At 65.4% G+C, this 56,381-nt stretch carries 55 protein-coding genes (2 of these 55 running past the window's edge); 26 read left to right on the plus strand and 29 right to left on the minus strand.

Annotation, left to right across the window (positions count from 1 at the left end; translation table 11 throughout):
• Window positions 1-43, plus strand: partial view of a MocR-like pyridoxine biosynthesis transcription factor PdxR gene (gene pdxR / locus BI327_RS12670; protein WP_076860540.1) — the end only. It extends 1,412 nt beyond the left edge of the window; 43 of the gene's 1,455 nt are visible here — the last part of the coding sequence; its start codon lies beyond the left edge, outside the window; its stop codon occupies window positions 41-43.
• Here pdxR and BI327_RS12675 read toward each other — a convergent pair.
• Both BI327_RS12675 and BI327_RS42690 read right to left on the minus strand, forming a co-directional pair.
• Window positions 21-848 (minus strand): SDR family NAD(P)-dependent oxidoreductase, encoded by an 828-nt coding sequence (locus BI327_RS12675; RefSeq protein ID WP_076860784.1) that lies wholly within the window; start codon window positions 846-848, stop codon window positions 21-23. The genes pdxR and BI327_RS12675 overlap by 23 nt on opposite strands.
• An 86-nt stretch (window positions 849-934) precedes the next feature.
• Window positions 935-1,123, minus strand: a complete 189-nt coding sequence (locus tag BI327_RS42690; protein WP_167386866.1) for a hypothetical protein — start codon at window positions 1,121-1,123, stop codon at window positions 935-937.
• A 46-nt stretch (window positions 1,124-1,169) separates the two neighbouring features.
• Between BI327_RS42690 and BI327_RS12685 the strand changes: the two genes are divergently transcribed.
• Together BI327_RS12685 and BI327_RS12690 are read left to right on the plus strand one after the other, a co-directional pair.
• Window positions 1,170-1,463, plus strand: a complete 294-nt coding sequence (locus BI327_RS12685) for a hypothetical protein (protein ID WP_076860542.1) — start codon at window positions 1,170-1,172, stop codon at window positions 1,461-1,463.
• Between the two features lie 176 nt (window positions 1,464-1,639).
• Window positions 1,640-2,260 (plus strand): TerC family protein, encoded by a 621-nt coding sequence (locus BI327_RS12690; protein WP_076860543.1) that lies wholly within the window; start codon window positions 1,640-1,642, stop codon window positions 2,258-2,260.
• A 61-nt stretch (window positions 2,261-2,321) separates the two neighbouring features.
• On the opposite strand, the gene BI327_RS12695 is transcribed toward BI327_RS12690, so the two are convergent.
• The 4 genes from BI327_RS12695 to BI327_RS12710 form a co-directional block, all read right to left on the minus strand.
• Window positions 2,322-3,041 (minus strand): RraA family protein, encoded by a 720-nt coding sequence (locus BI327_RS12695; RefSeq protein ID WP_076860544.1) that lies wholly within the window; start codon window positions 3,039-3,041, stop codon window positions 2,322-2,324.
• A 275-nt stretch (window positions 3,042-3,316) separates the two neighbouring features.
• A complete protein-coding gene (gene pssA, locus BI327_RS12700; protein ID WP_076860545.1) occupies window positions 3,317-4,195 on the minus strand; it encodes a CDP-diacylglycerol--serine O-phosphatidyltransferase in 879 nt (292 codons plus the stop codon).
• Between the two features lie 77 nt (window positions 4,196-4,272).
• A complete protein-coding gene (locus BI327_RS12705) occupies window positions 4,273-4,971 on the minus strand; it encodes a phosphatidylserine decarboxylase (protein ID WP_021081990.1) in 699 nt (232 codons plus the stop codon).
• A 51-nt stretch (window positions 4,972-5,022) separates the two neighbouring features.
• Complete coding sequence (locus BI327_RS12710) at window positions 5,023-7,011, minus strand: ABCB family ABC transporter ATP-binding protein/permease (protein WP_076860546.1); 1,989 nt, start codon at window positions 7,009-7,011, stop codon at window positions 5,023-5,025.
• A 213-nt stretch (window positions 7,012-7,224) separates the two neighbouring features.
• Between BI327_RS12710 and BI327_RS12715 the strand changes: the two genes are divergently transcribed.
• Window positions 7,225-7,830 (plus strand): LOG family protein, encoded by a 606-nt coding sequence (locus BI327_RS12715; RefSeq protein WP_076860547.1) that lies wholly within the window; start codon window positions 7,225-7,227, stop codon window positions 7,828-7,830.
• Between the two features lie 150 nt (window positions 7,831-7,980).
• On the opposite strand, the gene BI327_RS12720 is transcribed toward BI327_RS12715, so the two are convergent.
• From BI327_RS12720 to cysS, 4 genes are all read right to left on the minus strand, one after another.
• The gene (locus BI327_RS12720; RefSeq protein ID WP_076860548.1) at window positions 7,981-8,358 is read right to left on the minus strand and encodes a VOC family protein; all 378 of its coding nucleotides are present in this window, start codon (window positions 8,356-8,358) and stop codon (window positions 7,981-7,983) included.
• A 135-nt stretch (window positions 8,359-8,493) separates the two neighbouring features.
• Window positions 8,494-10,092: a citramalate synthase gene (gene cimA, locus BI327_RS12725; RefSeq protein ID WP_076860549.1), complete on the minus strand. Its 1,599-nt coding sequence runs from the start codon at window positions 10,090-10,092 to the stop codon at window positions 8,494-8,496.
• Window positions 10,089-10,595: a GNAT family N-acetyltransferase gene (locus BI327_RS12730; protein ID WP_076860550.1), complete on the minus strand. Its 507-nt coding sequence runs from the start codon at window positions 10,593-10,595 to the stop codon at window positions 10,089-10,091. The genes cimA and BI327_RS12730 overlap by 4 nt, the downstream gene beginning before the upstream one ends.
• Window positions 10,592-12,040, minus strand: a complete 1,449-nt coding sequence (cysS, locus tag BI327_RS12735) for a cysteine--tRNA ligase (RefSeq protein WP_076860551.1) — start codon at window positions 12,038-12,040, stop codon at window positions 10,592-10,594. Before cysS ends, BI327_RS12730 begins: the two co-directional genes overlap by 4 nt.
• Before the next feature lie 295 nt (window positions 12,041-12,335).
• On the opposite strand from cysS, the gene BI327_RS12740 reads away from it, so the two are divergent.
• Window positions 12,336-12,659: a hypothetical protein gene (locus BI327_RS12740; RefSeq protein WP_076860552.1), complete on the plus strand. Its 324-nt coding sequence runs from the start codon at window positions 12,336-12,338 to the stop codon at window positions 12,657-12,659.
• Between the two features lie 144 nt (window positions 12,660-12,803).
• Window positions 12,804-13,979, plus strand: a complete 1,176-nt coding sequence (locus tag BI327_RS12745) for a DUF2865 domain-containing protein (protein ID WP_076860553.1) — start codon at window positions 12,804-12,806, stop codon at window positions 13,977-13,979.
• A 37-nt stretch (window positions 13,980-14,016) separates the two neighbouring features.
• On the opposite strand, the gene BI327_RS12750 is transcribed toward BI327_RS12745, so the two are convergent.
• From BI327_RS12750 to BI327_RS12765, 4 genes are all read right to left on the minus strand, one after another.
• The gene (locus BI327_RS12750; protein WP_076860554.1) at window positions 14,017-15,768 is read right to left on the minus strand and encodes an NAD+ synthase; all 1,752 of its coding nucleotides are present in this window, start codon (window positions 15,766-15,768) and stop codon (window positions 14,017-14,019) included.
• Window positions 15,769-15,858: 90 nt separating this feature from the next.
• Window positions 15,859-17,004, minus strand: coding sequence for an NAD(P)/FAD-dependent oxidoreductase (locus tag BI327_RS12755; protein WP_210191188.1), 1,146 nt, complete (start codon window positions 17,002-17,004; stop codon window positions 15,859-15,861).
• A gap of 13 nt (window positions 17,005-17,017) precedes the next feature.
• Complete coding sequence (locus tag BI327_RS12760; protein WP_076860555.1) at window positions 17,018-17,371, minus strand: diacylglycerol kinase; 354 nt, start codon at window positions 17,369-17,371, stop codon at window positions 17,018-17,020.
• A 57-nt stretch (window positions 17,372-17,428) separates the two neighbouring features.
• Window positions 17,429-18,817, minus strand: a complete 1,389-nt coding sequence (locus tag BI327_RS12765; protein WP_076860556.1) for a class II 3-deoxy-7-phosphoheptulonate synthase — start codon at window positions 18,815-18,817, stop codon at window positions 17,429-17,431.
• 146 nt (window positions 18,818-18,963) lie between these two features.
• On the opposite strand from BI327_RS12765, the gene BI327_RS12770 reads away from it, so the two are divergent.
• A complete protein-coding gene (locus BI327_RS12770; protein WP_076860557.1) occupies window positions 18,964-19,890 on the plus strand; it encodes an alpha/beta hydrolase family protein in 927 nt (308 codons plus the stop codon).
• 329 nt (window positions 19,891-20,219) lie between these two features.
• Here the strand turns inward: BI327_RS12770 and BI327_RS12775 are convergent, their stop codons facing one another.
• The 6 genes from BI327_RS12775 to BI327_RS12800 form a co-directional block, all read right to left on the minus strand.
• Complete coding sequence (locus BI327_RS12775; RefSeq protein ID WP_076860558.1) at window positions 20,220-20,573, minus strand: cupin domain-containing protein; 354 nt, start codon at window positions 20,571-20,573, stop codon at window positions 20,220-20,222.
• Window positions 20,574-20,630: 57 nt separating this feature from the next.
• On the minus strand, window positions 20,631-20,840 hold the full coding sequence (locus BI327_RS12780) for a DUF2934 domain-containing protein (RefSeq protein ID WP_076860559.1): 210 nt from the start codon (window positions 20,838-20,840) through the stop codon (window positions 20,631-20,633).
• 686 nt (window positions 20,841-21,526) lie between these two features.
• Window positions 21,527-22,912 carry a glutathione-disulfide reductase gene (gene gor / locus BI327_RS12785; RefSeq protein WP_076860560.1) on the minus strand — a complete coding sequence of 462 codons (1,386 nt, stop codon included), beginning with the start codon at window positions 22,910-22,912 and terminating at the stop codon, window positions 21,527-21,529.
• Window positions 22,913-22,977: 65 nt separating this feature from the next.
• Window positions 22,978-23,514: a DUF2059 domain-containing protein gene (locus tag BI327_RS12790; protein WP_076860561.1), complete on the minus strand. Its 537-nt coding sequence runs from the start codon at window positions 23,512-23,514 to the stop codon at window positions 22,978-22,980.
• Window positions 23,515-23,537: 23 nt separating this feature from the next.
• The gene (gene rpiA / locus BI327_RS12795; protein WP_089025449.1) at window positions 23,538-24,236 is read right to left on the minus strand and encodes a ribose-5-phosphate isomerase RpiA; all 699 of its coding nucleotides are present in this window, start codon (window positions 24,234-24,236) and stop codon (window positions 23,538-23,540) included.
• Between the two features lie 104 nt (window positions 24,237-24,340).
• Window positions 24,341-25,174 (minus strand): SDR family NAD(P)-dependent oxidoreductase, encoded by an 834-nt coding sequence (locus BI327_RS12800; RefSeq protein ID WP_076860563.1) that lies wholly within the window; start codon window positions 25,172-25,174, stop codon window positions 24,341-24,343.
• Window positions 25,175-25,251: 77 nt separating this feature from the next.
• Here BI327_RS12800 and BI327_RS12805 point away from each other — a divergent pair, with 77 nt between their 5' ends.
• The 6 genes from BI327_RS12805 to BI327_RS12830 all read left to right on the plus strand — a co-directional run bounded on the left by BI327_RS12805 (window position 25,252) and on the right by BI327_RS12830 (window position 31,760).
• Complete coding sequence (locus BI327_RS12805) at window positions 25,252-25,932, plus strand: HAD hydrolase-like protein (protein WP_076860564.1); 681 nt, start codon at window positions 25,252-25,254, stop codon at window positions 25,930-25,932.
• Window positions 25,933-26,092: 160 nt separating this feature from the next.
• On the plus strand, window positions 26,093-26,566 hold the full coding sequence (locus tag BI327_RS12810; RefSeq protein WP_076860565.1) for a hypothetical protein: 474 nt from the start codon (window positions 26,093-26,095) through the stop codon (window positions 26,564-26,566).
• 269 nt (window positions 26,567-26,835) lie between these two features.
• The gene (gene moaA, locus BI327_RS12815; protein WP_076860566.1) at window positions 26,836-27,870 is read left to right on the plus strand and encodes a GTP 3',8-cyclase MoaA; all 1,035 of its coding nucleotides are present in this window, start codon (window positions 26,836-26,838) and stop codon (window positions 27,868-27,870) included.
• Between the two features lie 340 nt (window positions 27,871-28,210).
• Window positions 28,211-28,750 (plus strand): TRAP transporter small permease subunit, encoded by a 540-nt coding sequence (locus BI327_RS12820; RefSeq protein ID WP_076860786.1) that lies wholly within the window; start codon window positions 28,211-28,213, stop codon window positions 28,748-28,750.
• The gene (locus tag BI327_RS12825) at window positions 28,747-30,348 is read left to right on the plus strand and encodes a TRAP transporter large permease (RefSeq protein ID WP_076860567.1); all 1,602 of its coding nucleotides are present in this window, start codon (window positions 28,747-28,749) and stop codon (window positions 30,346-30,348) included. Before BI327_RS12820 ends, BI327_RS12825 begins: the two co-directional genes overlap by 4 nt.
• A gap of 122 nt (window positions 30,349-30,470) precedes the next feature.
• On the plus strand, window positions 30,471-31,760 hold the full coding sequence (locus BI327_RS12830; RefSeq protein ID WP_076860568.1) for a M20/M25/M40 family metallo-hydrolase: 1,290 nt from the start codon (window positions 30,471-30,473) through the stop codon (window positions 31,758-31,760).
• 10 nt (window positions 31,761-31,770) lie between these two features.
• On the opposite strand, the gene BI327_RS12835 is transcribed toward BI327_RS12830, so the two are convergent.
• Window positions 31,771-33,102: a sensor histidine kinase gene (locus BI327_RS12835; RefSeq protein WP_076860569.1), complete on the minus strand. Its 1,332-nt coding sequence runs from the start codon at window positions 33,100-33,102 to the stop codon at window positions 31,771-31,773.
• Window positions 33,103-33,104: 2 nt separating this feature from the next.
• Window positions 33,105-33,779 carry a response regulator gene (locus tag BI327_RS12840; protein WP_076860570.1) on the minus strand — a complete coding sequence of 225 codons (675 nt, stop codon included), beginning with the start codon at window positions 33,777-33,779 and terminating at the stop codon, window positions 33,105-33,107.
• Window positions 33,780-34,183: 404 nt separating this feature from the next.
• Between BI327_RS12840 and BI327_RS12845 the strand changes: the two genes are divergently transcribed.
• The 3 genes from BI327_RS12845 to BI327_RS12855 are packed head-to-tail and all read left to right on the plus strand — an operon-like array spanning window position 34,184 to window position 40,229.
• A complete protein-coding gene (locus BI327_RS12845; RefSeq protein WP_245334801.1) occupies window positions 34,184-35,371 on the plus strand; it encodes an efflux RND transporter periplasmic adaptor subunit in 1,188 nt (395 codons plus the stop codon).
• A gap of 45 nt (window positions 35,372-35,416) precedes the next feature.
• Window positions 35,417-38,662 carry an efflux RND transporter permease subunit gene (locus BI327_RS12850; RefSeq protein WP_076860571.1) on the plus strand — a complete coding sequence of 1,082 codons (3,246 nt, stop codon included), beginning with the start codon at window positions 35,417-35,419 and terminating at the stop codon, window positions 38,660-38,662.
• Window positions 38,663-38,675: 13 nt separating this feature from the next.
• A complete protein-coding gene (locus BI327_RS12855; RefSeq protein ID WP_076860572.1) occupies window positions 38,676-40,229 on the plus strand; it encodes an efflux transporter outer membrane subunit in 1,554 nt (517 codons plus the stop codon).
• A 66-nt stretch (window positions 40,230-40,295) separates the two neighbouring features.
• Here the strand turns inward: BI327_RS12855 and BI327_RS12860 are convergent, their stop codons facing one another.
• The 5 genes from BI327_RS12860 to BI327_RS12880 all read right to left on the minus strand — a co-directional run bounded on the left by BI327_RS12860 (window position 40,296) and on the right by BI327_RS12880 (window position 45,150).
• On the minus strand, window positions 40,296-41,384 hold the full coding sequence (locus tag BI327_RS12860; RefSeq protein ID WP_076860573.1) for a TRAP transporter substrate-binding protein: 1,089 nt from the start codon (window positions 41,382-41,384) through the stop codon (window positions 40,296-40,298).
• A 246-nt stretch (window positions 41,385-41,630) separates the two neighbouring features.
• A complete protein-coding gene (locus tag BI327_RS12865; RefSeq protein ID WP_076860574.1) occupies window positions 41,631-42,719 on the minus strand; it encodes a TRAP transporter substrate-binding protein in 1,089 nt (362 codons plus the stop codon).
• A 309-nt stretch (window positions 42,720-43,028) separates the two neighbouring features.
• Window positions 43,029-43,262: a hypothetical protein gene (locus tag BI327_RS12870; protein ID WP_076860575.1), complete on the minus strand. Its 234-nt coding sequence runs from the start codon at window positions 43,260-43,262 to the stop codon at window positions 43,029-43,031.
• A 207-nt stretch (window positions 43,263-43,469) separates the two neighbouring features.
• A complete protein-coding gene (locus tag BI327_RS12875; protein ID WP_076860576.1) occupies window positions 43,470-44,603 on the minus strand; it encodes an Mrp/NBP35 family ATP-binding protein in 1,134 nt (377 codons plus the stop codon).
• A 109-nt stretch (window positions 44,604-44,712) separates the two neighbouring features.
• Complete coding sequence (locus BI327_RS12880) at window positions 44,713-45,150, minus strand: VOC family protein (RefSeq protein WP_076860577.1); 438 nt, start codon at window positions 45,148-45,150, stop codon at window positions 44,713-44,715.
• Window positions 45,151-45,285: 135 nt separating this feature from the next.
• Between BI327_RS12880 and BI327_RS12885 the strand changes: the two genes are divergently transcribed.
• The 5 genes from BI327_RS12885 to BI327_RS12905 all read left to right on the plus strand — a co-directional run bounded on the left by BI327_RS12885 (window position 45,286) and on the right by BI327_RS12905 (window position 50,579).
• Window positions 45,286-46,236 carry an NAD(P)-dependent oxidoreductase gene (locus tag BI327_RS12885; RefSeq protein ID WP_283807786.1) on the plus strand — a complete coding sequence of 317 codons (951 nt, stop codon included), beginning with the start codon at window positions 45,286-45,288 and terminating at the stop codon, window positions 46,234-46,236.
• Between the two features lie 159 nt (window positions 46,237-46,395).
• Window positions 46,396-47,841 carry an L-lactate permease gene (locus tag BI327_RS12890; protein WP_076860578.1) on the plus strand — a complete coding sequence of 482 codons (1,446 nt, stop codon included), beginning with the start codon at window positions 46,396-46,398 and terminating at the stop codon, window positions 47,839-47,841.
• A gap of 156 nt (window positions 47,842-47,997) precedes the next feature.
• Window positions 47,998-49,605 carry a sensor histidine kinase gene (locus BI327_RS12895; protein ID WP_076860579.1) on the plus strand — a complete coding sequence of 536 codons (1,608 nt, stop codon included), beginning with the start codon at window positions 47,998-48,000 and terminating at the stop codon, window positions 49,603-49,605.
• Window positions 49,606-49,759: 154 nt separating this feature from the next.
• Entirely contained in the window at window positions 49,760-49,963 is a 204-nt protein-coding gene (locus BI327_RS12900) for a DUF1289 domain-containing protein (protein ID WP_026192618.1), read from the plus strand.
• Between the two features lie 25 nt (window positions 49,964-49,988).
• Window positions 49,989-50,579, plus strand: a complete 591-nt coding sequence (locus tag BI327_RS12905) for a TIGR02281 family clan AA aspartic protease (RefSeq protein ID WP_076860580.1) — start codon at window positions 49,989-49,991, stop codon at window positions 50,577-50,579.
• 2 nt (window positions 50,580-50,581) lie between these two features.
• Here BI327_RS12905 and catC read toward each other — a convergent pair whose 3' ends face one another.
• A complete protein-coding gene (gene catC / locus BI327_RS12910; RefSeq protein WP_076860581.1) occupies window positions 50,582-50,872 on the minus strand; it encodes a muconolactone Delta-isomerase in 291 nt (96 codons plus the stop codon).
• Between the two features lie 110 nt (window positions 50,873-50,982).
• Entirely contained in the window at window positions 50,983-52,560 is a 1,578-nt protein-coding gene (locus BI327_RS12915) for a 4-hydroxyphenylacetate 3-hydroxylase N-terminal domain-containing protein (RefSeq protein ID WP_076860582.1), read from the minus strand.
• A gap of 257 nt (window positions 52,561-52,817) precedes the next feature.
• On the opposite strand from BI327_RS12915, the gene BI327_RS12920 reads away from it, so the two are divergent.
• The 5 genes from BI327_RS12920 to BI327_RS12940 form a co-directional block, all read left to right on the plus strand.
• Entirely contained in the window at window positions 52,818-53,459 is a 642-nt protein-coding gene (locus tag BI327_RS12920; RefSeq protein WP_245334781.1) for an FAD synthetase, read from the plus strand.
• Window positions 53,456-53,980, plus strand: coding sequence for a flavin reductase family protein (locus BI327_RS12925; protein ID WP_076860583.1), 525 nt, complete (start codon window positions 53,456-53,458; stop codon window positions 53,978-53,980). Before BI327_RS12920 ends, BI327_RS12925 begins: the two co-directional genes overlap by 4 nt.
• A 72-nt stretch (window positions 53,981-54,052) precedes the next feature.
• The gene (locus tag BI327_RS12930) at window positions 54,053-54,922 is read left to right on the plus strand and encodes an intradiol ring-cleavage dioxygenase (RefSeq protein WP_076860789.1); all 870 of its coding nucleotides are present in this window, start codon (window positions 54,053-54,055) and stop codon (window positions 54,920-54,922) included.
• Between the two features lie 66 nt (window positions 54,923-54,988).
• Complete coding sequence (locus BI327_RS12935; RefSeq protein WP_076860584.1) at window positions 54,989-56,167, plus strand: muconate/chloromuconate family cycloisomerase; 1,179 nt, start codon at window positions 54,989-54,991, stop codon at window positions 56,165-56,167.
• A 186-nt stretch (window positions 56,168-56,353) separates the two neighbouring features.
• Window positions 56,354-56,381: the 5' end (the start) of a LysR family transcriptional regulator gene (locus BI327_RS12940; protein WP_076860790.1), read on the plus strand. The gene runs 869 nt beyond the window's last position; only the first 28 of its 897 coding nucleotides appear in the window; it begins with the start codon at window positions 56,354-56,356; its stop codon lies beyond the right edge, outside the window.

The raw sequence follows: 56,381 nt of genomic DNA on the forward strand, positions 1-56,381 counted from the left end.
CGCGGCAACCTCGCGGCGCGTCAGGAAGCCCGCAAGCCCGTAAGCGCAAGACTCAACGCCCGCAGCCGCTTGCGCGCCTCGGCGTCATAGGCCTGCGCATGGGCGCGGGCCTCGCGCTTGCCGTCGAAGAACAGCCCGCTCCGGCCGGCGACGTCATCGTCCTGGACCAGACGCAGGATGGCCTCGCCGCCCTGCTCGACCGTCGAGATCGGCGTGGCGCCGCTGGCGCGCACCATCGTGGTGTTCATATAGGTCGCCGGGTGCAGCGAATTGACGGTGACGCCGGTGCCTTCGAGCTCCGCGGCAAGATCGATGGTGAACATGATCTGCGACAGCTTGCTCTGCGAATAGGCACGGGCGCCGCTGTAGTTCTTCGTGATCATCACGTCGCCGAAATCGATCGGGTGCTGGCCGAGCGAGGCGACGTTGACGATGCGCGCCGGCGTGCTCGCCTTCAGCCGCGGCAGCAGAAGGTGCGCGAGCAGGAAGCCAGCGAGATAATTGACGGCAAAGCGCAGCTCGTGGCCGTCCTTGCTGGTCTGCCGCGCCGGGCCCTCGTTCTGCGAACCGATGCCGGCGTTGCTGACGAACACGTCGAGGCGCTCCTGGTCGTCGAGTACCAGCTGGGCGAATTCGCGGACCTCGGCGAGCGAGGACAGGTCGGCCTGGTAGAACATCGGCTCGCGGCCACTGACCCGCTTGATCTCGTCGGCCAGGGTCTGCGCCCGCTTGGTGTCGCGGCCGTGGATCAGGACCCGGGCGCCGGCCGACGCCAGCTTCATCGCGACGTAGCGGCCGACGCCATCGGTGGAACCGGTGATCAGCACCGTCTTGCCTGCCATATTCATCGAAATCGCCTTTCGATCGTTCGCCCAACGCTGCCAGCAAAGATAAAGGTGCGGCGTGGAGTTTGCCATGGCATCCCACGGCGCCATCAGGCCCCCAAATCGCGCCGAAATGGCCCGTCCTCCGCCATGACCACGAGGCGTACAGTCTGTCGCGCGGCGAGCGGTCGCGCGGCGCCGCGCCGCGCGTCAAGGCAAACGCTTTCTGATAACGTCGGGATGAACGACACCGCCAGGATCGGCAGGATTTGGCAAGGATTTGGAATGTCCTCGACCATTCCAGACAGGTTCTCCCGGAAGGCTCCCGCGTTGGAGCCATTTGGCATGCTCCTGTTGTTCGCAGTGCTGACAGCGCTGCCGATTGTCCTGACGCTTCGCCTGGTTGAGCCCGCACTCGTGCTGCCCGCGCTCAGCCTGTTGTTGTTCGCCGAGGCAGCCATTGCCGCGGTTGCCGCGCGCGTGATCCACGTGCGCACGAGCGTGGCGAACCTCACGCTGTGGGATTTTGCCGGCGCATTCACCTTCATGGGGTGTGCTGCGGCGATCCTCGGCGAGCCGGATCAGGCGGCGCTGTTCTTCGAAGAGGAAGCGGCGCTTCGTCCGGTATCACGACCGTAATCCCAGGCCGGGCCCCTCTGGCAGCCACAAGCTGCGATGTCGGACTGGAACTCAGTTGGAGTGGCCCTGCTTCGACCCGCGACGTGACGACGTCGTGGCGGATTCGCCGTCGGCATGACGGCAAATCCACTTTCGTCGAAACGGTCCGCTCCCCGACCTCAAGGGGAACATGATCCATGTCCGAACTGCTCTCACTCGACGCGCTCAGCGCCTTGCTGCAAGTCGTCGTCATCGACCTCGTGCTGGCCGGCGACAACGCCGTCGTGATCGGCCTTGCCGCGGCGGGCCTGCCGGCGAAACAGCGCGGCAAGGCGATCCTGATCGGCATCGGCGCCGCGACGCTGCTGCGCATCCTGTTCGCGCTGGTCACCACGCAACTGATGCAGATCGTCGGCCTGCTGCTGGCCGGCGGCATCCTGCTGCTGTGGGTGTGCTGGAAGATGTGGCGCGAGCTGCGCGCCACCACGCACGAGACCGCCGACGTGGACGGCACCTACGGCGCGGACGGTCAGCGCAAGACGCTGTGGCAGGCCACCACCCAGATCATCGTCGCCGACGTCTCGATGTCGCTCGACAATGTGCTGGCGGTCGCGGGCGCGGCGCGCGAGCAGCCGATCGTGCTGGTGTTCGGGCTGGCGCTCTCGATCGCGATGATGGGCGCGGCCGCCACCTTCATCGCGCGGCTGCTGCAGAACCACCGCTGGATCGCCTATGTCGGCCTCGCGGTGATCCTCTATGTCGCCGTCGATATGACCATTCGCGGCGCGAACGAGATCGCCAAGGTCGCGCCGGTCTGACGAAAGCAAAACGGCGGGCCCTTTCGGCCCGCCGCTTCGCACATCGATAACACGCGGTGCGTCAGTGGATTTCCGACGAGCGCTTCAGCGCGTCCTTCAGCTTCTCGAGCGTGAAATCCTTGCTGCGCGCGATGTCGAGGATCGGGGTCTCGCGGCGGCCGCAGAGTTCGGCGGCCTCCGGCAGCTTGGCCGCGATCTCATAGGGGATCACGATCGCGCCGTGGCTGTCGGCGTGGATCAGATCGTCGGAGCGCACCGTCATGCCGGCGACGCGGACCTCGCCGCCGAAGCTCTCGGCATGCACCCAGGCATGCGACGGGCCGATCGAGCCGGCCAGCGCCTGGAAGCCCGGCGCCCATTGCGGGATGTCGCGGATCGAGCCATCGGTGATGACACCGAGGCAGCCGAGCGCCTTGTGCACGGCGCTCTGCACCTCGCCCCAGAACGCGCCGTAGCCGACGTCGGGACCGTCGATGTCCTGGATGACCGAGATGCGCGGACCGAAACCGGTGCCGACATATTCGTAATAGTCGATGCGGCGCTTCGACTGCTCCTCGGCCGAGAGGCCGGATTTCAGCACCGAGCGGATCGCGACCGTGCGCGCATAACCGACGATCGGCGGCAAGGTCGGAAACGGGCAGACCAGCGGCTTCACGGTGTAGCCGATCAGACGGCGCTCAGGTGCCACGATCTCCATCGCGTTGCAGATCGTCGGCGTGTCATAGCGCGCCAACGCCTCGAGGACGGAAGCAGGCAGCGGGGCGGAAGCGGATGTCGTCACGGCGTTTCTCTCCTGATTTTTGGCGTTCGCGGGCCGTTCCAGCCTATAGCCGAGATCAGGGGCGAACCCAACCGAGGCCCGCTCATGGCTGATATTTGGGAGAGTAGACTCACGCAGCTCTATCACCGTCACCCTGAGGAGCGCGGAACGCGCGTCTCGAAGGGTCGACGGCCACAGGCCGGACCGTGCATCCTTCGAGGCTCGCAAGGGCTCGCACCTCCAGCGACAAAGGCGAAGCCTTTGCGCGGGGATGACGGGTCAGGAAGTTGGCGCGCTCAATGAAGATGCGTCGGACGGTCGTCGTGGTCCGTATCCGCAACCGGCGCCGTGTAGGGAGCAGCCGCGGCCGGCGCCGGTGCACTCGCCGCTTGTGTCTGCGCCGCAAGCTGGCGTTCCTGGTCGCGATAGGACTTCCAGCCCCAGGGCAGGCTGATCAGGTACAGCACCGAGCCCGCCGACAGGATGTGCCAGGGATAGCCGATCAGGAGCGCGACGAAGAACACCACCGAGACGAACACCGGCAGCACCATCTCCGGCGGCACGCGCATTTTCACGGTCTTGCCGGAGAACACCGGCAGGCGCGACACCATCAGGAAGGCGATCAACAGCGTGTAGAACGCAGTCAGCGTCGCCGGCGGCATCGGCACGCCGAGGAAGGCGAGATAGATCGGCAGCAGCACCGTGATCGCGCCGGCCGGTGCCGGCACGCCTGTAAAGTAATTCGCGGCGAAGGCGGGCTTGTTCGGATCGTCGATCGAGGCGTTGAAGCGCGCCAGGCGCAGGCCGCCGGAGATCGCGAACACCATTGCGGCGATCCAGCCGCCATTGTTCAGCTCATGCAGCTGCCAGAAATACAGGATCAGGCCCGGCGCGACGCCGAAATTGACGAAGTCGGCGAGGCTGTCGAGCTCGGCGCCGAATTTCGACTGGCCCTTGATCATGCGGGCGACGCGGCCGTCGATGCCGTCGAGGATCGCGGCGAACACGATGGCGGCGACTGCGAGCTCCATCCGCCCTTCCGTCGAGAGCCGGATCGCGGTGAGGCCGGCGCAGATCGCCAGCAGCGTGATCATGTTCGGCACCAGCATCCGCACCGGGATCGGGCGGAACCGGCGGCGGCGCAGCTCGCTGGAATTGTTATCGAATGGGGTCATGGTCCGCGAAATATAGCAAGCATGGCCCCGCTCCGCCATTGGCGCGGAAACCGGCTTATTGACCTGAAGAAACAGAGTTAATCGGCGCGGTAGGTGCGGCCCGGATCGGCGCCACGGAAATCCGCCAGGATGGTCTCACCGGCGACCGCGGTCTGCCCCTCGGAAACCAGCGCCTTGGTGCCCTCGGGCAGATAGACGTCGAGCCGCGAGCCGAAGCGGATCAGGCCGAAACGCTCGCCGGCGCCGATCGACTGGCCTTCCTTGACGAAGCAGACGATGCGGCGCGCCACCAGGCCCGCAATCTGCACCACGCCGATGCGGCCGTTCGAGCTCGAGATGACCAGCGAATTGCGCTCATTGTCCTCGCTCGCCTTGTCGAGCTCGGCATTGATGAAAGCGCCGGGCCGGTAGGCGATGCGGTCGATGCGGCCGGCCACCGGGCTGCGGTTCACGTGGCAGTTGAACACGCTCATGAACACCGAGACCCGCGGCAGCGGCTTGTCGCCGAGGCCGAGCTCGGCAGGCGGCAGCGCCTGCACCACCATGGAGACGCGGCCATCGGCCGGCGACACCACGATGCCGTCGCGCAGCGGCGTCACCCGCACCGGGTCGCGGAAGAACAGCGCGCACCAGACCGTGAGCAGCGTCCCGATCCACCCGAGCGGGGTCCAGATCCAGAACAGGATCAGGCTCGCCAGAGCGAAGCCACCGATGAAGGGATAGCCCTCGGGGTGGATCGGCGGGATCTGCGCGCGGATGGAATTGGCGATCGACATCAGAACTCGCTGTGGTACCCCGCCCCTGCGGCGGGAGACGCCCTAAATCGACTATTCCGCGGCGGTCGGCAAGGGTTTCTCACCCGCAACGGGGGTGGAATCCTCCGAGGATTCGGCCACTGTTGGCGGCAGGCGATTCGGGGCCGTGCCGTCATCGTCGACCTGGGCGAGCCGTTCGCGGGCCTCCTCGGCCTCGCGCTGCCGGTTCCACATGCTGGCGTAGAGACCGTCGGCGGCCAAAAGCCGCGCGTGGGTGCCGCGCTCGGCGATCCGGCCCTGGTCCAGCACGATGATCTCGTCCGCGCCGACGATGGTCGAGAGCCGGTGCGCGATCACCAGCGAAGTACGGTTGCGCGAGACCCGCTCCAGCGCGCCCTGGATCTCGTGCTCGGTGTGGCTGTCCAGCGCAGAGGTCGCCTCGTCCAGCACCAGGATCGGCGGCGCCTTCAGCACCGTGCGCGCGATCGCGACCCGCTGCTTCTCGCCGCCGGAGAGTTTCAGGCCGCGCTCGCCGACCTGGGTCTCGTAGCCCTGCGGCGACATCCGGATGAAGCCGTCGATCTGCGCCAGCCGCGCCGCCTCCTCCACCTCGTCGTCGCCGGCATCCCAGCGGCCGTAGCGGATGTTGTAGCGGATGGTGTCGTTGAACAGCACCGTGTCCTGCGGCACCATGCCGATCGCCGAGCGCAGCGAGGCCTGCGTCACGGTCTTGATGTCCTGGCCGTCGATCAGGATGCGGCCAGATGAGACGTCGTAGAGCCGGAACAACAGCCGCGAGATCGTCGACTTGCCGGCGCCGGAGGGACCGACGATCGCGACCGTCTTGCCGGCCGGCACCTCGAAGCTCAGGCCCTTCAGGATCGGCCGGTCGGACTCGTAGGCGAAACGGACGTCCTCGAAGCGCACGCTGCCTGTGGACACCGCGAGCGGCTTCGCGCCCGGAATGTCCTTGACCTCGGGATCGCGCGCCAGCACGTCGAACATCTTCTCGATATCGATAATCGCCTGCTTGATCTCGCGATAGACCATGCCCATGAAATTCAGCGGCTGATAGAGCTGGATCATCATCGAGTTGATCAGCACGAAATCGCCGACGGTGTGGGTGCCGTTGCGGATCCCGAACGCGCACATCAGCATGGTCGCGGTCAGCCCCGCCGTGAAGATGATCGCCTGCCCGGTGTTGAGCACGGCCAGCGAGGTATAGGTCTTCACGCTGGCCTGCTCGTAGCGTTCCATCGAGCGGTCATAGCGCCGCGCCTCACGCTCCTCGGCGCCGAAATATTTCACCGTCTCGTAGTTGAGCAGCGAGTCGATCGCCTTGGTGTTCGCCTCGGTGTCGGAATCGTTCATCTTGCGGCGGATCTCGATCCGCCACTCGGTCGCGATGTAGGTGTAGTACATGAACACGACGACCGTGAGCAGCACCGCGAGCACGTAGCGCCAGTCGAACTGCCAGAGCAGCACCGCTGCCAGCAGCGTGACCTCGACGATGGTCGGGATCAGCTGCAGGATCACCATCCGCACGATGGTCTCGATCCCGGAGCGGCCGCGCTCCAGCACACGGGTCAGACCGCCGGTCTTGCGCTCGAGATGGAAGCGCAGCGACAGCTCGTGCATGTGAACGAAGGTGATGTAGGCGAGCCGCCGCACCGCATGCATCGCGACGCGGGCGAAGATGCCGTCGCGCCACTGCGTCAGCACCGCCATGATGATGCGCACCGCGCCGTAGCTGATCGTCATCAGCACCGGCGAGGCGATCAGCCACAGCACCCAGTTCGACGGCTCGACCGGCGCCGAGCCCGCGCCGTTCAGCGCGTCGATCGCCCATTTGAAGGTGAACGGCACCGACAGCGTCGCGAGCTTGGCGAACAGCAGCAGCACCACCGACCAGATCACGCGCATCTTCAGATCGGCGCGATCGCCGGGCCAGATATACGGCCAGAGATGAACCAGCGTGCCGACCAGCGTGCCCTTCTCGCCCGGCGTCGTCGTGGCCGTGGGCTGTGCGGCACCGGTCACGGTTTGTTGCGGCGGCACCATCAGGAGCCGGCCTGCGCGGTCACGGCGCGGCGGTCCGCTGCCACATCTTTTCCACGATTTCCCATTGTGCCCGTCATATAGATCGTTTGAACGCGGCGTACAGGCTTATGACGAAAATTGTTCGCGATTCGCGGGAATTTACGGGTTTTTTTGGCTCTCAATCCCCATATGGGAGTCTTGACCCTGTTTACGCTGCAGTGCCACAAGGATCGTATGAACCAAATCAAGACTGTCTGTGTTTATTGCGGCTCCGGCCCCGGTAACAATCCCCGCTTCGTTGAAGCTGCCGTCGCACTCGGCAAGACCTTTGCCGAAAACAACGTGCGCCTGGTCTATGGCGGCGGCTCGATCGGCCTGATGGGCGCGGTTGCCAAATCCACGCTCGATCATGGCGGCTCCGTTACCGGCATCATTCCGGAATTCCTGCGCGCGCGCGAGAACGCGCTGACCTCGGTCCAGGAGATGATCGTCACGCCCGACATGCACGAGCGCAAGCGGCTGATGTTCGAACGCTCGGATGCGTTCGTCGCGCTGCCCGGCGGCATCGGCACGCTGGAGGAGCTGGTCGAGCAATTGACCTGGCAGCAGCTCGGCCGTCACCACAAGCCGATCCTGCTCGCCAACATCGACAATTTCTGGGAGCCGCTGCTCTCGCTGCTGAACCATATGCGGACCACCGAGTTCATCCGCCCGACGCTGCCGATCAGCGTCCTGATGGCCGACCGCGTCGACGAGATCCTGCCGCGGCTGCGTTCAGCAGTGGCCGGCAAGCCGGCGGCCGCGAAGGAGCTCGCGCCGGAAGTCGCGCGGCGGCTCTGATCGTTCGAACTCGCCAGACTATCCCCGTCATGCTGAGGAGGCCGCAACGCGGCCGTCTCGAAGCATGCACGGCCCGGCTGGTGGCCGTTCGCCCTTCGAGGCTCGCTCCGCTCGCACCTCAGGACGACGGACTGGCAGCGGAAGCCAACCTCACTCGCTCGGAAACGTCACGGCCTCGATGCGGTTGCCGTCGGGGTCGAGCACGAAGGCCGCATAATAGCGCACGCGGTCATGCGGGCGCAGGCCGGGCGGGCCATCGGAGAGGCCGCCGGAAGCCAGCGCGGCGGCATGGAAGGCATCGACCTCGGCGGTGGTCTTCGCGCGCAGGCAGATGTGGGTGCCGCTCTCATGCGCAACGTGCGCCATCGTGGCGCGCAGATTGATCCAGAATTCGGGATAGGCCTTGCCGAAGCCGATCGTCGCCGGCCGGGTGACGAGACGGGAGAGGCCAAGCGCAGCCAGCGTTGGCTCATAGAACCGCGCGGCGCGTTCGAAATCGCGGACACCGACGGAGACGTGGTCGATCATGGGCTCCTCCCCGCACCTGTAGCCCGGATGAGCGCAGCGACATCCGGGGAAGTATCGAGAGCGGTCCCGGATGTCGCTTCGCTCATCCGGGCTACAGTTCCTCGCAACGACGACGCCTGTTTTCGTTGCAGCCAGCTACGCCTGCGCGCCCGACTTCACCAGCTTGTAAAACACCGAATCCATCAGCGCCTGGAACGAGGCGTCGATGATGTTGGGCGAAACGCCGACCGTGATCCAGCTCTCGCCGGTCTCGTCCTCGCTTTCGATCAGCACGCGCGTGATCGCCTCGGTACCGCCATTGAGGATACGCACGCGGAAATCGATCAGCTTCAGGCCATCGATGTATTTCTGGTACTTGCCGAGATCCTTGCGCAGCGCCAGATCGAGCGCGTTGACCGGGCCGTTGCCTTCGGCGGCCGAGATCAGCCGCTCGCCGTCGACGTCGACCTTCACCACCGCGAGCGCGACGGTGACGCGCTGGCCGTTGGCGTTGTAGCGCTGCTCGACATTGACGTCGAACTGCTCGACCGTGAAATATTCCGGCACCTTGCCGAGCGTGCGGCGCGCCAGCAGATCGAACGAGGCGTTGGCGGATTCATAGGCGAAGCCCGCGGCCTCGCGCTCCTTCAACTCCTCGACCAGCCGCGTCAGCCGCGGATCGCTCTTGTCATAGGCGATGCCGGCGCGGTCGAGCTCGGCCATCACGTTGGAGCGGCCGGCCTGATCCGACACCAGCACCTTGCGGTGGTTGCCGACGGCATCCGGCAGCACATGCTCATAGGTCTGCGGATCCTTCAGCACCGCGGAGGCATGGATGCCGGTCTTGGTGACGAAGGCGCTCTCGCCGACATAGGCTGCATGGCGGTTGGGCGCGCGGTTCAGCATGTTGTCGAGCGTGCGCGACACCTTCATCAAGGTCGCCATCTTCTCGGTGGTGACGCCGATCTCGAACTTTTCGGCGAACTCCTGCTTCAGCTTCAGGGTCGGGATCAGCGAGCAGAGATTGGCGTTGCCGCAGCGCTCGCCGAGGCCGTTGAGCGTGCCCTGGATCTGCCGCGCGCCGGCGCGGACCGCGGCGAGCGAATTGGCCACCGCCTGCTCGGTGTCGTTATGGGCGTGGATGCCGACATGGGCGCCGGGCACCTGCGTGACGACATCGGTGACAATGGTCTCGATCTCATGCGGCATGGTGCCGCCATTGGTGTCGCACAGCACCACCCAGCGTGCACCGGCCTCGTAAGCAGCCCTGGCGCAGGCGAGCGCGTAGTCGCGGTCCTCCTTGTAGCCGTCGAAGAAATGCTCGCAATCGACCATCACCTCGCGGCCGAGCGCCTTCGCGGCCGCGACGCTGTCGCGGATCGAAGCAAGGTTCTCCTCGTTCGTGGTCTCGAGCGCGACCCGGACCTGATAGGCGGAGGATTTGGCGACGAAGCAGATCGCGTCCGCCTTGGCCTCGAGGATGGCGGCGAGCCCGGGATCGTTCGACGCCGAGCGGCCCGGCCGCCGCGTCATGCCGAACGCGGTGAAGCGCGCGTGGTCGAAGGCGGGCTTCCTGCTGAAGAACTCGGTGTCGGTCGGATTGGCGCCGGGATAGCCGCCCTCGACATAGTCGATGCCGAGCGCGTCGAGCATGCCTGCAATCACCTGCTTGTCCTGCAGCGTGAAGTCGACGCCGTTGGTCTGCGCGCCATCGCGCAGCGTGGTATCGAACAGATAGAGGCGCTCGCGGCTCATGCGTGGCCTCCGGGCGCGGCAACGCCGTCGAGCGTCTTCTGCATCGTGGTGTTGGCGAGCCATTCGTCGCCGATGGTGACCGAGTTGCGCTGCTGCGCGACGTAGCCGCGCTTGCGGAAGAATTCGAGCGCGGTGTCGCTGGCATCGACCTTCAGAGTCTTGGTGCCGCGGGCGCTCGCGATCTTCTCCAGCGCATCACACAGCGCGGCGCCGACGCCCTGCCCGACCGCGCTCGGATGCACGTAGAGCATGTCGATGTGGTCGGCACCCCTGAGCGAGGCGAAGCCGACCGGCGCGCCCTGCAAGGTCGCGATCAGCGTCAGCTGGCCGGCGAGCTTCTTGCCGAACGCCTGCTCGTCGTCGGCGGCCATCGCCCAGGCTTCCTGCTGCGCCTCGCTGTAATCGTCGCCGGTCAGGTCCATGATCGACGCCGCGAAGATCGCCGCCAGGACGGCTGCGTCGTCGGGCAGATAGGGGCGCAGTGCGGGTGCGGAACGGCTCATCGCGCGACCTCCCAGGTGGTCAGCGGTTTACCGTCGGCATCCTTGCCATCCTTGATCGCCACGCCCATCGCGGCGAGTTCGTCGCGAATGCGGTCGGACTCCTTGAAGTCCTTGCGTGCCCGCGCCGCGGTGCGCTCGGCGATCAGTTCATTGACCTTGACTAGATCAACATCAAGCTGCCGCAACTCACGGGCTTGCTGCGCAATATTGACACCCCGATACAAGCCAAGCAGCTCGAGCACGTCGCCGAAAGCGGTGACGTCCCCTTTGCCGGCACTGTGGACGACGGCGGAACGAAGACTGTGAACCTCTGCGATCGCTTTCGCGGTGTTCAGATCGTCATAGAGAGCCTCGATGAGCGGAGGGTAGATTTCCCGATTGCTGCTATCCAAGTTCGCGGCGTCGCTGCCCGATTGGCCGAGAATCTCATGCCATTCCTCGATCGTTTTCTCACTCTCCTTGAGGGCCTTCAGCGTCCAGTCGAGCGGCGAGCGGTAGTGCGTCTTGAGCATGCTCAACCGCAGCACCTCGCCGGGCCAATCGGCCAGCAGATCGCGGATCGTGAAGAAGTTGCCGAGTGACTTCGACATCTTCTCGCTTTCAATCTGCAGGAAGCCGTTGTGCATCCAGACATTGGCCATGCGGTCGGTGTGGAACGCGCAGCAGGTCTGCGCGAGCTCGTTCTCATGGTGCGGGAACACCAGGTCGATGCCGCCGCCATGGATGTCGAACTTCTCGCCGAGATGCTTCCAGGCCATCGCCGAGCACTCGATGTGCCAGCCGGGCCGGCCCTCGACCGCAATGCCTGCCGGCGACGGCCAGGACGGCTCGCCCGGCTTCGACGGCTTCCACAGCACGAAGTCGGTGTTGTCGCGCTTGTAGGGCGCGACGTCGACGCGAGCGCCCGCGATCATCTCGTCGAGCGAGCGCTTCGACAGCGCGCCGTAGCGCGGCAGCACCGAATTGACCGCGTTCATCGCCTGCGGCGAGAACAGCACGTGATCCTCGGCGACATAGGCAAAACCGCCGGCGACCAGCTTCTCGATGATCGCGCGCATCTCCGGGATGTGCTCGGTCGCGCGCGGCTGCACGGTGGGCGGCAAGCAGCCCAGCGCCGTGACGTCGTCCTGATACTGCTGATAGGTCAGCTCGGTGACCTTGCGGATCGCCTCATTCAGCGGCACGCCGGGATAATCCCGCGCGGCGCGAACGTTGATCTTGTCGTCGACGTCGGTGATGTTGCGGACATAGGTCACGTGGCCGGTGCCGTAGCGATAGCGCAGCACGCGGAACAGCACATCGAAGACAATGGCCGCGCGGCCGTTGCCGATATGGGCGAAGTCATAGACCGTCGGTCCGCAGGCATAGATGCGGACATTGTTGGCATCGAGCGGCACGAAGGGCCGCTTTTCCCGGGTCAACGTATCGTAGAGGCGCAATTCCATGGATCACCTGTCCCTCGCGGCCGGGCGTCCAGTGATTCTCAGGTGATTGAGAAAAGACGGCCTCAGCCAGCGAATCGCTAGCTCATAATCTCGCGGCAAATGCTGCAGATGGCGAGGTGGCCGTTCATGGTTCCACCATCTCTCACGGCCCCATTAGCGCGTCAAGGGGCTGTTTTCGGGCGTTTTGCGGCGCGCTCCGCGCCGAAATCACGCCAACGCCCTCATGGTTAATCATTATTAAGGAATTGGGCGTATCGGGACCCTAGCGGATTCCCCGCCATTTCATCGGTGCACCATGCGGCCCATTTCAGCATTGATTGCCTGCACGCTCGTCCTTGTCCCGTCCGCCCTTGTCCCCTCGGCCGCGCTGGCCGACAGCCGCGTCTTCATCATCGCCAACCAGGCCGACGGCTACGGCATCGACCAGTGCCTGGCCCGCGGCGACCGCTGCGGCGCATCGGCAGCCCGCGCCTACTGCCGGTCACGCGATTTTGCGCAGGCCACCAATTACCGCCGGGTCGATCCCGACGAGATCACCGGCGCGGTTCCGCACGCCGCGAACGAGAAATGCAGCGGCAACAGCTGCGGCGAATACGTCGCCATCACCTGCCAGCGCTAGGGCAAGCTGCTGGACCAGCGGGGTTATTGCCACACCGGCGCCCCGGAAACGACGTGACGCTGCCCCGAGAAAAGGCTAATGCAAGCGGCCTTGGCCGCGCGTCTTGGCGTTGATCGCCGCGCGGCGTCGTTTTAATGGCCGGATATGCCCAATAGCTCCCGTTCTCGCTTCCCCCGCTGGTTTCTGACGTGCGCCGTGCTGGCCGGCACCGCCCTGCCCGGCACGCAGGCCCTGGCCCAGGTGCCCCCGGGCCCGCCCGGCCCGGCTCCGCAAGCCGCGCCGCAGCCCAATCCGCAGGCCAATCCGATGTGCGGCCGGCTCGAAGGCCAGCTGGCGGCGATCGATCGCGGCGGCGGCAGCGGCGATCCGGCCAGGGACGAGCAGATCCGCCGCTATCAGGACGCGGCCACAAGGCAGCAAGGCGAACTCGATCGGGTGACCGCGCAGGCGCGGCGCATGGGCTGCGACAGCTCCGGGTTCTTCTCGCTGTTCAACAACAATTCGGCGCAGTGCGGGCCGGTCAACAACCAGATCCAGCAGATGCGCGCCAATCTCGACCAGATGACCGCCAACCTCGAGCGGCTGCGCTCCGGCGGGCTCGGCGGCGCCGACCGCGAGAATCAACGCCGCTCGGTGCTGACCGCGCTGGCGCAGAACAATTGCGGCCCGCAATACGCCGCGGCCGCATCGCGTGGCCCGGGCAACTTCCTCGAGAACCTGTTCGGTGGTGGCGGTGGCGGCGGCAATCCGAACAGTCAGCTGCCCCCGCCCGACCCGCAATATGGCGCACAGTCCGGCACCTTCCGCACCGTCTGCGTCCGCACCTGCGACGGCGCCTATTTCCCGATCTCGTTTGCGACCAGCCAGGCGCGCTTTGCCGCCGACGAGCAGATCTGCAAGGCGCAATGCCCGGCCGCGGAGGCCAGCCTGTTCGCCTACCGAAATCCCGGCGAGGACATCAACCAGGCGGTCTCGATCAACGGCCAGTCCTACTCGTCGCTGCCGAACGCCTTCAAGTACCGCACCGAGTTCAATCCGTCGTGCTCCTGCAGGGCGGCCGGCCAGAGCTGGGCCGAGGCGCTGAAGGCGGTCGACGACCAGACGGCCGCCGCGCAACAGGGCGACATCATCGTCACCGAGGAGAGCGCGCGGAAGATGCAGCAGCGCGCCCAGGGCAAGGCTGCCGCGGGCAAGAAGGGCGCGCCGGCCGCAGCGGCTCAGCAGCCTGCCGCCGCTGACGCCACGGCGGCACCGGCCGCGCCCGCGAGCGACGGCCAGATCCGCACGGTCGGCCCGACCTTCATTCCGAAGAAGCAGTAAGGCCTGTAAACCGGTTCCCACTTTTCCGGATCATGCTCTACCCTTCGAACGCTTCGGCCGACGCGCGCGAGCCGCGCGTCACCAGCCTCTCGTCGGGTTCCGGCAGCGTCTTGCCGAAATCCCGGAAGCGGTTGGTGATGGGATAGCGGCGGTCGCGGCCAAAGTTCTTGCGCGTCACCTTTACACCGGGCGCGGCCTGCCGCCGCTTGTATTCGGCGATGTTGAGCAGACGATCGATGCGGGTCACAACGTCGCGATCGAAACCGGCCTCGATGATGGTCGCAAGCGGCTCCTCGCGCTCCACCAGCCGTTCCAGGATCGCGTCGAGCACGTCGTAGGGCGGCAGCGAATCCTGATCGGTCTGGTTCTCGCGCAACTCCGCGGTCGGCGGCCGGATGATGATGTTGACCGGGATCACCTCGCCCGACGGTCCGAGCGCGCCATCCGGCTTCCAGCCATTGCGCAGGCTCGAGAGACGGAACACCTCGGTCTTGTAGATGTCCTTGATCGGGTTGAAGCCGCCATTCATGTCGCCGTACAGCGTGGCGTAACCGACCGACATTTCCGACTTGTTGCCCGTGGTCACCACCATGGCGCCGGTCTTGTTGGAGATCGCCATCAAGAGCGTGCCGCGGGCGCGGGCCTGCAAATTCTCCTCGGTGATGTCGCGCTCCATGCCTGCGAAGACAGGCGCGAGGATCTTCTCGAACCCGTTCACGGCGTCGGCAATCGGCAGGATCTCGTAGCGGATGCCGAGCGCGGCCGCGAGCTTGGCGGCATCGTCGAGCGAGACCTGCGCGGTGTAGCGGAACGGCAGCATGACGCCGCGCACCTTGTCGGCGCCGAGCGCATCGACCGCGATCGCCGCGCACAGCGCGGAGTCGATGCCGCCGGAGACGCCAAGCAGCACGCCCGGAAAACCGTTCTTGCGGACGTAGTCGCGCAAGCCGAGCACGCAGGCCGCATAGTCGGCCTTGTCGCCTTCGAGCTGCGTCGCGATCGGCCCGTTGCAGCGCCAGCCGTCCGCGGTCTTGCGCCAGGTCAGCGTCGTGATGTTCTCCTCGAACGCCGGCAGCTGCGCTGCGACCGAGAGATCGGCATTCAGCGCGAACGAGGCGCCGTCGAAGATCAGCTCGTCCTGGCCGCCAACCTCATTCAAATAAACCAGCGGCAGCCCGCTCTCGGTGACGCGCGCCACCACGATCGACAGGCGGAGATCGGCCTTGTCGCGGGCATAGGGCGAGCCGTTCGGCACCACCAGGATCTCGGCGCCGGTCTCGGCGAGACATTCGACGACGTTCTCGTAGTCCTCTGACTCCTCGAGCCAGATGTCCTCGCAGATCGGCACGCCGATGCGCACGCCGCGCACCGTGACCGGGCCCGGCGCCGGGCCGCGCGCGAACAGTCGCTTCTCGTCGAACACGCCGTAATTCGGCAGATTGGCCTTGAAGCGCAGCGCGGCGATGCGTCCGCCGTCGAGCAGCGCGCAGGCATTGTAGAGCTTGTCGTCCTCGACCCAGGGCGTGCCGATCAGCATGGCCGGGCCGCCGTCGGCGGTTTCGCGCGCCAATTCCTCGATCGCGGCGCGGCAGGCCGACTGGAACGCCGGCTTGAGCACCAGATCCTCCGGCGGATAGCCGGCGATGAACAGCTCCGAGAGCACCATGAGGTCGGCGCCGTCGGCCTTTGCTTTCTCGCGCGCGGCACGCGCCTTGGCGGCGTTGCCGGTGACGTCACCGACCGTCGGATTGAGTTGCGCCAGGGTGATCTTGATCTGTTGTTCGCTCATATCTTTATGTTGTCCCGCACAACGGCAAACTTCAATGGTCTCCCGATCATGGTGCGATTGCAGAAATCGCACCGCGATCGGCGGCGCCGCTCAGGGCGCAAGCTCCGCCCTGACCTCGCCGAGCAGCGCCATGCCGCCCAGCCGGCCCAATTCGTCCGAACATTTCGCGCTCTTGCCATAGCAGCCGAATGCGACCGTAACCCGCTCGGACAGCGGCCCGATGCTGGGCAGGCCGGTGTCGCCGTAGGTGGTCATGCAAGGCACGACACGGCGTTCTTCGAATTTGAGGTCGCTGATACGGTCGAGGATCTGGGTTTGCAGCCGGTCGGCGACCTCAATCGATCCGCCCGATCGGAACCAGTCCTTGATATCGGCTTCGCTGTCGAGCCGACAATCGACCGGATCACCGCCGAGCTTCAGCCAGCTATGGCCATCCGGATAGAGGATCGGCGGCAGGATATAGGGATTGTCGCCCTTCGGCCCGAGACACCGCATCGACGGCATGCCGGCCAGGCGCTGAACCTCCGCCGCGCCGAGCCGGAACAGCGCCACGGTGCGCCGATAGACCGTGAAGCCCAACGATCGGCCGAGCAGCGATTGGGTGTGCCCGCCGGCCGCGACCAGCACACGCTCGGCCTGGACGCTGCCCGATCGGGTGCGGATCGTCACGCCGGTGCCGGTTTCCAAAATCCCCAGCGCGGGCTCGGCGATGATCCGGGCGCCTGCGCGCTCCGCGGCAATCGTCTGCGCCCGGACCAGGCGGCGCGGGCTGATATATCCGGCATCGCCCGGCTCGAAAAAACCCAGCATTCCCGCGGTTGATTTCAGGAACGGAAAGCGCTCCGCGAGCGCCGCGTCCTGATAGGCTTCGCAGGGGATCCCCTCGTCGGCGCAGACCTTGCCGACCGACGCAACATCGGTCGTCTCGCTGTCGCCGACGTGAAGCGCACCGGCTTCGCGGTAGAACTCGACGCCGCTTTCGGCTGCAATCTCGCCGTAGCGCGAAATCGCGGCGCGGTTCATCTGCCGCCACAAGGCTTGCGGATCGTAAACCCGCGTGATGCGGCCCTCGTCGTAGTGGCTGCCGAACACGCCATCATGGCGTGCAAAATCCGCCGGCTCGTCGGGCCCGATCAGCGCGACCTCATGCCCCATCTTGCTGAGGTGTCGCGCGGCCGCCGACCCGATCAGGCCACGTCCGATCACCGCAAGCTTGATCGGCTGACTGGCGCTCACCGCTGGCTCCTGCTCAGAACGCGCCCAAGCGCTCGGCGAGGGCGAACAGCCAGAACAGCCCGGCCATCACGAGCGCGACGCCGACGGCGGCCGAGCCCATGTCCTTGACCCGGCCGATCTGAGGATCGTGATCCATGGTCAGGCGATCAGCGAGCTTTTCGATCGCGGTGTTGAGCAGCTCGATGACGAGCACCAGCACCACGGTCGCGACCAGCTCGACCCGGCGCATCACGGTGGCGCCGACCAGCCAGGCGAGCGGCAGCGACAGCACGAGCGCCACCACCTCCTCGCGGATCGCCTGCTCCGAGCGGATGGCGAAGGCCAGTCCGTTGCGCGAGTTGATGGTGGCTCGCCAAAACCTCAGCAAGTCACTTCCCCCAAGTCACCATCACCAAGTCACCATCACCAAGCCACCTGCCCCAAATCACAACCCGGCAGCGGCCGGCATCGGCTTGACCTTGCCGGCGCGCTCCTGCTTCAGCAGCTCGGCGATCAGGAAGGCCATGTCGATCGACTGTTCGGCGTTGAGACGGGGATCGCAGACCGTGTGGTAGCGGTCATTGAGATCCTCGTCGGTGATGGCGCGGGCGCCGCCGATGCATTCGGTGACGTCCTGCCCGGTCATCTCCAGATGCACGCCGCCGGCATGGGTGCCCTCGGCGGCATGGATCTGGAAGAACGACTTCACCTCCGACAGCACGCGGTCGAACGGCCGCGTCTTGTAGCCCGAGGTCGAGGTGATGGTGTTGCCGTGCATCGGATCGCACGACCACACCACCCTGCGCCCTTCCTTCTGCACGGCGCGGATCAGACCGGGCAGATGGTCGCCGACCTTGTCGGCGCCGAACCGGTTGATCAGCGTCAGGCGTCCCGGCTCGTTGTCGGGATTGAGGATGTCGATCAGCTTCAGCAGCTCGTCCGGCTTCAGCGACGGGCCGCATTTCAGGCCGATCGGGTTCTTGATGCCGCGGAAATATTCGACATGGCCGTGATCGAGCTGCCGGGTGCGGTCGCCGATCCAGATCATGTGACCCGAGGTCGCGTACCAGTCGCCGGTGGTGGAATCGACCCGCGTCATCGCCTGCTCGTAGCCGAGCAGCAGCGCCTCGTGGCTGGTGTAGAAATCGGTGGCGCGCAGCTCCGGATGGCTCTCGAGATCGAGGCCGCAGGCGCGCATGAAGTTCAACGCGTCCGAGATGCGGTCGGCCAGCTCCTTGTAGCGGCGGGACTGCGGCGAATCCTTCAGGAAGCCGAGCATCCATTGATGCACGCTGCCGAGATTGGCGAACCCGCCGGTGGCGAACGCGCGCAGCAGGTTCAGCGTCGCCGCCGACTGCCGGTAGGCCATCAGCTGGCGCTGCGGATCCGGAATGCGCGCTTCCGCGGTGAAGGCGATGTCGTTGACGATGTCGCCGCGATAGCTCGGCAGCTCGACGTCGCCCTGCTTCTCGGTCGGCGACGAGCGCGGCTTGGCGAATTGACCTGCGATGCGGCCGACCTTCACCACCGGGAGCGCGCCGGCATAGGTCATGACCACGGCCATCTGCAAAAGCACGCGGAAGAAATCGCGGATGTTGTTGGCGCCGTGCTCAGCAAAGCTCTCGGCGCAGTCGCCGCCTTGCAGCAGGAAGGCCTCGCCGTCGGCGACCCGCCCCAGCGCCTTCTTCAGGCTGCGCGCCTCGCCCGCGAACACCAGCGGCGGAAAGGTCGCGAGCTGGGCCTCGACATCGGCCAATGCCTTGGCATCGGGATAATCGGGCACCTGCAGCACCTTCTTGGCGCGCCAGCTATCGGGTGTCCACCGCTCGGACATGAGGTCAACTCCTGAGCAAAAACCGCGACTTAATCGACGGGAAAGGAGGGCTTATACACAGCCGCCCGCTCCCCCGCTAGAAGGAATCCTGCAATCCCGTCAAACTCTTGCAGGAAAATGCGAATTCGCATTTGCTGGACCATACCATGAATGCCAGCCAAATTGCCGTGGCCCAGGCCACGCTGGACGACGTTTTTAGCGACGACATCGTCGTGCCCGCCGCGGACGGCTATCCGCTCGCCGCGACGCTGTTCCTGCCGCGCGGCAGCAAGCGCCACGCCGTCCTGATCAATTCGGCGACCGCGGTGCCCCGCAAGGTCTATCGCGGCTTTGCCGGCTACCTCGCCCGCCGCGGCGCGGCGGTCCTGACCTACGACTACCGCGGCACCGGCGACTCCAGACCGATGGCGGCGACCGGCCTGAACAAGCCGAAATCGCTCGCCGGCTTCAAGGCCACGATGGCGGACTGGGCCGCGCTCGACGCCACCGCCGCCGTGGCCTGGATGCGCGAGCGCTACCGCGACCTGCCCTTCGCCTATGTGGGCCATTCCTTCGGCGGCCAGGCGCTCGGATTGCTCGCCAACAACACCGAGATCCCCCGCGCGCTCTTGATCGCCGCGCAGGCCGCCTATTGGAAGCTGATGGACTCGCCCGAGCGCTACCGCGTCGTCGCCTTCATGAACGGCATCGGCCTGCCGCTGACGCGCACGCTCGGCTATCTGCCCGCCTGGGCCGGCCTCGGCATGGACCTGCCGCGCGGCGTATTCGAGCAATGGCGCGGCTGGGTGATGCGCGAGCGCTATCTGCTCGACGACCCGGCGCTTGGGGCGCGCGAGAACTTTGTGAAGTTCAAGGGCAGGCTCCGCGCCTTCAGCGTGACCGACGACACGTGGGCGACGCGGCCTGCGGTCGAGCTCTTGTGCTCCGCCTTCACCGCAACGACGCCGGAGATCGTCTCGATCCGTCCAGCCGACGCCGGCGCAACCAAGATCGGCCATTTCGGCTTCTTCCGCAGCGACCACCGCGACACGCTGTGGCGGGGTGCCGCGGAATGGCTGGAGGCAGAAGGGTAAGGCACGATCTATCCCAACGTCGTCCCTGCGAAAGCAGGGACCCATACTCCGCCGCAGGTGTAGTGATTGGGACTCGTCGTTCCAGCATCGTACACCAATCAGCATTGGTGGTTATGGGTCCCTGCGTTCGCGGGGACGACATCGAGTATGTTGCATGGCCAGTGGGTCATACATCCGCGTTCTCGCGACATGAATCGTCCGAGCTTTGCTCTCCGCTTCGCGCTCTCGTCGTGGTTCGTCGGATCGAAGAAGCGCGCTTACCTGACGGCTCCAGCGCTGTCCGTCCCGCTCAAGTGCGGGAGCTTTTTTGTCGCGGTAAACTGAAGCCCTCACACCACCTTCCGCGCAGCCGCCGTCGCCGCATCACCCGTGTTCGGCGTCCCGGTCGGCTCGATCAGCAAGAGATGCACCTCCTCCCGCGCGACCGGTCGGTGCTCGACGCCCTTCGGCACGATGTACAACTGGCCGGGATGCAGCGTGACGGTGCGGTCGCGTAGCTCGATGTCGAGCACGCCTTTCAGCACCAGGAAGAAATCGTCGGTGTCGTCGTGCTTGTGCCAGACGAACTCGCCCTGCACCTTCACCACCATGACGTCGCAGGCGTTGAATTGCGCGACCGTGCGCGGCGACCAGTGATCGGAGAATGTCGACAGTTTCTGCGAGAGATCGATCGCGTCGCTCATGGTGCCTCCGGGTCCGGGCCAGCTTGCCGGGCTCGTTAGCTCAGCGGCGCGACACACTCAATGCACACCCCTCAACTTCGCCGGATACGGTGTCGGCCCGTCGTGCCCGTTGATATCGCAATGCGCTTCGCCATTGGCGCCGTTGCGCTCCAGCAGTTCCCGTTCGGCCTTGTACCAAAGCTGGTCCATCTGGCCTGGCGGTTCGCCGGCGTCCTTCCACAATTCGTAGGCGCGGGTCCGGATCTCCTGCTCGGTTGGGCCTCTCATCGGCGGCTCCCTCAATTTGAGACATCAAACTGTTTGAGAGTGGAACATCCAGCATAGCGCAAGGTTCCAAGGCGCGCGAGATGGCCGCTTCGTCCATCGCGCCATCTGTGCACAAGCGCTGTTGCACAGGCCATTCGTCAGAAACCGGATGAATTGAGTGAACAGCCCCAAAGAAAAGGCCCTAGCGAAGGGGGCACTAGCTGCGGCCAAGTCATTCACCAATGAGGTAGACGTGTCACCCGGCCAGCAGCCAGGCGACGCTGACGACGAGTGCGACGAACGACGCCCCGGCAACGCCGAGGAAGCCGTAGTCCACGCAGTCCAGTCGGTGCGAATTGAACATGCCTCAGCCTACGACCGGCAACGCGGCTGCGCACTAAGATATGCAAGTCAGTGAGGGTGTCCTATTTTGCCCGGCACCCAAGGAACGGCTGAAGCGGCGATTGCTCTCGAAATGCACGCCGTAATCTTACGGAGAAAAACTACCCCTTCAGAGGTATGAAACCTTTCGTGCCCCATGCAGACTTATTTGCATCAGGATTTTGCAACGACCCTCCTGGGGCTAGAGACAGCGCCGCCCGCGTGTATTTTAAGCGAGCGGCGTTGGGCTATCAGGCAGGGCTCGGCCCGTGTTCCCAATCACCAGGACAGCACCAAGGCGTCGGGGCAACTCCCCCGGAGTGGCCCTACTCCGCCGCCTGCCGCACGTGGCGCGCGGTCGGCGTGCGCATCGTCACCAGCTCTTCAGACGCGGTCGGATGCAGCGCGATGGTGGCGTCGAAATCGGCCTTGGTCGCCTTCATCTTGACCGCGATCGCAACGGCTTGGGTGATTTCGGCGGCGCAGTCGCCGACGATATGGCAGCCGAGCACGCGATCGCTCGCACCGTCGACCACGAGCTTCATCAGCACGCGGGTGTCGCGGCCGGACATCGTCGCCTTGATCGGGCGGAAATCGGTCTTGTAGATGTCGACGTGGGAAAACTGCGCCCGCGCCTCTTCCTCGGTGAGGCCGACGGTGCCGACCTCGGGCTGCGAGAACACCGCGGTCGGGATCGTCGCGTGATCGACCTGGACCGGGCGCTTGCCGAACACGGTGTCGGCGAAGGCATGGCCCTCGCGGATCGCGACCGGGGTCAGGTTGGTGCGGTGGGTGACGTCGCCGACCGCGTAGATGTTGTCGACCGAGGTTTTCGACCAGCCGTCGACCTGGATGCCGCCATTGGCGGGATTGATGGCGACGCCGGCGGTCTCGAGTCCGAGATTGGCGACGTTCGGATGGCGGCCGATCGCGAACATCACCTGGTCGGCGGCGATGCTCGAACCGCCCGACAGATGCGCAGTGAAATCATGGCCGTGCTTGTCGACCTTCGTCACCGTGCAGCCGGTGATGATGGTGATGCCGCGCTTCTCCATCTCGGCGCGGACATGCTTGCGCACGTCCTCGTCGAAGCCGCGCAGGATGTTGTCGCCGCGGTAGACCACCGACACGTCGGAGCCGTAGCCGGCGAAGATGCCGGCGAATTCCAGCGCGATGTAGCCGCCGCCCTGGATCACGATCCGCTTCGGCAGCTCCTTGAGGTGAAACGCCTCGTTGGAGGAGATCACGTGCTCGATGCCGGGGACATGCGGCCCATGATTGGGCGCGCCGCCGGTCGCAATCAGGATGTACTTTGCCGTCACCTTCTCGCCGGTGGCTAGGCGGAGCGTGTGGGCATCCTCCAGCACTGCGCGGGTCTTGACGATCCGCGCGCCGGACTTCTCGACATTGGTGGTGTAGGCGCCCTCGAGCCGGGCGATCTCCTTGTCCTTGTTGGCAACCAGCGTGGCCCAGTCGAACGAGACCTGGCCGATGCTCCAGCCGAAGCCGGCCGCATCCTCGATCTCTTGGTGGACGTGGCTGCCGATCACGAACAGCTTCTTCGGCACGCAGCCGCGGATCACGCAGGTGCCGCCCATCCGGTACTCTTCGGCGACCATGACCTTCGCGCCATAATTGGCGGCGATGCGCGCGGCACGAACGCCGCCCGAACCACCACCGATGACAAACAGGTCGACGTCAAACTCGGCCATGGCAACCTCTTTCTTCCGCCTCGCCCCGCAAGCGGGGCGAGGTCACAAGCATATAGGTATCGTTTTCAGATATCCTTGCCGCGCTTCTTCATCTCGGCCTTGAACTGGCCGTTGATGATCACGCCGAACTGCTGCGCCCACTGCTGCATATATTGCAGCGAACCGTTGATTGCAGTGGGCTCCGCGGTCAACAGCTTCTGGCCGAGCGGCGTCTTGTAGAACGTCACGAGATCCTTCAGCTCCTGCTCGGTGAACTCGGAGGCGTAGATCTGCGCCATGCCCTCGCCGATCTCCTTCTCGCTGCCGCCGAACTGCTTGGCGACGACAACCGCCACCTCGTCGAGGTCCTTCTGGTAGTTCAGGTACTGCTGCAACAGACCGGTCTTGGTCTTCTCGATGATCCCGGGAACGGCGCCGTTGTACATGACAGCCACGTTCTTCATCGCCAGGATTTCCTTGGCGTACCCAATCGCGGCGGGGGTCGACTGCTTGACCTTGGGCATGGGGGGCAACTGCGGCTGCTGCGCCATCGCCGGTGCGGTCGCGAGCGCAAGGCCTGCCGCGAGGGCCGCCGCCGACAAAAATCCCGAAAAACGCTTCATTCCAAGTCTCCTTGCTTGCGGCGTCATCGCCGTTCAACAACCCGAATTCCCTGTGCGCCGGCCAGAACGGCGACGCTGCCAAGCCCGATGAACAGGCCGTGTTCAACCACGCCCGGTATGGCGCTGAGCAAACCGGCGAGACGCGGCGGGTCGCCGATCCGGCCGAGATGGGCATCGACGATCCAGTGGCCGCCATCGGTGACAAAAACGTGACCGTCCTTGCCCTTACGGATGATCATTTCGCCGGACACGCCGGCCTCCGCGAACGCCCGCGCCATCGCGGCCTGCGTCGCGCCGAGCCCGAACGGGATCACCTCGACCGGCAGCGGAAACCGGCCGAGCACCTCGACCCATTTGCTGTCGTCGGCGATCACGATCATGCGATCACTGGCGGCCGCCACGATCTTCTCGCGCAGCAGCGCACCGCCGCCGCCCTTGATCAGATTGAGCGCCGGGTCGATCTCGTCGGCGCCGTCGATGGTGAGATCGAGATGGTCGATCTCGTCCAGCGTGGTCAGCGGAACGCCGCAGCGGATCGCGTCCGCCCGGGTCGCCTCCGAGGTCGGCACGCCGATCACCTTCATGCCCGCGCGGACCTTTTCGCCGAGCAGCTCGACGAAATGCTTGGCGGTCGACCCGGTGCCGAGCCCGAGCTTCATGCCGTCGCGCACCTCTTCGAGCGCGCGCGCCGCCGCCTGGCGTTTCAGTGCGTCCATGTCCACGTGCCGATTGCCCCTTGCGTTGCGGGCGCGCCATTGGGCGGCCCCGGCGGGCGCATATCTAGCCTCGATTCACCGGCAGGAATAGCACCAACAGGAGACCGTCCTTAGTCGGAAACTGCGTCCATTTCGGCCAAAATCGCCGAAAAACGGTCCTCGACCTCGGCTCGCATCCCGGAATGGGTGAAAATATAGAGCTGGTCTTGACGGATTGCGGCCAGCACGCGGGCCGCCACCGAAGCCGGATCGAGACCAGCTTCCAGGCGGCGCGCGATCTCGGCGATCAGCGCGGCTGCCGGGCTGTCGGGCGCGTGCTGGCGGGGCGGACCGTAATGCTCGGGGCGGTTGCGCCCGCTCTCGCCGATCCGGGTCCGCACAAAGCTCGGACAGAGCACGCTGACGCCGATCCCGAGCGGCTTGAGCTGTTGACTTAATCCCTCCGAAATGGCGACGACGGCGAACTTGGTTGCCGCGTAGGGGCTGAGACCGAGCCCGGCATTCATTCCGGCCATCGAGGCCGTGTTGACGAAATGGCCGCCCTCCTTGTGCTGGCGGATGTGCGGCAGGAAGCTCCTGATGCCGTGCACGACCCCCATCAGATTGACGTCGACCACCCAGCGCCAGTCGTCGACCGAGATCTGGTCGATGCCGCCGCCGGCGGCGACGCCGGCATTGTTGCAGACGACATGGATTTTTCCGAAAGCGAGGAACGAGGCATGCGCCGCGCCATCGACGCTGGCGGGGTCGGCGACATCGCAGACCACACCCTGGACGTTGGCGCCGGTGGCGCGCAGCGTCGCCACGGCCTTGTCGAGCGCGCCGGCTTCGATGTCGGCGAGCATCACCTTCATGCCCTCACGCGCGAAGGCGGTTGCCATGGCCAGTCCGATTCCGCTCGCCGCACCGGTGACAAAAGCGGCTTTTCCGGCAAGTTCCCGCATCCCAGCCTCCCCCTTTTTCATGACGTGCTCACATCTACTCTTGCATCGCGGCGCCCGGCCCGATAGCCAAAAGCATCATGTCCGCCTCCTCTCCCCCCATCGTCGTATTCGATCTCGACGGCACGCTGGTCGACACCGCGCCTGATCTGATCAGCGCGCTCAATTACGTGCTCGACCGCGAGGGTCTGCAACCGGTGCCGCTGTCGGCGGCGCGCAACATGATCGGCGCCGGCGCGCGCAAGCTGCTCGAGCGCGGGCTCGAGGTGGATGGCCGCTCGGTCAGCGTCGCTGACCTCGACCGCCTGACCGTGGATTTCGTCGACTATTACGCCGAGCATATCGCCGACGGCTCGCGCCCGTTCGACGGGCTTGAGGCCGCGCTCGACCGGCTCGCCGCCAAGGGCCATCGCTTCGCGGTCTGCACCAACAAGCTGGAATGGCTGTCCAAGCTGCTGCTCGACCGGCTCGGCCTGACGCCGCGCTTTGCCGCGATCTGCGGCCAGGACACGTTCGGCGTCGCCAAGCCCGACCCGGCGTTCCTGCGCGAGACGGTCGCCCGCGCCGGCGGCCGGCTGCCCGGCGCCATCATGGTCGGCGATGCCGGCCCCGATGTCGGGGTCGCCCGCCGCGCCAGCGTCCCCGTGATCGGCGTCGATTTTGGCTATACCGACGTACCGATGACCGAGCTGAAGCCGGACCGGCTGATCAGCCACATGCGCGATCTGCCGGACGCGGTCGCCAGCCTCATTGCGGCATAAGTTTTCCGCAACACGTTGATATCACTTGGCAATGTTTTGCCATGCGATTTTTCCATTAACCATCCTTTAACGAGCAGACCTCCCGCGGTTGCGCCCCTGTTCCGACGCTCTTATGGTCGCTCCGGGGATTGTGGCTGATTGCCGCAGTAGAGTGTGGATCATGCGTCGTATCATCGTGATTGCGGCCGCCGGGCTGAGCCTGGCTGGCTGCTCCTCCTTCTCATTGGATTCGTTCAAGTCGGCTCCGCCGCCTATGCAGGTTCAGCTGGATTCGGCACCGCAAGGCGCTGACGCCGTGACTTCGCTTGGACCGGGCTGCAAGACGCCCTGCACCGTGTCGGTGCCGGCGCCGGAGGCTAACTTCTCCGTCACCTTCAACATGCCGAAGTTCCAGCCGGCAACGGTGCCGGTGACGGTGACCCGCACGCCGGGTGACTTCACGAGCCCGGCGACGACCACGCTCGATCCGAGCCCGGTGTTCGCCGAGCTGCAACCCGCCGGCCCGCCGCCGCGCGCGCACAAGCCGCGGCCGAAACGGAAGCCGAAGCCGGCTGCCGCTGCGGCCCCTGCTCCGGACGCGGCGTTCCCCGCTCCGGCTGCTGCGCCGCCGCCGGCCGCAGCTCCGTCGCGCTAGCGCGCTACTATCGAGATTTGCACTGCACAAGAGCCCGGCCACAAGCCGGGTTTTTGGTTTTGGTGGAGACACATTGGCGATAGCGATCATGCATCGCGCGATATGCCTCGCCTATCGCTTTGCGATTGGCTTTGCATGTTGCGTATCCTCCCTTGGAACGCATTGTGACAACGTGCCAACATGCATAGATTGCGGATGCCGGAGCCGGTCACGGCGCGGCAGGCAGGGAACAGGTTGCAAGGCCCGAACTGAATGAAGGCCCGAACTGAATGAACGGATCCACGCAAGCACATTCCGACGCGCTGTTTCGTCCGATGACCGATCCGTTCGGCCGGACGATCCGATACCTGCGCGTCTCCGTCACCGACCGCTGCGATCTGCGCTGCTTCTATTGCATGTCGGAAGACATGACCTTCCTGCCGAAGGCCGATCTCCTGACGCTGGAAGAGCTCGACCGGCTCTGCTCGGCGTTCGTCGCCAAGGGCGTGCGCAAGATCCGCCTCACCGGCGGCGAGCCGCTGGTCCGCCGCAACGTGATGGGCCTGGTGCGCTCGCTGTCGCGGCATCTGTCGACCGGCGCGCTCGACGAATTGACGCTGACCACCAACGGTTCGCAGCTCGCACGCTTCGCCCAGGAGCTGGCCGATTGCGGCGTGCGCCGCGTCAACGTCTCGCTCGACACGCTCGACCCCGTCAAATTCCGGGCCGTCACCCGCTGGGGCGACATCGACAAGGTGCTGGCGGGCATCGAGGCAGCGCGCTCCGCCGGGCTCGCGGTCAAGATCAACGCGGTCGCGCTGAAGAACATGAACGAGGACGAGATTCCCGCGCTGATGGAATGGGCGCACGGCAAGGGCATGGGCCTGACGCTGATCGAGGTGATGCCGATGGGCGACATCGGCGAAGGCCGCATCGATCAGTACGTGCCGCTGTCGCTGCTGCGCGCGCGGCTCGAGAAGCACTACACGCTGACCGATCTCCCCGACGACACCGGCGGCCCTGCCCGCTATGTCCGGGTCGCCGAGACCGGCGGCAAGCTCGGCTTCATCACGCCGATGACCCACAATTTCTGCGAATCCTGCAACCGGGTGCGGATTACCTGCACCGGCACGCTGCACACCTGCCTCGGCCACGAGGATGCTTCCGACCTGCGCCGGCCGCTGCGCGCCTCCGACGACAATGATCTGCTGTCGGCGGCGATCGACCGAGCCATCGGACTGAAGCCGAAGGGGCACGATTTCATCATCGACCGTCGTCACAACCGGCCGAGCGTCAGCCGCCATATGAGCGTGACTGGCGGCTAGAATCCGTAGCTTCCCGGACGCCCTTGCCGCTCCCGTTTTACCAAGGCGGGACAACGATTTGCCGTGGCGTCAATTTGCCCATTTTCCGATTGACGGCGTTCCACGGCGCTGATTTGGTGAATCAGCTTTCACGCTAGTCCGGCCAGGATAGGCCGCTGCCCTCCGTCGGCTCCTGCCGACGATCCCCGGCAGCCAAGAACGGCTGAAGCGGATTTCGGGGGAGGACAAACGTTTGCAACTGCTCCTGAAAGTGAGCCGTGGCTCCGTGCGCATGCGCGCGGCGGCCAGATGATGCTTGAAAGATATTCGGCGCGCAGATGACGCGGCCGCGGAGATCGTGATGCGCCCATTGTTGGCACTCAGTACGGCCATCGACCGACTGAACGAGAAAATCGGCTATGTCTGCAACCTGCTCGTGCTGATCGCCTGCCTGGTCAGCGCCGGCAATGCCATGATCCGCTACGCATTCAGCTACTCCTCGAACGGCTGGCTCGAGGCGCAATGGTACATGTTCGCGATCCTCGTGATGTTCGGCGCCTCCTACACCTTCAAGCGCAACGAGCATGTCCGCGTCGAGATCATGTATCTGATGCTGTCCGAACGCGGCCAGCTCTGGCTCGACATGATCGGCACGCTGTTCTTCCTGATCCCGGCCTGTCTGCTGCTCGCCTATCTGTCGTGGCCGTTCTTCTACCAGGCCTATGCGGTCGGCGAGATGAGCGGCAATGCCGGCGGCCTGCTGCGCTGGCCGATCAAGTTCGTTATCCCGTCCGGCTTCGTGATGCTTGCGCTGCAAGGCGTCTCAGAGGTGATCAAGCGGATCGCCGCGCTGCAGGGCTATGTGACCATCGACGCGAAGTATGAGAGGCCGACGCAATGATCACGCTGGAGATGATGCCGCCACTGATGTTCGGCGGCCTGATCATTGCGATGCTGATCGGCTATCCGGTGGCGTTCACGCTCGCCGCGGTCGGTCTGTCGTTCGGGTTCCTGTCGATCTATCTCGGCTTCTTCGACCTCAACTTCCTGCAGGCGATCCCGGGCCGCATCTTCGGCAGTGTGCTGTCCAACGAGCTGTTGCTCGCGATCCCGTTCTTCACCTTCATGGGCGCGATATTGGAGCGATGCGGGCTCGCCGAGGACATGCTGGATTCGATGGGCCAGTTGTTCGGACCGATCCGCGGCGGCCTCGGCTATTCCGTGATCATCGTCGGCTTCATCCTCGGCGCCATCACCGGCACGGTGGCGGCGCAGGTGATCGCGATGGCGCTGATCTCGATGCCCGTGATGATCCGCTACGGCTACAACATCCGCTACATCACCGGCGTGCTGGCCGCCTCCGGCACCATCACGCAACTTGTCCCTCCCTCCCTCGTCCTGATCGTGCTCGCCGACCAGCTCGGCAAGTCGGTCGGCGACATGTATCTCGGCGCCTGGGGCCCGTCGGTGTTCCAGATCCTGCTGTTCGCCGGCTACACCTTCGTGCTCGGCATCTTCAAGCCGAGCCACGTGCCGGCGGTGCCGATCGAAGCGCGCACGCTGACCGGCTGGGCGTTGTGGAAGAAGTGCCTGCTCGGCATCATCCCCTCCGCGGTGCTGATCTTCGTCGTGCTCGGCACCATGATGATGGGCCTTGCGACCCCGACCGAAGCCGGCGCCATGGGCGCGGTCGGTGCCATCGTGCTCGCCGCGATCCATCACAAGGATTTCAGCGCGACCGGCCGCAAGGTGCTGATCGCAGGCGTGATCGCCGGCGGCATCGGCACCATCATCGCGATGCTCTACACCGAGAACCTGATCTTCAAGCTGGCCTTCGCGATCACCTATGCCGCGGTGGTCTGGATCTGCCTCGAGGCCGTCAAGATCCCGGACCTGCGCGACCTGATCAAGCAGGGCTACGAGACCACCATGCGCATCACCTGCATGGTCACCTTCATCCTGATCGGGTCGACCTGTTTCTCGGTGGTGTTCCTCGGCGTGTCCGGCGGCACCTGGCTCGAGCACCATCTGACCTCGCTGCCCGGCGGCGTCTGGGGCTTCCTGATCTTCATCAACCTGTTCATCTTCTTCCTGGCGTTCTTCCTCGACTTCTTCGAGATCGCCTTCATCATCCTGCCGATGATCGCGCCGATCGCGCAGAAGGTGCTGGCGCCGGTGGTCGGCCCGGACGCCGCGCTGATCTGGTTCGGCGTGATGCTCTGCGTCAACATGCAGACCTCGTTCCTGCATCCACCGTTCGGCTTCGCGCTGTTCTATCTGCGCGGCGTGGCGCCGAAGGAAGTGAAGAGCTCGGACATCTACTGGGGCGCAATGCCCTGGATCGGGCTGCAGGCGATCATGGTGGCACTGGTGATCGCATTCCCGGTCGTCGTCACCGGCCTGCTCGACAAGCCGCTCGATGTCGACCTCAACAAGGTCAAGATCGAGGTGCCGCAGATCGAACTGCCGCCGCTCGACTTCGGCCAGCCGAAGCAGTAGCCGGCGTCAGTGCCGTTCGGCGTGCCTCGCAGGAGCGAGGCATGCCGAGCCTGTTGACGGCGGCGAACAGGCCTGTGAAGACGGGGACACGGATCATCCTCGTACTCACCAGATCGCCGCCCATGCCCCAATCACGCCCCGCCCGCTCGTTCGTTCGTCCGCTGATCGCGTCCCTCAGTCTGGCCTTTGCCGCTGCCGTGGCGCATGCGGCGCCGGCAGCCGACATCCGCGCACTGGCAGAGCAGGAACAGCAGCCGCTGCTCGACACATTGCGCGACCTCGTGCAGATCGAATCCGGCAGCAAGGACATCGAGGGCCTGAACCAGATCGCCGCGCGCGTCGCTGGTGAGCTCAAGCAGCTCGGCGGTGCGGTGGACATCCTGCAAACCACCGACATCTATCGGCTGGACGACACACCCGAGACAATCGGCCCGGCCGTGCAAGCGGTCTTCAAGGGCACCGGCAGCGCGAAGATCATGCTGATCGCGCACATGGACACCGTGTATCTGAAGGGCATGCTGAAGGACCAACCTTTCCGCGTCGATGGCGACAAGGCCTATGGGCTCGGCATCGCCGACGACAAGCAGGGCGTCGCCACCATCATCCACGCCGTGGCACTGCTGCAAAAGCTGAACTTCAGGGACTACGGCACGCTCACGGTGCTGATCAATGGCGACGAGGAGATCTCCTCGCCCGGCTGGCGCTCAACCATCACCCGCGTCGCCGCCGAGCAGGATGTCGTGTTCTCGTTCGAAGGCAGCGACGCCAACGGCACGCTCCGCCTCGCCACCAGCGGCATCGGCTCGGCCTACCTCACCGTGCACGGCAAGTCGTCGCACGCCGGTGCCCGGCCTGAAGGCGGCGTCAATGCGCTCTACGAACTGTCGCACCAGGTGCTGCAGATGAAGGACCTGTCCAAGCCCGAGCAGGGGCTGAAGCTGAACTGGACGGTCTCCAAGTCCGGCACCAACCGCAACGTGATCCCCGCCGAGGCCACCGCCCAGGCCGATGCGCGTGCGCTCAAGGTCGCTGACTTCGATGAGCTCGAGAAGGCGCTGCAGGACAAGATCAGGACCCGCCTGCTGCCCGACTCCAAGGTCGATGTGAAGTTCGAGGTGCGCCGGCCGCCGCTCGAAGCCAACGACGCCTCACGCCGCATCGCAGCTCACGGCAAGACGATCTATCAGGAGCTCGGCCTGTCGATGAACGTGGCCGAGCGGGCGACGGGCGGCGGCACCGACGCTGCCTTTGCGGCGCTCAAGATCAAGGGCGCCGTGGTCGAAGGCATGGGCCTGTCGGGCTTCGGCGCGCATTCCAACGATGCCGAATACGTGCAGCTCAACAGCATCGTGCCGCGCCTGGTCCTGACCACGCGCATGATCATGGACCTGTCCAACGGCAAGGTGAAATAGGGCGAGCCTGTCACGAGGCCGCGGCCGGCGCCGCCTTGGCAAGGCGGAAGCTCAGCGTGAACTGGGCGCCGCCGGACGGCAGGTTCTCCACCCTCACCGTCCCGTCGTGATCGTCGACCACGCCGCGCACGATCGAGAGGCCGAGCCCGGCCCCGTCGGTGCGCTGGCGATCGCTGCGCCAGAAGCGCTGGAAGATCGGACCCTGCTCGGCGGGCGCAATCCCCGGCCCGCAGTCGCGCACCTGCACCGAGCCGTTCTCGTGCACCTCGACATCGACCGAGGTCTTGTCTGCGGTGTACTTGATGGCGTTCTCCGCCAGATTGAAGATCGCGCGCTGCAGCATCTCGGCATTGCCCTTGACCCGCACCGGACTGTCGGTCCCGCGCAGCGCGATGTCCTTCTGCTGCGCCAGCGCGTAGGGCGCGATCGAGCCGACCACCTCGGCGCACACCGCGCGCAGGTCCGCGGTCTCGCCGGGATCCAGCACCAGCGTATCGAGCTCGGCGATCTCCAACAGCTGGTTGACGATGCGGCTCATGCTTTCGATGTCGCTATGCAGCTCCTTCGTCCCCTTGGATGCATCGAACGTCTCGATCCGGGTCCTCAGGATCGCGAGCGGGGTGCGAAGCTGATGGGCGGCATCGGCGGTGAACTGGCGTTGGACGTGAAATCCCTCCTCCAGACGATCGAAGGCCTGGTTGACGGCGGTCACCAGCGGCAGGATCTCGCTCGGAATCCCCTCGGTCGGAAGGCGGATGTCGGTCCTGGCCGGCCCGATGCTTCGCGCCTCCTCCGATGCCCGCAACAGCGGGATCACGGCGCGGCGGAAGATCAGGATGTCGGTCGCAAGCAGGATCAGCAGGATCGGGATGGTGATCCAGCCGACCCGCCGGAAGAAGTTGGAGACGATGTCATCAATGATGACGTCGCGATGCGACAGGTCCTCGGCGACCTGGATGCGCAACGTCTGACCGCCGACGAGCTTGGTGGCGCTGGCACCGGAAATCCGGTCGGCCGACGCCGGCAGCCGCGGCGCCCCGCGATGCGACGAAAACAGCAGATTGTCGTCCGCATCGTAGATGTCGTAGCGGTAGCGGCCGTAGGCGTCGGAATAGAGCCCCCGCAGGCTGTCCGGCAGGTTGAGCTGCACCTTGCCCGAGGAATCGACCGCGAGGTTCTGGCCGAGGTCGGCGGCCTGATCGCGCATCGCCTCGCGATGCAGCTGGTTGATCTCCGAGTTCAAGAGCCACAGCAGCAGCAGCGGCAGGAAGATCGCCGCGACCGCGACCGCCATGATGTGCAGGAACACGATCCGCGAGGTCAGCGACTTGAAGCGGAGCACCGCTACTTCTCCTCGGCCATCAGATAGCCGACGCCGCGAATGGTGTGGATGATGACCTTGGCGCGGTGCTCGCTGAGCAGCTTGCGCAGCCGCGACACGTAGACCTCGACCGCATTCGAAGCAACCTCGCCGGACAGGCCGAAGATGTGGTCCTCGACATTCTTCTTCGGCACCACCCGGCCCTGCCGCCGCAGCAGGATCTCCAGCACCGATGTCTCGCGCGCGGAGAACACGTACGGTGCGCCGTCGACGAACACCTGCTTGCTCTCGGTGTCGTAGATGAGATTGGCGAGCTTCAGCGAGGAGCCGAGCAACTGGCCGGGCCGGCGCAGGATGGCTTCAAGCCGCGCCACCAGCTCTTCCAGCGCGAACGGCTTCGCCAGATAGTCGTCCGCGCCGCTGCGCAGACCGCTGACCCGATCCTGCAGGCCGTTGCGCGCGGTCAGCACCAGCACCGGCAGCGGGTCGTTCTTGCGGCGAAGCTCCGACAGCACCGACAGGCCGTCGCCATCGGGCAGACCGAGATCGAGGATCATGGCGGCATAGCTGACGCTGCGCAGCGCATCGCGCGCCTCGGCAACGCTGTTGACGATATCGGACTCGTATCCCGCCGCCATCAGTCCGCTGGCGAGAAGCCGCGAGAGCTCGGCATTGTCTTCGACGATCAGAAGGCGCATCGCAGCAATCCTGTCTTCATTCGATCTGTCTTCTGTTTGCACACCCGGTCGCGATACGCCAGCCACACAAGGACCCTGCAACCGATCGCGCGCTGGACAAACCCGGTGTGTAACCACACGCATTCAAGCACAACACCTGGATCGCCGCGAACAGCATTACATCTCGGCTACGCGTGACCGCTCCTGGTCTCACGCAAAATAGATAAACGTGCACCCGCCGCAATCAAAATCCTCCGATCGGAGACACGATTGAACAAGGCAAATGTAAGGCTGGCGTCAGCTAGCCCTGATAACAGTTCGCTCGTTCTCGCCGAGAGATCGACGACTGCCGACCATGCGGCAAGACCTCGATTCCTGCGCGAGCCCTTCATGCAGTATTGGCCAGGCGGGCGATGTCATTGCGAGTGAAATATATCGGCTTCGCGGCGATGCCGATGCTGGCTGCGCTGCTCGCCGGCGGCTGGTTCGTGATGCGCGCGGACGGTGTCGTGAGCGCGAAGGCGGCGCAGGAGGCCGCACCGCAGGATGTCAATGTCGAGCAGCAATACGTCGCGCTGAGCGACAAGCAGGCGGCCTCTCTGAAAATCATGCCCGCCGAGCAGCGTTCGTTCCGCACGCTGAAGAACGCAGTCGGTTCGATCGACTTCAACCAGAACATGCTGGTGCAGGCATTCACGCCGAATCCCGGCAGGATCGTCGACACGCCGCTGAACGTCGGCGACGAGGTTGCGAAGGGCGAGACGCTGTTCACGATCGACAGCCCCGATCTGCTGCAGGCGGAGTCGTCGCTGCTCGCGGCGGCCGGCGTGCTCGAACTGCAGACCAGGACGCTGGCGCGGGTCAAGCAACTGCTGAAGACCGGCGGCGGCGCGCAGAAGGACGTCGACCAGGCGACCTCTGATCAGCAGACCGCCGAGGGCAACTATAAGGCCGGCCGCGACGCGGTGCGCATCTTCGGCAAGACCGACGCCGAGATCGACCGCATCGTCGCCGACCGCAAGGTCGATTCCATCCTGGTGGTGCCGAGCCCGATCTCCGGCCGCATCATCGCGCGCAATGCGGCGCCCGGTCTCTACGTGCAGCCCGGCAATGCACCCGCGCCCTATTCGCTGGCCGACATCTCGACGATGTGGATGGTCGCCAATGTGATCGAGACCGATGCCCCCGCCTACCGCATCGGCCAATCGGTCGAGGTGCGGGTACCCGCCTATCCGAACGAGGTGTTTCGCGGCCGCGTGACGACGCTCGGCCTCAACATCGACCCCACCTCGCACCGTCAGCTGGTGCGTTCGGTGATCGACGATCCCCAGCACAAGCTGCGCGCCGGCATGCTGGCGAGCTTCACCATCGAAACCGAGCCGCCGAAACTGTCGGTCAGCGTTCCCCTGGATGCCATCGTGCGCGAGGGCGACGGAACGATGACGGTGTGGGTTACGGCCGACGGCCGCAGGTTCGACCGCCGCACGGTGACAACAGGCATGGAGCAGGACGGCTGGCGGCAGATCCTCTCTGGCCTCGGCGCCGGTGAGAAGGTCGCCTCCACCGGCGCGATCTTCCTCAGCAACAAGTTCGCCAATGCGGCGACCGGCTAGCGCCGCTAACGACGCGCCCGTCCGCTCAACAGTAAGTGCAGCACCTTGATCAAGAGCCTCCTCCAATTCGGCCTGACCCGAAGCGCCGTCATCGTGCTCGGCCTCGCGGTGTTCTGCGCGGCCGGATTCGCTGCATTCACCAGGCTGAACATCGAGGCCTATCCGAACCCGGCACCCGTCATCCTCGAGATCACGGCGCAGGCCGCCGGCCTCTCCGCCGAGGAAATGGAGAAGTACTACACGATCCCGATGGAGGTCGGGCTGTATTCGACGCCGGGCGTGGTCAACATCCGCTCGACCTCGTTCTACGGCCTGTCGTTCGTGCGGGTCACCTTCAAATACGGCGTCGACTACTATTTCGCGCTCTCGCAGGCCACCAACAACCTCACCCAGAACGTCCAGCTTCCCGGCAATCAGATCCCGCAAATCCAGCAATCCAGCCTGGTCGGGGAGATCTACCGCTACCAGCTGGTCGGTCCGCCCAATTTCGGCTTGACCAATCTCCGCACGTTGCAGGACTACGTCGTCGCCCGCCGGCTGATGACGATTCCAGGCGTGGTGCAGATCAACTCCTGGGGCGGCACCACCAAGCAGTTCAACGTCGACGCCGATCTCGCCAGACTCGAGTCCTACAACATCACCGTACCGCAGTTGATCAGCGCGCTCGGCAACGCCAACGTCAATGTCGGCGGCCGCGAGATCGCGATCGGCCAGCAATCGGTCAATATCCGCGGCATCGGCCTGATCAATTCCGGCGGCGATGACGACGTCACCAAGGGCACCAAGGTCGCGGACATCGAGAGCATCGTCCTGACCCAGTCGAACGGACTGCCGATCCAGATCAAGGACGTCGCCAAGGTCTCGGTCGGCTATGTGCCGCGGCTCGGGATCGCAGGCAAGGACCGCAACGACGACGTCGCCGCCGCGATCGTCGTGATGGGACGCACCCAGCACACCAACGACATCATCCCGAAGGTCGAGGAAGAGGTCGCCAAGATCAACAGCGATGGCACGTTGCCGCCGGGCGTCAAGATCGTTCCCTATTACGATCGCAGCTCGCTGGTCGGCGTCACGACCCACACGGTGCTGCACAATCTCTTGTTCGGCTGCCTGCTGGTGTTCGTAATCCAGTGGATCTTCCTCGGCGACCTCAGAAGCGCGCTGATCGTCAGCGCCAACATCCCGTTCGCACTGTTCTTCGCCATCATCATCCTGGTGCTGCAGGGCGAGGACGCCAACCTGCTGTCGCTCGGCGCGGTCGATTTCGGCATCATCGTCGATTCCGCCGTCATCATGATGGAAAACATCTTCCGCAATTTCCAGTCGGCGCCTGAGAACCGGTTGCGCGTGCTGCAAAACCTCGCCGAGGGCTACTGGGGAGACGATCCGACGACGCAACGCGGCCAGCCCGCGCCGGGCTGGTCTGAGCGGCTGCGCATGATCTTCGTCAGCGCGCTGCAGGTCGACAAGGCGGTGTTCTTCACCGCGGCCATCACGGTGACCGCCTTCGTGCCGCTGTTCACCATGCAGGGCGTCGAAGGCCAGATCTTCGGCCCGATGGCGCGCACCTATGGCTACGCGCTGGCCGGCGCGCTGCTGGCAACCTTCACGGTGACCCCGGTGCTGGCGTCGCTGCTGCTGCCAAAGCATATCGAGGAGACCGAAACCATCATCGTGCGCTGGCTACGCAAGACCTACACGCCGCTGCTGCGCTGGTCGCTGTCGCATCTGAAGGTCGCGATCGCGGCCGGGGTGATCTTCCTCGGCCTTAGCGCGCTGGCGGCGAGCCGGCTCGGCAGCGAATTCCTGCCCGCGCTCGAGGAAGGCAATTTCTGGATCCGCGCCTCGATGCCGCCGACCATGTCGCTCGAGGCCGGTACCGACCCGACCCGCAAGATGCGCGAGATCCTGCTGCGTCACCCCGAGATCATCACGGTGGTGTCGCAGCACGGCCGCCCGGACAATGGCAGCGACGCCTCGCCGTTCTCCAATGTCGAGCTGTTCGCGCCGATCAAGCCGTTCGACCAGTGGCCGCCGGGCCTGACCAAGGAAAAGCTGACCGAGGAGCTGCAGAAGGAGTTCGACGAGGAGATGCCCGGCGTCACCTTCAACTTCTCGCAGTATATCCAGGACAACATCGAAGAGGCGCTGTCCGGGGTCAAGGGCGCGAACTCGATCAAGATCATCGGCCCCAATCTCGACGTGCTCGAGGGGCTCGCGACCAAGGTCGCGCAGGAGATGGCCAAGATCCGCGGCGTCGCCGATCTCGGCATCTTCCATCTGGTCGGCCAGCCCAATTTGAACATCCGGGTTATCAGGGAAAAGGCCGCGCGCTACGGCCTCAACACCGGCGACGTCACCACCGTCGTGCAGGCCGCGCTCGGCGGCGCCAATGCCACCACCGTGCTGGAGGGCGACCGGCAGTTCGGCGTGGTGGTGCGGCTCGATCCGAAATTCCGCCAGAGCATCGACGCGGTGCGCGACATCAAGGTCGCCTATGCGACGCCGTCGGGCACCAACGCCTACATTCCCTTGAGCGAGCTCGCCGACATCTCGCTCGATACCGGCGCGCTGTTCATCTATCGCGAAAGCAGCCAGCGCTACATCCCGATCAAGTTCAGCGTCCGCGGCCGCGATCTCGGCAGCACGGTGGCCGAGGCGCAGGCGAAGATCGCGCAGGCGGTGCCGTTGCCGACCGGTTACCGCATGATCTGGTCGGGCGAGTTCGACAATCTCGAGGCCGCCAAGGCACGGCTGATGATCGTGGTCCCGGTCACGCTGCTGTTGATCTTCGTGCTGCTCTACAGCCTGTTCAATTCGCTGCGCGACAGCCTGCTGGCGCTGGCGGGCATTCCATTCGCGGTCGGCGGCGGCCTGATCGCGCTCTATCTCGCCGGGCTCGACTTCTCGATCTCGGCTGCGATCGGCTTCATCTCGCTGTTCGGCGTCGCGGTCATGGACGGCATCCTCAACATCACCTATTTCCGCGAGCTGCGCGCGGCGGGCCAGAGCATCGCGGAAGCGGTGTTCAATGGCGCCGAACAGCGCATGCGTCCGATGCTGATGACCGCGCTGTCTGCCGGCGTCGGGCTGTTTCCGGCCGCGCTGTCGCACGGCATCGGCAGCCAGGTGCAGCGGCCGCTCGCGACCGTGGTGGTCGGCGGCATGTTCATCGGCCCGCTGCTGCTTCTGATCGTGGCGCCCGCGCTGCGCAAGATCTTCCTGTCGCGCGAGCGCGCCGCCTCGCCCAGCGAGACGCCGGCCGCGGCCCCGCCCGAAGCCGCGCATTAGGGGCATCCTGCAAATGAACGAGCTCAGCACCCGAATGCCCTGCCCGACCGTCGCCAGCACCCTGCGCGCGCTGGCCCTCGGCACCGGCGCGCTGCTGCTTGGAGCGTGCGCGGTCGGTCCGAATTTCACCTCGCCGCCGGCGCCCGATGTCGCCGGCTACACTCCGGAGCCGTTGCGATCGCCGGCGACCGATCCGGCCGGGCCGCGCACGGCGCAGCAGCGTTTCGCCAATGGTGCCGACATCCCGACGCGCTGGTGGGCGGCGTTCCGCTCCGCGCCGCTCAACCAGCTGATCCGCCTGTCGGTCGAGCGCAATCCGTCGCTGCAATCCGCCGAGGCCGCGATCAAGGTCGCGAACTACAACGCGCTGGCGCAGCGCGGCCTGTACTTTCCGCAGGTCGTGGTCAACTACACGCCCTCCGATCAGCAGATCTCGAACATGACGACGCAGGCGGGCCCCGGCGATCCAGCGCAGCAGCGCTACACCCTGCACACCGCGCAGCTCAATATCAGCTTCGTGCCCGACATCTGGGGCGAGAATTTCCGCTCGGTCGAAAGCCTCGATGCGATCACCGAGCAGACCCGGTTCCAGCTCGAAGCCGCCTATCTGACGCTCACTGCCAATGTGGTGACCGCGGCGATCCAGGAGGCGTCGCTGCGCGGCCAGATCGCGGCCACCGAGCGCATCATCAAGATCGAGCGCGACATCCTCGGCATTCTCAAGAACCAGTTCGAGGCCGGACAGGCGGCGCAGGTCGATGTGCTGGCGCAGGAGACCGCGCTGGCGCAGGCGGAGCAGACCCTGCCGCCGCTGCAGAAGCAGCTCGCGATCCAGCGCGACCTGCTCACCGCGCTGGCCGGGCAATTCTCCGCCGACGAGATCCTGCAGAAATTCGACCTGCAGCGCCTGACGCTGCCGGCCAATCTGCCGGTGAGCCTGCCGAGCACGCTGGTGGCGCAGCGCCCCGACGTGCGCGCGGCCGAAGCCAATCTGCATTCGGCGAGCGCGCTGGTCGGGGTTGCTGTCGCGGCGCGGCTGCCGAACATCACGCTGAGCGCCAACCCCGGCACCAGCGCCACCACGCTCGCCGGGCTGTTCACGCCGGGAACGCTGTTCTACACCGTCGCGGGCAGCGCGACGCAGACCGTGTTCGACGGCTTGACGCTGTACCACAAGCAGAAGTCGGCTGAAGCCGCGCTCGACCAGGCCAACGCGCAGTACCGGCAGGCCGTCATCACGGCATTTCAGAACGTCGCCGACGCGCTGCGCAGCCTGCAGGCCGACGCCCGCGCCGTGCAGAGCGCGATCAAGGCGGAAGATACCGCGAAGGCCAGCCTCGAGATCGTGCAGAAGCAGCTCGTGCTGGGACAGGTCACGCAGGTCACGGTGCTGAATGCGCAGCAGGCCTATTTCAACGCCGCGATCACCCGCGTGCAGGCGGTGGCGACGCGGCTGTCCGACACCGCGGCGCTGTTCATGGCGCTCGGCGGCGGCTGGCCGACCGATTGCGCGACCAGCGACTGGCGATCATGCGTGTTCGAAAGCCGCGTCGCGTCGAAAACGTGAGCGTTCAAATGCGAAGCCCCGAAGCGATCGCTTCGGGGCTCCTTTTTGCGGCAATGCCGGGCGCGGTCACACCTGCGAGTGGCGCGCCATGAAATTGTCGTAGCCGACTTCGGCGACCTGGAACCACTGATAGCCGTTGTTGGAGAACGACGTCAGGGAGTCATAGACCTTCTTGAAGTTGGCATTGCTCGCCGAAACTTCGGCATGCAGCTCCTTGGCGGCCTTGAAGGAGGCTTCCATCACCGCAGCCGGGAACGGACGCAGCTTGGTGCCGACCGCCAGCAGCTTCTTCAGTGCGATCGGGTTGGCTTGGTCGTAACGCGCCATCATCCAGTTGTTGGCGAGATGGCCGGCCTGCTCGAGCACGAACTGATAGTGCTTCGGCAGCGCGTTCCATTTGTCGAGGTTGATCATCGCCACCAGCATCGGGCCGCCTTCCCACCAGCCGGGGAAGTAATAGTTCGGCGCGACCTTGTAGAAGCCGAGCTTCTCGTCGTCATAGGGACCGACCCACTCGGCCGCATCGATGGTGCCTTTTTCCAGCGCCGGATAGATGTCGCCGCCCGCGAGCTGCTGCGGCACCGCGCCGAGCTTCTGCATCACGCGCCCGGCAAAGCCGCCGATGCGGAATTTGAGCCCCTTGAGATCGTCGACGCTGTTGATCTCCTTGCGGAACCAACCACCCATCTGGCAGCCGGTATTGCCGGCGAGCAGCGAGGTGACGTTGTAGCTCTTGTAGAACTCGTTGAGCAGCTCCTTGCCGCCGCCCAGCATGAACCAGGCCTGGTTGAGGCGCATGTTGGGCCCGAACGGCACCGAGGAGCCGAAGGTGAAGGTCGGGTCCTTGCCGAAATAGTAATAGGGCGCGGTGTGCCCCATCTCGACCGTGCCGTTCTGCACGGCGTCGAGCACCTGCAGGCCCGGCACGATCTCGCCGGCGGCAAAGGTCTGGATCTGGAATTTGTTGTCGGTGGCCTCACCGACCGCCTTCGCCATCAGCTCGGCGCCACCGTGCAGCGTGTCGAGCGACTTCGGCCAGCTCGTCGTCAAACGCCATTTCAGCTCCGGCATCGACTGCGCGATCGCGGGAGCGGCAACCGTTGCGGCACCGGCGACGCCCAGTCCCGTGACCTTGATGAAATCCCTACGCTTCATTTCGAATCCTGCCCTGTATGATTGTGTTGTCCGAGCGTCGACTGCTTGCGATCGTCGCGCTGCTTTTCTTTGCCGTCGTGACCGGTGACCGATCACGCGCCGCCTTCGTGCCGAGGCTTCGGGCGCGAGCATGGAGCATCCCCTGCCCGAACGCCAGACGCAAAAAACCCGGCCTCCTTGCGGAGGCCGGGCTACTTAAGTCGAAACCGTCGGCACGTTCTCTTCTCGCGAACGCTCGAAACGCCGTCAGCCGCGGGTGCGCGAGCGGATCATGAAGCTGTCGAAGGTGTATTCGGCAACCTGCCACCACAGATACTGGTCGGAGCGGTACGCCTGCATGGCCTCGATCGACTTCTTGAAGTCGGGGTTCTTGGCCGAGATCTCACCCCACAGCTCGTTGGTCGCCTTGAGGCAGGCCTCGAGCACCTCGTTGGTGAACGGACGCAGCTGCGTGCCGCCGGCAACCAGCCGCTTCAGCGCCGACGGGTTCTGCATGTCATAGCGCGCAGCCATCCAGCTGTTGGCGTTGGCGGTCGCGTTGGTCAGGATCGCCTGGTAGTTCTTCGGCAGCGCGTTCCACTTCTCGAGGTTGGTGTAGGCGTGCACCGTCGGGCCGCCTTCCCAGAAGCCCGGGTAGTAGTAGTATTTGGCGACCTTCTGGAAGCCGAGCTTTTCGTCGTCATAGGGACCGACCCACTCGGCGGCATCGATGGTGCCCTTTTCCAGCGCCGGATAGATGTCGCCGCCGGCGAGCTGCTGCGGCACCACGCCAACCTTCTGCAGCACCTGGCCGGCAATGCCGCCGATGCGCATCTTGAGGCCCGACATGTCGGCGACGGTCTTGATCTCCTTGCGGAACCAGCCGCCCATCTGGGTGCCGGTGTTGCCGCAGGGGAAGCCGATCACGCCGAACTTCTTGAAGAACTCGTTGCCGAGCTCCTGACCGCCGCCCTGGTACCACCAGGAGTTCTGCATGCGGGCATTGAGGCCGAACGGCACCGACGCGTAGATCGCGAAGGTCGGGTCCTTGCCGACATAGTAGTAGGACACGGTGTGGCACATCTCGACGGTGCCGTTGGAGGTCGCGTCCAGCGCCTGCAGGCCGGGGACGATTTCACCCGCCGCGAACACCTGGATCTGGAACTTGTTGTCGGTCATTTCGGCGACGTACTTCGACAGCTCGACGGCACCGCCATAGATGGTGTCCAGCGACTTCGGGAAGCTCGAGGTCAGGCGCCACTTGATTTCAGGCGAGGACTGCGCGATCGCCGGCGCGGCAACCGCCGTCGCGGCAGCACCGGCCGCAGAAACTTTCAAAAAATCACGACGCTTCATCGTAAGGCTTCTCCTTGAGGGGCGTTTCCCAGTGACCGCAAGCAGTTCTCCGGCAGGACGCACGAAGCCCCGCCGAGGCGCTCTGGGTCGGCCCTTTAACACGGAAGGCGGCGTCACGGAAACGCGACAATGGCATGACCGCGCCAATTAAACGAAAGTCTGATGACGCGAGAAATCTGCTGGAAAATACGGGCTCGGGCGGCGGCGATCACGCCTTGCCGCGGCTCGCGATCCTGCCCGTCGGCCGCGCGGTAAATCGCCGCGCGCGGGCCGTCCCGCCCGCTCGCAACCACCGGGTGATCGGAACGATCAGCGCCGCGCCGCCTCCCGCGCCTTCTTGGCCTTGATGGCCAGAAGCCGCCCACGCCGGATCCAGCCTTGCGCGGTGGTTTTGCTGACGCCGTACATCTTCGAGATCGTCGTGGCTGCTTCTCCGATCGAGTCGGATTTCTTGGCAAGGTTGAACGCCAGCCGGGAGGCCTCTTCGCGCTTCTCCCGCGTCAGATGTTTGCGTTCTTTGTTTGCTTCGCGTGATGCTGCCATGTCGATGGTCCGCCTCACGACCCTTCCCGCGGTTTCAGCCTCACTCCCTGGCCGCCCTCACCAGATTCGAAGGGTACGATTCGGCCAGTCCTGCACAAACATACAGGGCGGAACTGATTCAGCAATCGCCCCGGCGCGACCGGCCTGTGCAGAAGGGCCGCCGGGGTCCGCCTTTGGGCCAATCGGTCCAGGGACCACGGCGAGGGCTCAGGCCGCGGCGATGACGCCTTGCAGCTGCTCGCGGACCTTGCCGCCGATCGCGCGGTAGATCGCCGCGTGCGGGCCGTCCGGCTCGCTCTCCACCACCGGATTGCCGGAATCGGAGGCGGTGCGGATCGCGATGTGCAGGGGCACTTCGCCGAGGAACGGCACCCCGAGCTTCTCAGCCTCGTGGCGGGCGCCGCCATGGCCAAAGATGTCCGAGCGGGTGCCGCAATGCGGGCACTGGAAATAGCTCATGTTCTCGACGATGCCGAGCACCGGCACATTGACCTTCTTGAACATCGCCAGTCCCCGCCGGGCATCGATCAGCGAGAGGTCCTGCGGCGTCGAGACGATGACGGCGCCCTTGAGCGGGACGTTCTGCGCGAGCGTGAGCTGGGCATCGCCGGTGCCGGGCGGCATGTCGACGACGAGCACGTCGAGCGTGCCCCAGGCGACATCGCGCAGCATCTGGGTGATCGCCGACATCACCATCGGCCCGCGCCAGATCATCGCGGTGTCCTCCTCGACCAGGAAGCCGATCGACATGATCGACAGGCCGAAGCGCACGAGCGGGATCATCTTCTTGTCGTCGTTGAGCTGCGGCTTCTCGCGGATGCCGGTCAGCCGCGGCACCGAGGGGCCGTAGATGTCGGCGTCGAGCAGCCCGACGCGCAGGCCGAGGTCGCGCAGGCCAAGCGCGAGATTGAGCGCGGTCGTCGACTTGCCGACCCCGCCCTTGCCGGAGGCCACCGCGATGACGGCGGCGATGCCGGGGATCTCGGCCTGGCGTGCCATCGGTGATTGCGCGCCGGGCGGATGCGGATGACGGTGCGCGGAGGCCGGCTGGACGCCGCCGGCCGGCCGCGGCGCAGGCGCCGCTGCGCTGCCCGCCTTGCGCTCCGCGGTCAGCGCGATCATGGCGACGCTGACGCCGGGAATGGCGCGCACGGCGTTCTCGGCCTGCGCACGCACGCTCTCCCAGGCGCGGGCTTCCGCCGCATCGACGTTGATGGAGAAGAACACCTTGCCGTCGGTGACCGTGATCGCCGACAGCACGTTGGCGTTGGTCAAGGGGACGCCGCGCGGCGACATTACCTTGGCAAGGCAATCGAGAACCTGTTGCTGCGTCACGCTCACCGCGCATCTCCTGGCTTTTTAGCGGGGCGTGATCTTGTCGGAAAACCGCTTCACACTTTTCCGGATCACGCCCAGGAGACGACCCAATAGAGCGTTGCGGCGCAAAAGGCTACCTCGCTCCGACGTCGTCCCGCCGCTCGGCCGGCGCTGCCGCGCCGCCTTCCTTGGCGGCCTCGTAGTTCAGCTCGATCATCACCCCGTTGGGGTCGTTCACGAAGATCTGCCAGAGATCGCCGCCGGGAACCTGGCGCGAGTCGAATTCCATGCCCTTGGACTGAAGCCGCTGCCGCATCCCGTCAAAACCCTGGCTGGCAAAGGCGACGTGATGGACGACGCCCGAGTCAGGCTTTTGTGCCTCGTCCGTCGATGAAATATCGACCAGATGCACGACCGCCTTGCCCTCGCTGTACATCCACGCACCGGGGAACGCGAAGTTCGGCCGCGCGCCCTTTTCCAGACCCAGAATGTCCTCATAGAACCGCACCGTGGCGGCCAGATTCCGGGTCCGGATATTGAAATGATCGAGCACACCGACGCTCATGCCCATGCGAGACACTCCCTTTTTTGTGAGGTTCTTTGCAACCCTTGAGATCGCCCGATCCTAGCACAAAACCGGGGTCTGCCATCCAACGAAGCCGTTGCCCTCCGCTGCGCAGGGGGTATGGTGCGGCTCCTTCCCTGGATGGAATGCCCCGCCCGCCGCGACGTTTTCCGGCGGTCTCAAGGGGCGATCACCACGGCAAATCACAAGGTATCAGACATGGCTAAAGTCGCTTTTCTCGGTCTCGGCGTAATGGGTTTCCCGATGGCGGGACACCTCGTGAAAAAGGGCGGCCATGAGGTCACCGTGTACAACCGAACCGCGGCGAAGGCGAAGGAATGGGCCGACAAGTTCGGCGGCAAGACCGCGCCGACCCCGAAGGCCGCCGCCGAAGGTCAGGATTTCGTGATGTGCTGCGTCGGCAATGACAACGACCTGCGCGCGGTCACGATCGGCCCCGACGGTGCGTTCGCCGGGATCAGGAAGGGCGCGACCTTCGTCGATCACACCACTGCCTCCGCGGAGGTCGCCCGCGAGCTCGATGCCGCCGCCACCAAGGCCGGCTTCAAGTTCGTCGACGCGCCGGTGTCCGGCGGCCAGGCCGGCGCAGAGAACGGCGTGCTGACGGTGATGTGCGGCGGCAGCGAAGACGCCTATGCGGGCGCGGAGCCGATCATCACCGGCGCCTATGCGCGGATGTGCAAGCTGCTCGGACCGGCCGGCGCCGGCCAGCTCACCAAGATGGTCAACCAGATCTGCATCGCCGGCCTAGTTCAGGGCCTGTCGGAAGGCATCCACTTCGCCAAGAAGAGCGGCCTCGACGTCGCCGCCGTGATCGAAACCATCTCCAAGGGCGCCGCGCAGTCCTGGCAGATGGAGAACCGCTACAAGACCATGAACGAAGGCAAGTACGATTTCGGCTTCGCGGTCGAGTGGATGCGCAAGGACCTCTCGATTGCGCTGGCGGAAGCCCGCCGCAACGGCGCCACCCTGCCCGCCACCGCGCTGGTCGACCAGTTCTATGCCGAGGTCGAGAAGATGGGCGGCAAGCGCTGGGATACGTCGAGCCTGCTCGCCCGTCTGCAACGCTAACTGCTCGCATGCGGCCACGGTGATCCGCGCGAGCGGGTCACCAGCCATGCGACGGCGTCTCGCAAATTCCACACCCTCGCAGGCCGTCGGCGCCTAAAGATGGCGGCGGATTGAAACCCGCCGTCGACGCCGGACGCCCGCGAGGAAAGTGAGACGACCTTGGAATACCTGGTGTGGTCGCTCCCGTTCGCCGTCGTCGCGATGCTGATCGCGACGGGACGCGTGTCCTCCACATTGGTGGGACTGTTCGGCCTCGTCACTTCCCTCATTGTCGCCCTGGCGGCGCCACCGCATCCCTTTGGCGTTCGCGATGCGCTCGGCGCGATCGCGCGCGGAGGGTGGCTGGCATTGCTCGTCGGCGCCGTCATTCTTGGAGGATTGTTCTTCCGCGAGGTGGTTTCGGAGAACAGCGCGGCCGGTGGCCCGGCGCCGGTGGCTGCGGAGCGGCGCCGCAAGCAGCTCTACACCACGTGCTTTCTGATCGGCCCGTTCGCGGAGGGAGCGACCGGCTTCGGCGTCGGCCAGGTCACGGTCGCGCCGCTGCTCAATGGCATCGGGCTCGCGCCCCTGCACGCAATCCTGTTCGGGCTGTTCAGCCAGATGATGGTGTCGTGGGGTGCGATGGCGAACGGCACGATCGTCGGCTCGCAACTGTCAGGGATCGCGCCGACCGACCTCGGCGTGCACAGCGCTCTCCTCACCGTGCCGCTGCTCATCGCCTGGCTCGCGCTGTTCTGGCGCATCGCCGCGATCGCCAAAGTGCCGGGGACGCCGCTGGACTTCGCCGGCGAGGCGGTGTGCACGATCGCGGCCGGCGGGTTGCTGGTCGCGGCCAACCTCCTGTTCGGTCCGGAGGTCGCGGCACTCGCCGCCCTCGGGCCGCTGATCGTCGCCAGATTCCTGATGGACGGCCGGCCCGATCGGGCGCAGTGGCGGTCGGCGCTTCGCGTCGGATTGCCCTATGTCGCACTGATCGCGATCCTGATGGCGACCCGCGCGATCACGCCGGTGAACGAATGGCTGCGCGCCGCGCTCGCGGTGCGGCCGTTCGCCGACGGTCCGACCTGGTTTCCCCTGCTGCATCCAAGCTCCTGGCTGCTGGCGGTTGGCCTCGCCACGACGGTCGCGATGCGACGGCCGTCGGCGTCGGCGCTGGCGCGGGCATGGACCCGTGGCGGCAAGCCCATCCTCACCATCGGTTGCTTCCTGGCGCTGGCGCAGGTGATGGCCGCATCGGGCCTCGCAGACGGGCTTGCAAAAGGCCTGAGGTCGGGACTTGGTCCGCTCGCTGTTCTCGCAACACCGCTGTTTGCCGCAGCGTTCGGCTTTCTGACCGGCAGCAGCAACGCCGCCAACGGCCTCTTGATGCCGGCCCAGATCGCGCTCGCCAGGGATGCTGCGCTGAGCCTGCCCTGGCTCGGCGCCATCCAGAACACCGCAGCCGCGGCCTTGACCATGCTGTCGCCGGTGCGGGTCGCGGTCGGCTGTGCGCTGGTCGGAAAGCCCGACCTCGAGCGGACGGTGTATCTGCGCGGCTGGCCGCTCGGTGCGGTTCCGCTCGCGATCCTGGTGAGTGCCGCGGCACTGCTGCTGATGCGATGGTGAGGTCATCGCGCACAGCGGCGCACGCCCCGCCAAAAGTTAATTTAACCCCCCGTTAACGAGTTTCTTTAGCTTCTTAAGTCATCGCTTAATGATTTGGCGTCACAGATAGACAATGCAAAAGGCCCGCGCGGTTCGCTGGCAGGATTTGTGTTGTTTATGAGTAATCCCGCAGAAAAGCCTGAAGTTGTAGCGCTTCCGGCAGGACCTCAGGTGGCGGCGCCGGTGAACAGCCGGCGCGTCGCCGCACAGCGGGTGCGCGAGGCGCGAGATCGGTTAACGTCAACCAGTGGAACCCGCCCGGCGTTCGACGCCGAGCTGCTTCGTCAATACGCCCAGACCCGGATCTCGGCGTCCTACGTCGTGATGCTGCTCGTCGTAGCAACCGGCGTGTTGTTTGGCCTCTGGATGAAGCCGTTGGTAGCCGGCGCCTGGACGGTCGGCATCCTCTGCGTCCATCTCCTGATCATCCGCAGCTGCTCCCGCTTCCTCGCCGAGCCGACCTCGGTCGCGGTGACCCGCAAATGGCGGACCCGCTTCGTGCTGCTCGACCTGCTGTACGGCCTGTGCTGGACCGCGATCCTGATCCACCCCGCCGGGCGCGATCTCGCATCCAACACGCTGATGATGTTCTTGATGCTGCTGGTGATCGCGGTCTCCAGCATGCTGGCGGCGAGCCTGCCGATCGCAGCACTCGCGGCGACCGTTCCCGTGACGGTCGGGATCGCGCTCGACCTCGTGCTCAATGGCGCGTTCGACAATTACGTGCTGGCGCTGCTCGCGCTTGCCGCCGAGGGCTATTTCGCGCTGCTGGCGCACCGCCTGCATTCCACCACGCTGGCGACGCTGGAAGCCCGCGCCGAAAAGGACGCGCTGATCGGCGAACTGGAACAGGCCAAGGCGATCTCCGACGAGGCGCGGCACCGCGCCGAGTCCGCCAATGTCGCCAAGTCGCGCTTCCTGGCCCAGATGAGCCACGAGCTGCGCACGCCGCTCAATGCCATCCTCGGCTTCTCCGAGGTGATGAAGAGCGAGATCTTTGGCGCGCACGCCGTGCCGGTCTACAAGGAATATTCCGCCGACATCCATAATTCCGGCGTGCATCTGCTCAATCTCATCAACGAGATCCTCGATCTGTCGCGCATCGAGGCCGGCCGTTATGAGCTGAACGAAGAGGCCGTCGCGCTGGTGCATGTCGTCGCCGACTGCCACCATCTGCTGAAGCTGCGCGCCTCCAGCCGCGGCATCACCATCCACGAAGTGTTCGAGCATGGCATGCCCAGGATCTGGGGCGACGAGCGCGCGATCCGCCAGGTGGTGCTCAATCTGCTCTCCAACTCGATCAAGTTCACGCCGCAGGGCGGCGAAATCTGGCTCAAGGTCGGCTGGACCGCGTCGGGTGGGCAATATCTGAGCGTCAAGGACACCGGCAGCGGCATCGCCGAGGACGAAATCCCGGTCGTGCTGGCCTCGTTCGGCCAGGGCTCCAACTCGATCAAATCGGCGGAACAGGGCGCGGGCCTTGGATTGCCGATCGCGAAAAGCCTGATCGACATGCATGGCGGCACCTTCACGCTGAAATCGAAGCTGCGCATCGGCACCGAGGTAATCGTGACCTTGCCGCCGGAACGGGTGATGAGCGCGCTGGCGCCGATGGCGGAAGAAGCGCCGCCGATGCAACCGCCGGAGCCCGTCGAGCCGGCGATGGGCGCCGACCGGAAGCGGGTGCGCCGCAAGTCGATCATGAGTGCCGGCACCGGATTGTAGAGCATGTCGCGGACAATCGTGACGCGGTCTTCGCTGCCAATAAACGCCAGGCGTTCGGGCGACGACCATGCTCGCGACAAAAAGCCGAGGCGTGATGGTGCATCCCGCGTCGGCTGGCTTGCACTGGCGGCTGAAACGGTTCAACAGTTGAAGAATGAGCTCAGAGACGCCGTGTATCGCAGTCTGCATGATGGACCCCAGGACGAAGCTCTGCTTCGGGTGTGGCCGCACGCTTCCGGAGATCGCACGCTGGCACAAGATGGACCGCACGGAGCGGCTGTCGGTCATGGCGACGCTGCCGGCGCGCATGGCCGAGGCCGGGCTCGAGCGCATGGAGCCGCGTCCGAAGCGCGCGTGACGACCGCCGCGACCGGAGGCGCCGCATGACGCGCATCCTCCTCGTCATTCTGCTGCTGATGGCCACCGCCGGCGCCGTCGTCGCCTATGGTGATCCCGAGCAGATCGCCCGCGCCCGGGAAAACCTGACCCAGATCTTCGGGCGCAGCGTCGCCGCGTCGGCCTCCACCGCCTCCTCCGCCCCCGCGGTGCAGATCGTCCGCAGCCAGGGTGGCGAGTTCGCGTTCCGCGCCAAGATCAACGGCGTCAGCGCGCCGATGGTGATCGACACCGGCGCGACCTCGGTGGTGCTGACCTGGGAGACCGCCAAGGCGATCGGGCTGCCGACCGACATGCTCGAATACAATGTCGATTTGGAAACCGCCGGCGGTCACACCAAGGCGGCGCGGCTGACGCTCGACCGTCTCGCGGTCGGCAAGCTGGTGGAGAAATCGGTGCCGGCGCTGGTCGTGCAGCGCGGCCAGATGAAGACCAACCTGCTCGGCATGAGCTTCCTCGACCGGCTCGAAAGCTGGGGCGTGCGCTCCGACACGCTGTCGCTGACCGGCTACCCCGACGTCACCGGCAGCATCAACACCTCAAGCCGCCACCGGCGCCCGCGCACGGTCGTCGACTAGCACTATTTGTCGTCGTCGTGGATCGATGACGGATGCCGGCACAGCGGCGTGACCTTTATCTCCATGAAGGGAAACAGCGGCAGGCTGGACAGGATGTCGTGCAGCTCCTGCGGGCCTGATACGTCGAAGATGCTCACATTGGCGTAGCGTCCGGCCACCCGCCACAGATGGCGCCAGACGCCCTTGCGCTGCAGCTCCATGGCGCGGACACGCTCCGCCTGCTTCAGCGCGTCGGTTCGCTCGGCCGGGAGATCGTGCGGGATCCGCACCTCCATCTCGACATGAAACAGCATGACGGTGAACTCTTTCTTCGGTGGGATGAAACGGTTTGGGGCCGCCGCGCGATCGCGGCGGCCCCATTGCTCTCTCTACCAGATCGTCAGACCCGTCGTCAGCCTTGTCGTCAACCTTGCACCAGACCGCGGCTGACGAGGTTGATGTCATCGGGATTGACGAGATCCTTCGCCGTCCAGCCCGAGACGTCGTAGTCGCTCATGCAGTTGCGGACGAAATCCTGCATGGCGCCGAGATCGCCGGTGGCGCTCGCGGCCATCAAGGTCTCGACCCGCAGGTTTTCGTAATTGCCCGCATAGTTGCGCTCGTAGAGCTCGTGCCGGCCGCCGAACTCGGAGCCGACCGCGTCCCACAGCAGCTTGAGCAGCTTGATCCGGTCGATCGCGGCATAGCCGTTGGAGCCGCGCACGAAGCGGTCGAGATAGGGCCTGATGGCCTCGCTCTCCAGATCGGCCGAGCTCGACGGCAGATAGATCAGGCCGCTCGCGACGTGGCGCTCGATCAATTCCTTGATCCGCGGATAGGCCATCGGCGCGAACACGCGATAGGCCAGCCCGTAGTTCAGGTTGGGCAGATTGTAGCCCTCGGTGCCCTGCCAGGCGATCGGCGATTTGACCATCGCATCGGCAATGCCGTGGAACAGATTGCGCCAGGCGATCACTTCGCCCACAGCCGTCTGCACGCCGCGGAAATCCTTCGATCCGGTCGCCTCCACCGCCATCGAGAACAGGCCGGCGATGAAATCGAGCTTGACCGCAAGCCGGGTCACGCCGTGCAGCGTGAAGCGCGGCACGAAGCCGGACGCCGGGAAGAACTGGTTGATCTTGTCGACGTCGCCGTAGATGAAGACGTTCTCCCAGGGCACCAGCACCTTGTCGAACACGAGAATGGAATCGTTCTCGTCGAAGCGGCTCGACAGCGGATAGTCGAACGGCGATCCGGTCGCGGCCGCCGTGAATTCGTAGGACGAGCGCGCGATCAGCTTGACGCCCTTGGCATCCATCGGCGCCGTGAAGATCAGCGCGAACGACTTGTCCTTGATCGGGATGCCGTAATGCGCAATGAAATTGTAGTGCGTCAGCGCCGAGCCGGTCGCGACCACCTTCGCGCCCGACACGATCAGGCCGGCGTCGGTCTCCTTGTCGACATGCATGAAGACGTCGCGCACGTCCTCGATGGCGCGATCGCGATCGATCGGCGGATTGACGATGGCGTGGTTCCAGAAGTCGATCCGCTCCTGTGTCCGGGCGTACCACTTCCTGGCATTGCCGGCATACTCACCATAGAAGCCCGAATTCGCACCCAGGGTTCCGAGGAACGCCGCCTTGTAGTCCGGCGAGCGGCCCATCCAGCCGAACGCAACCTTCTGCAGTTCGGCAATCGCATCGCGCCCCCTGATCAGATCCTCGGCCGTTCGCGAGCCCAGGAAGAACGGATGGGTCAACTGTCCCGAGCCGGTGTCGGTCAGAACGCCGATCTGATCCTTCTTTTCGTGAAAGCGGTCGTACCAGCGCGCCACCATCCGCGCCGAATTGCGGAAGGCGGGATGCTGGGTGACGTTCTTGACCCGCTCGCCATAGATGTAGATTTCGCGGCCGTCCTGGATGCTGTCCAGGAATTCCGCGCCGGTATAGACGCTGGTGGTTGACGCAGGCACGTCGGCCCGCAAGGCAGCTGTAGTGGTCATGGGTTTCTCCTCCGCTTGTGTCATTTGACCGGCGGGCGTTGCAACACCGGCCTGGACCATCTCGTCACGCTCTTGGGCGGCGTGACGTCGGAGGAAAAGCTACGCGCTGAGCCTGAGCCGGCGAAAGGTATCACACCATACCGCGCGGCCCGCCGCGGCTCAGGCTATGACTCGATGGCACGGACCGGACGGCAATGATCGTCCAGCCGACGCAACGCCGCAGCCGATACAACAACGGCACGGCAAGGGAGCGAGCCATGGACAAGGATCTGGGCAAGGTCTTGGGCAAGGGTTTTGACAGCAGCGCTGTCGCTTTCCTTCGCGATGGAGAATTGGCCCTCGAGGCCTGCGTCGTGACCATCGGCGCATTTGACGGCGTCCACCGCGGCCATCAGGAGTTGCTGCGGCAGACCATCGCGGCAGCGCAATGCCGCGGCGTTCCCTCTGTGGTCTACACCTTCGATCCGCCGCCGAAGGTGTATTTCGGCCAGGCCGAGCCGCTGATCTCGCTCCGCGAAAAGCTCGTGCGCATCGCAACATTCGCGCCCGACCACATCGTCGTCGCCGATTTCAACGAGCTCTACGTCCGGCGCACCGCGGCCGATTTCCTCGCCGAGCTGCGGCTTCTGCACCCGCACGAAGTGATCGTCGGCGAGGATTTCCGCTTCGGATCCTGCAAGGGCGGCACCGCGCGCCTGCTGCGGCAGCATTTCAACACGCGCATCCTGCCGCCGGTGCGTTGCGGCAATGGCGAGATCGTCTCTAGCAGCCGGATCCGGAACCTGCGGCGATCCGGCCTTGCGGCCGCGGCATCAGCGCTGGAAAACTGGAGAGATATCGTGACCGCGCCACCAGCCAATCGATCCGGGTTGGCCCAACTCGAGGTCATCAGCCCATGACCGCCATCGATCCGCGCGAGCTGCGCAACGCCTGCGGCCAGTTCGGCACCGGCGTCACCATCATCACGACGCATTGCGAGGGACGCGACCACGGCATGACGGCCAACGCCTTCATGTCGGTCTCGCTCGATCCGCCGCTGGTCGCGATCTCGATCGCGAAGAGCGCGAAGATGCTTTGCAACATCCAGAAGACCGGCCGCTTTGCGGTCAGTGTCCTCGCCGAAGGCATGGAGGATCTCGCCTGGCATTTCGCAGGCAGGCCCAAGCCCGACCTCTGCGACGTGTTCGAGCGCCGCAACGAGTTGCCGGTGATCGCCAATGCGGCGGCGTGTTTCGTGACCGATCTCGCCGACGAGATCGTCGCCGGGGACCACACCATCTTCCTCGGCCATGTCCGCGAGATGGCGCTCGAGCAAAGCAAGAAGCCGCTGCTGTTCTTCCGCGGCCGCTTCGGCGGCCTTGCCGACCCGCATCCGGCGCCCGCGATGCTGGAGAATGCGGCGTACGAATTTGTCTGGTGAATCCGGCAACAAAAATTCCCGAAAACGGGGATGCAAGTTTTGAGCAAACTGCAAGAAAAGGAGGAAACGACCATGCTGAACGTCAACAAGGACACCATCACCGACCACGTGATCGCCGCGCTCTCGAAGGACATTCCGGATCGCAACCGTCAGATCATGACGAGCCTGATCGGCCACATGCATGCCTTCTGCAAGGAGGTCGACCTGACCTTCGCCGAATGGTTCGCGGCTTGCGAATTCCTGCGGCGCGCCGGCGACATCTCGGATGAGAAGCGCAACGAGTTCATCCTGATCGCGGACATCCTCGGCGTCGAGGTGCTGGTCGACATGCTCGACCACCGCGTCACCGACGGCGAGAGCGAATCCACCGTGCTCGGGCCGTTCTACCGGGAAAACCCGCCGGTGCTGCCCAAGGGCGCCTCCATCATCAAGAAGACGTTCGACAACGCGCAGACCGTCAAGGTCTCGGGGCGCATCAGCGACACCGCGGGACGGCCGATCGAGGGCGTCACCATCGACGTCTGGGAAGACGCGCCGAACGGCCTCTACGATCTGCAAGACCCCGAGCAGCCTGCCTACAATCTGCGCGGCCGCTTCACGACCGACGCCAATGGCGAATATGCCTTCGTGGCGCTTCGCCCCGAGCCCTACCCGATCCCCTATGACGGCGCCGGCGGCGAGCTCCTGAAGTACATGGGCCACCATCCCTGGCGCCCGGGCCACATCCACTTCATGCTCTCGAAGGACGGCTACCAATCACTGATCTCGCAGATCTACGATTCCGAGACCAAGTATCTCGACAACGACTCGGTGTTCGCCGTGAAGCAGAGCCTGATCGGCAAGTTCGCCAAGGCACCGGCCGGTGCCGACACCGATCTCGTGCTCAACTTCGACTTCAAGCTCAAGAAGGCGGCGGTCGAGCGCCTCGCCGCGGCCGAGTGATACGCATGACGCCCTGCCGGGCCTGAGGTCCGGCAGGGTTCACTTTGAACTGAACTGCGAGGACATATGAGCCGTGCCGTGATTGAAATCGCCAAGCCCGTGGAGCAAGCGCGGAGCCTCGCAAGGGATACTGCGATCCGCAGCATCCGCGCCACCATCGTGGAAGCGCCGACCCGCCGGCGGCACAAGCTGTCGAACACGGAAGTCACGCATCAGGGCTACGTGCTGGTGCGCGTGCTGCTCGACAATGGCGTGACGGGCATCGGCGAAGCCTCGACACTTGGCGGGCCGCGCTGGGCCGAGGAGAGCGTGGAATCGATCAAGGCCGCGGTCACGAATTATCTGGCGCCGGCGCTGCTCGGGCAGCCCGCCCTCGCCTTCGAGGCCAACGCCTTGCGCATGGGCAAGGCCGCCACCCGCAATTTCGCGGCCAAGGGCGCGATCGAATCCGCGCTGCTCGACGCCGCCGGCAAGACGCTCGGCCTCCCCGCCAGCGCGCTGCTCGGCGGCGCGGTGCGCGAGCGCATGGAGGTGATCTGGGCGCTGGCCTCTGGCGACAGCGGCCAGGAGCTGGAAGAAGCCAAAGAGAAGCTGCGGCGCCGCGAACACCGCCAGTTCAAGATCAAGTTCGGCTTCAACCGGCCGCAGGCCGACCTGAAGCGGTTGCAGGCGCTGCGCGCCGGCCTCGGCGACGAGGTGCACCTGATCGTCGATGTCAACCAGGGCTGGACCGAGGCCGAGTGCATCCGCTTCATGCCGGCGCTCGAGGAATTGGACGTTGCCCTGATCGAGCAACCGGTCTCGGCACTGCAACTCGAAGCCATGGCGCGGGTCGCGGCGCGCACCTCGATCCCGCTGCTGGTCGACGAGGCGGCCTTCACCAAGGAGGAAATCGCCCGCGTGGCGACAATGGCCTGCGGCAGCGTCTATTCGCTGAAGCTCGTGAAGAGCGGTGGCCTGTTCGAGATGAAGCGCGCCGCGGCGGTCGCGGCCGCGCACGGCCTCGAGCTCTATGGCGGCTGCCTGTTGGAGAGCAGCATCGGCGCAGCGGCGCATCTTGCCGCGTTCTCGACCCTGCCGAAGCTCGAATGGGGCACCGAGCATTTCGGCCCGCGCATCCTCGTGGAGGATCTGGTCGTCAACCCGATCAGATTCGACGAGTTCGAGATCTGCGTCCCTGATGGCCCCGGTCTCGGCGTCGAGGTCGACGAGGACAAGATCCGCGCCTTCGCCCGCAAGGATTAGCCCAATGGCGTCGTTCCCTCGGACAATTGACAATCCGGGGACCCACGCCCAGTCTTCGCGCTGGAACCAGCTCAATCGTGCGCCGATGATCACGCGAAATCAAACCCGGCCAGCCGACCCGGCAGCTTCTTCCCCGGAAGCGCGCGAACCGACGTCCTGTAGACCGTGACCGATCGCGACGATGTCATGGATCTCAGGCGGCTGGTGTATTTCG

This window comes from Bradyrhizobium mercantei (assembly GCF_001982635.1).
Classification (GTDB): Bacteria; Pseudomonadota; Alphaproteobacteria; order Rhizobiales; family Xanthobacteraceae; genus Bradyrhizobium; species Bradyrhizobium mercantei.

Coding starts and splice junctions, on each gene's coding strand:
- BI327_RS42690 (WP_167386866.1), bottom strand. CDS start 1,123: ATGGTCGAGGACATTCCAAATCCTTGCCAAATCCTGCCGATCCTGGCG.
- BI327_RS12865 (WP_076860574.1), bottom strand. CDS start 42,719: ATGAAGCGTCGTGATTTTTTGAAAGTTTCTGCGGCCGGTGCTGCCGCG.
- BI327_RS12935 (WP_076860584.1), top strand. CDS start 54,989: ATGAGCCGTGCCGTGATTGAAATCGCCAAGCCCGTGGAGCAAGCGCGG.
- BI327_RS12930 (WP_076860789.1), top strand. CDS start 54,053: ATGCTGAACGTCAACAAGGACACCATCACCGACCACGTGATCGCCGCG.
- BI327_RS12780 (WP_076860559.1), bottom strand. CDS start 20,840: ATGAGAGGCCCAACCGAGCAGGAGATCCGGACCCGCGCCTACGAATTG.
- BI327_RS12855 (WP_076860572.1), top strand. CDS start 38,676: ATGAACGAGCTCAGCACCCGAATGCCCTGCCCGACCGTCGCCAGCACC.
- BI327_RS12800 (WP_076860563.1), bottom strand. CDS start 25,174: ATGCGGGAACTTGCCGGAAAAGCCGCTTTTGTCACCGGTGCGGCGAGC.
- BI327_RS12730 (WP_076860550.1), bottom strand. CDS start 10,595: ATGAGCCGTTCCGCACCCGCACTGCGCCCCTATCTGCCCGACGACGCA.
- BI327_RS12775 (WP_076860558.1), bottom strand. CDS start 20,573: ATGAGCGACGCGATCGATCTCTCGCAGAAACTGTCGACATTCTCCGAT.
- BI327_RS12675 (WP_076860784.1), bottom strand. CDS start 848: ATGAATATGGCAGGCAAGACGGTGCTGATCACCGGTTCCACCGATGGC.
- catC (WP_076860581.1), bottom strand. CDS start 50,872: ATGCTGTTTCATGTCGAGATGGAGGTGCGGATCCCGCACGATCTCCCG.
- BI327_RS12915 (WP_076860582.1), bottom strand. CDS start 52,560: ATGACCACTACAGCTGCCTTGCGGGCCGACGTGCCTGCGTCAACCACC.
- BI327_RS12745 (WP_076860553.1), top strand. CDS start 12,804: ATGCCCAATAGCTCCCGTTCTCGCTTCCCCCGCTGGTTTCTGACGTGC.
- BI327_RS12690 (WP_076860543.1), top strand. CDS start 1,640: ATGTCCGAACTGCTCTCACTCGACGCGCTCAGCGCCTTGCTGCAAGTC.
- cysS (WP_076860551.1), bottom strand. CDS start 12,040: ATGGAATTGCGCCTCTACGATACGTTGACCCGGGAAAAGCGGCCCTTC.
- BI327_RS12885 (WP_283807786.1), top strand. CDS start 45,286: ATGGAATGCCCCGCCCGCCGCGACGTTTTCCGGCGGTCTCAAGGGGCG.
- BI327_RS12925 (WP_076860583.1), top strand. CDS start 53,456: ATGACCGCCATCGATCCGCGCGAGCTGCGCAACGCCTGCGGCCAGTTC.
- moaA (WP_076860566.1), top strand. CDS start 26,836: ATGAACGGATCCACGCAAGCACATTCCGACGCGCTGTTTCGTCCGATG.
- gor (WP_076860560.1), bottom strand. CDS start 22,912: ATGGCCGAGTTTGACGTCGACCTGTTTGTCATCGGTGGTGGTTCGGGC.
- BI327_RS12805 (WP_076860564.1), top strand. CDS start 25,252: ATGTCCGCCTCCTCTCCCCCCATCGTCGTATTCGATCTCGACGGCACG.
- BI327_RS12820 (WP_076860786.1), top strand. CDS start 28,211: ATGCGCCCATTGTTGGCACTCAGTACGGCCATCGACCGACTGAACGAG.
- BI327_RS12840 (WP_076860570.1), bottom strand. CDS start 33,779: ATGCGCCTTCTGATCGTCGAAGACAATGCCGAGCTCTCGCGGCTTCTC.
- BI327_RS12895 (WP_076860579.1), top strand. CDS start 47,998: ATGAGTAATCCCGCAGAAAAGCCTGAAGTTGTAGCGCTTCCGGCAGGA.
- BI327_RS12825 (WP_076860567.1), top strand. CDS start 28,747: ATGATCACGCTGGAGATGATGCCGCCACTGATGTTCGGCGGCCTGATC.
- cimA (WP_076860549.1), bottom strand. CDS start 10,092: ATGAGCCGCGAGCGCCTCTATCTGTTCGATACCACGCTGCGCGATGGC.
- BI327_RS12830 (WP_076860568.1), top strand. CDS start 30,471: ATGCCCCAATCACGCCCCGCCCGCTCGTTCGTTCGTCCGCTGATCGCG.
- BI327_RS12870 (WP_076860575.1), bottom strand. CDS start 43,262: ATGGCAGCATCACGCGAAGCAAACAAAGAACGCAAACATCTGACGCGG.
- BI327_RS12905 (WP_076860580.1), top strand. CDS start 49,989: ATGACGCGCATCCTCCTCGTCATTCTGCTGCTGATGGCCACCGCCGGC.
- BI327_RS12860 (WP_076860573.1), bottom strand. CDS start 41,384: ATGAAGCGTAGGGATTTCATCAAGGTCACGGGACTGGGCGTCGCCGGT.
- BI327_RS12710 (WP_076860546.1), bottom strand. CDS start 7,011: ATGGTGCCGCCGCAACAAACCGTGACCGGTGCCGCACAGCCCACGGCC.
- BI327_RS12705 (WP_021081990.1), bottom strand. CDS start 4,971: ATGTCGATCGCCAATTCCATCCGCGCGCAGATCCCGCCGATCCACCCC.
- BI327_RS12920 (WP_245334781.1), top strand. CDS start 52,818: ATGGACAAGGATCTGGGCAAGGTCTTGGGCAAGGGTTTTGACAGCAGC.
- BI327_RS12765 (WP_076860556.1), bottom strand. CDS start 18,817: ATGTCCGAGCGGTGGACACCCGATAGCTGGCGCGCCAAGAAGGTGCTG.
- BI327_RS12715 (WP_076860547.1), top strand. CDS start 7,225: ATGAACCAAATCAAGACTGTCTGTGTTTATTGCGGCTCCGGCCCCGGT.
- BI327_RS12720 (WP_076860548.1), bottom strand. CDS start 8,358: ATGATCGACCACGTCTCCGTCGGTGTCCGCGATTTCGAACGCGCCGCG.
- BI327_RS12770 (WP_076860557.1), top strand. CDS start 18,964: ATGAATGCCAGCCAAATTGCCGTGGCCCAGGCCACGCTGGACGACGTT.
- BI327_RS12880 (WP_076860577.1), bottom strand. CDS start 45,150: ATGGGCATGAGCGTCGGTGTGCTCGATCATTTCAATATCCGGACCCGG.
- BI327_RS12900 (WP_026192618.1), top strand. CDS start 49,760: ATGAGCTCAGAGACGCCGTGTATCGCAGTCTGCATGATGGACCCCAGG.
- BI327_RS12810 (WP_076860565.1), top strand. CDS start 26,093: ATGCGTCGTATCATCGTGATTGCGGCCGCCGGGCTGAGCCTGGCTGGC.
- BI327_RS12790 (WP_076860561.1), bottom strand. CDS start 23,514: ATGAAGCGTTTTTCGGGATTTTTGTCGGCGGCGGCCCTCGCGGCAGGC.
- BI327_RS12750 (WP_076860554.1), bottom strand. CDS start 15,768: ATGAGCGAACAACAGATCAAGATCACCCTGGCGCAACTCAATCCGACG.
- pssA (WP_076860545.1), bottom strand. CDS start 4,195: ATGACCCCATTCGATAACAATTCCAGCGAGCTGCGCCGCCGCCGGTTC.
- BI327_RS12740 (WP_076860552.1), top strand. CDS start 12,336: ATGCGGCCCATTTCAGCATTGATTGCCTGCACGCTCGTCCTTGTCCCG.
- BI327_RS12685 (WP_076860542.1), top strand. CDS start 1,170: ATGCTCCTGTTGTTCGCAGTGCTGACAGCGCTGCCGATTGTCCTGACG.